The organism is Huijunlia imazamoxiresistens, from assembly GCF_037132455.1.
In the GTDB taxonomy this organism is placed as follows: domain Bacteria; phylum Bacteroidota; class Bacteroidia; order Chitinophagales; family Chitinophagaceae; genus Flavisolibacter; species Flavisolibacter imazamoxiresistens.
On sequence record NZ_JBBBEI010000035.1, the window covers coordinates 4,812 to 51,656 of the forward strand.

Consider the following 46,845-nt stretch of genomic DNA (forward strand, 5'->3'; position numbering starts at 1 on the left):
GCGCCAGCTTGCAGGGATGGTTCGATACCACCAAACACCCGGCCTACCTGCCCCAATGGGCGCCCGCGCACATAGACCGCACCGTACGCCTCGTGGAGCGCGACAAAAACCACCCCTCGGTGATCATCTGGTCGCTGGGCAACGAATGCGGAAACGGTAAGGTGTTTCATGATACCTACACCTGGATCAAAGGCCGCGATAAGAGCCGCCCGGTACAGTTTGAGCAGGCCGGTGAAGACTGGAATACCGACATTGTCTGCCCCATGTACCCCCGTATCCGGGACATGAAGCGGTATGCCGACGACAAGAGCAAAACACGTCCCTACATCATGTGCGAATATTCGCATGCCATGGGCAACAGCAACGGCAACTTCCAGGAATATTTCGATATCATCATGGGCAGCCCGCACATGCAGGGCGGCTTTATCTGGGACTGGGTGGACCAGGGCATGGCGACCACCACCCCGGATGGCAGGCCCTTCTTTGCCTACGGCGGCGACCTGGGCGGCTATCATTTGCAAAACGACGAGAACTTCTGCGCCAACGGGCTGGTGGCTGCCGACCGCAGCCCGCACCCGGGACTTTACGAAGTGAAAAAGGTGTACCAGAATATCCTGTTCCGTGCTAAAGATGCCGCCAAAGGAGTGATAACGGTGCGGAACCTGTTTGATTTTACCAACCTCGATCAGTACCAGTTCAAATGGGAACTGTATCAGAACGGCAGCAAGGTGAAGGAAGGCAACTTTGCCGTAAGCCTGGCGCCGCACCAGGAAAAGGAAGTGGCATTGCCCCTGCCGCAAATTAAAGCCGGGGCAGGCACGGAATATTTTCTCAACGTTTATGCCTATACGAAAACCGCAACGGAAATGATCCCTGCCCAACACGAGCTGGCACGGGAGCAGTTCAAGGTTGGCGGCGATTATTTTGCCTCCAATATGGCCGGCGAAAGCAAGCTGGAGATCAGCACGGAAGGCAACAGGCTGCGGTTTTCCGCCGGCAACGTACGGGGCGAGTTCGACCTGAAGGAGGGAAGAATGACCCGGTATGCGCTGAATGGCGAAGGTTCCATGGGCGGGCAGTTCCCCGAACCCTATTTCTGGCGGGCGCCGACCGATAACGATTTCGGCAACAATATGCAGGTGTCGCTGGGCATCTGGCGAACGGCCCATATCAACCGCCTGGTAAAAAGCGTGACCGCCGGCGAAAAAACTGCCGCAGGCCTGCCGGTGAAAGTGGTGTATGAACTGAGCGGCGTGAACCTGCCGTATACGATCGACTACCTCATTCAAAATGACGGCTCCGTTCGCATTACCTCCTCCATCGATATGACCGGCAGGAACCTGCCTGAATTACCACGGTTCGGCATGCGGATGCAGTTGCCCGGCCAGTTCGAGCACCTGAGCTATTATGGCCGCGGGCCCTGGGAAAACTACAGCGACCGCAACACCGCTTCGTTCGTGGGCCTGTACAAGGATAGGGTGGCCAACCAGTCCACCATGGGCTATATCCGCCCCCAGGAAAACGGCTATAAGACCGATGTTCGCTGGCTGGCGCTGACCAATGGCGAAGGCAAGGGAATGGTGATCGAAGGGGCGCAGCCCATTTGTTTCAGTGCCCTGAACCAGTCGACCGAAGACCTCGACCCGGGCCTGACCAAAAAACAGCAGCACCCCACCGATGTCAAACCCCGCAGGGCGGTGTTCCTGAATATCGACCTGAAGCAGCGGGGCGTGGGCGGCGACGACAGCTGGGGCGCACTGCCGCACGAACAGTACCGCCTGCTGGACAAGAAATATTCCTACACCTATACCATCAAACTGGTAGAAGACAAAAGCCTGGCGGTACATCCATAAATGGTTCCAACGGCTTTTATTATAAACCTGGCAGTTTTTCAAAACCTGCCAGGTTTATTTTTCCCGGCCGCTTTTATACAACCCTGTAAACTTTCTTTCTGATGTTTTTTAAAAAAATGACGAAAAGAACCGCGGCCCTTTTGCTGCTGTGTATCCTGCTGGTGCACGCCGCCGGCGCCCAGAAAAAAGGCGCCGCCCCGGTCAGCGACCGCAAGCTGTGGCTCGGTTACCTCGATAAGGTCGCCCGGCCCGTGCTGTCGCAGCTGGCTGAGGGACGGTTAAAGGAAAAGATGCCGGTGGTGCTGTCGCCCCGGATCGACAACAAGGAAAGCCGCACCAGGGCGGCCTATCTTGAAGCCTTCGGGCGCACCCTGAGCGGCATCGCGCCCTGGCTCAATGGCGAAGGCGGCACGAAGGAAGAAGTGGCCCTGCGCGACCAGTACCGCCAGTGGGCGCTGAAGGCGGTGGCCCAGGCGGTGAATCCCGCTTCGCCGGATTACCTTACCTGGAACGGCGGGCAGCCCCTGGTGGACGCCTCCTTCTTTGCGCTGGGCCTGGTACGTTGCCCCTGGCTGTGGGAACACCTGACCGACACGACGAAGCAGCAGGTAGTGACGGCGCTAAAGATCACCCGCAACACGGTGCCCGTCTACACCAACTGGGTACTCTTCACCGGCATGATCGAGGCCTTTTTCTGCAAGTACGGCCTGGAGTACGACAAGGTGCGCATCGAGTTCGGCATCCGCGAATTCGCCCAGCACTGGTACACCGGCGACGGCCTGTTCGCCGACGGGATGAACTTTGCCTACGACTACTACAACAGCTACGTGATCCAGCCCTACCTGGCGAACATCGTGGGCATCGTCAACGAAAAGACCAAAGCCTACAACTGGTTTGCGCCCAACCTCGATAAGATCAACAAACGCTACGCGGAGCTCCAGGAGCGGAACATCAATACCGACGGGTCGTTTCCCGTGGTGGGCCGCTCCATCGTGTACCGCGGCGCCGCCTTCCAGCACCTGGCCGACATGGCCCTGCGCCGCCAGCTGCCCGCCTCCCTGCCGCCCGCCCAGGTGCGCAGCGCCCTGACGGCAGTGATCCGCAAAACCCTGGATGCCCCCAACACCTTTACGCCCGAAGGGTGGCTGACCATCGGGTTGTACGGCAGCCAGCCCAACCTGGCCGACGTTTATATCAATTCCGGCAGCGTGTACCTGTGCGCCAACATCTTTCTGCCCCTGGGCCTGCCCGAGACCGACGAATTCTGGTCGGCGCCCCCGCAGCCCTGGACGGCCGTGAAGGTGTGGTCGGGACAGGATTTCCCCGGCGACCATGCGCTGCACCTGCCTCATTAAAAGGCCCTTTGCATCAACCCTAAAGGCCGTCCCCCCGGGACGGCTTTTTTTTGCTCCCAAATGGGCCGGCTCATTTGGGATTCCTGCAAAAAACTTACTATATTACCTGTAGCGATTCCCGGTTCTTGATCACCTACCAAAATCAACGATTATGCGCTTGCGATTTCCCTTCCTGCTGATCGTGTTCTTCCTGGTATCCGTTGCGCCCGTTCTTTCGCAGAAAGCTAACCGCAGGCCCGATGTTGCCTGGCTGGCCTTGCTGGAACAGAACCTGGCCGGTGCGGCCGCACAGTACCGGATGCTGGTAAACAACCTGCCGGCCGATTCCTTTCCACTGGCCTATTACCCGCAGACGGGCCGGCTCGAAACCTGCGCTTCGGACAACTGGAGCAGTGGTTTTTTCCCGGGCACCCTGCTGCTGCTTTTCGGGCAAACAAAGGATTCGTCCCTGTACTTAGAAGCCGTACGCCGGATGAAGCTGCTGCAAAAAGAACAATTCAATAAAAGCTCCCCCGGCCTGGGCTGCATGCTGTACAACAGTTTCGGCAATGCCCTGCGCATCGCCCCGCAGGCCGAATACAAGCATATTCTCATTAACAGCGCCCGCTCGCTGGCCAGCCGCTTCCAGCCGAAGGTGGGCTGCTTTCCTTCCCGCGATTCGGCCGGCCCCGGCGACTTCCCCGTTTCCATCGACAACCTGGGATGCCTGGAACTGCTGTTCTGGGCCGCCAAAGCCACCGGCGACCGCTCGCTGTACCAGGTGGCCGTAACGCATGCCAACACCACGCTGCGCCACCATTTTCGTCCCGACTTCGGCGCCTACGAGGTGCTCCTCTACGATGGGCGCACCGGGGCGGTAAAGCGGCCGCGCGCCGCCCGCGGAGCGGCCGATTCCTCTGCCTGGGCGCGGGGGCAGGGGTGGGGCCTGTACGGCTATACCGTCCTGTACCGCGAAACCAGGGACCCCAAATACCTGGAGCAGGCCAAGAACATTGCCCGCTTTATCCTGTCGCATCCCCGCCTGCCGGCGGATAAGGTGCCCTACTGGGACTTTGATGCCCCCGCGATTCCCGATGCCCTGCGCGATGCGTCGGCCGGGGCGCTGATGGCATCGGCCCTGCTGGAGCTGGGCGGCTATGTCGACAAAAAACTGGCCCGTGAATATTTCGGGGTAGCCGATACCCTGCTGCATACCCTTTCCTCGCCGGAATTCCGGGCGGCCCCCGGTACCAATGGCGGTTTCCTGCTGCAGCGCTGTGCTGGCCTCCCGGCTCCCAACGGCACGGTGGAGGGGGCGCTGCCCGAGGGGGATTACTATTATGTGGAAGCCCTGCAGCGCTACCGCGAATACTTCCGGAAGAAATAAAGGGGGAAAGGGGCTGCATTCCCGTCTTTTTTTTATTTTGCCGCAGGGGAACCAGCGGTTGGGCCCAAAGGGCGGAAACGGTGTGAAAAATGGGGGCGTGGATGCGGGGTAACTGGTTACTTATTAAGGAAATAAGCGTTATTTTAACAAAATAGGACCGCCGTATTCGGCATAATTTTTTTACTTTACCTGTTCAATAATTTACCATTTGATGAAAAAAAATACTTTAGCTATTGGTGTTGCTTCTGTTGTTGCCGTAGGGGTGATAGCCTATTTTATCCGCAAGTCTCAAGTACGGAAAAAACGCGTCACCATCGCCGACGCGGGTTACGAAACGGCTCATGATATTCTCTTCCCGTTAAGAGACCCCAAAAAGAAGCGCTGACCGGCCCGGCATCCAACCGGCCGCTCCACAATGCTGGTTGGTCAACCGGCATTTTTCGTTCCGGGACTTCCCGGGCAAACCTCCGGTCCGCTACACATAAATGGCAAGAGCCCGGAAGCATCCACAATATTTTGGTGCTTCCGGGCTCTTGCTTTAAAAGCCTTTCTCATTTGACTCTTTTGCGCCCCAACTGTTACAAATTTCCCATTGTTTTGCGGACGAGGCTGCTGTTTTTCTTTTGGTATGCGTCTTGTTTACACATTCGTATAAATGAAGAGGTTTCCTGCTCCCGGTACGTGAATGAGCTGATGAGTATCCTTTTATGAATTAACGCTCGTCATGCCTGCCGACAGGGCCACCGCCTAGCTTTGCACCATCCTGTTACAAGAAAAGAATACTGATCATGAAAAGCCTGTTACCTGAATTATCCGTACAAAGTACCCTGAACCTGCCCCCCGTGATCCTGGAGAAGCTGACCGACTGCCGGCCGGCGGAAAACACCGCAGACCGCCTGCTTTCCGGCACTGCCAGCGAGCTGCACCACCGGACCGTAGAAACCCAGACCGACGGCTACGTCGAGCTGACCGTAGGCGGCAATGAAACTTCCAAAACCCTCCGGGTTCCGGTCAACATCCGGCTGATGTATACCCTGACGCTGGGAAAAACTTCCGGCGCCCGCGCCGTCTGGAGCACTTCGCTTTCGTAAGGCCCTTACCATAAAAACACACCGCCATAAGGCGCTTCGATGTCGAACATCCCGGACAGGGGAATATTGTCCCGGGCAGCCAGCAACAGGCGGATGACCCCGCCATGCGTCACGACGGCCACCCGTTGGTGGCGCTGTTGCTGCAGCTCCTCCCAGAAGGACAGTACCCGCCCGTGCATCTGCAGGAGGCTTTCGCCCCCGGGCGGGCATTGGTGTACAAAATCTTCCATCCAGGGATTCAATTCTTCCGGGCAGATCTCCGCCCAGGTCTTGCCCTCCCAGTTTCCGAAATCCACCTCGTACAACCGTTCATCCACGTTATAGTCTTCCCGGAGGGCATGGGCCAGCCGGCGGCACCTGCCCGAAGGGCTGGAATAGACCGCATCTACCGGATGGGGAAGTCGTTGCCGTACGCACAGCAGCTCGTCCGCAAAGGTGGCGGCCAATGGCACATCGGAGCGGCCGTACACCATGCCCGGGGCAATGTCCGGCGTCGTATGCCGGATCAGGTAAATTTCCATACGACAATACAGGTCAGGTAAATAACGATCTCCGCCAGCTGCTGCGCCGCTCCCAGGCAGTCGCCGGTATAGCCCCCGATCCACTTGGTAAAATAGCGGCCGAGAAAATGGTGCAGCAGGAACAGCGGGATAGCTACCGCGAACAGGACGGGCTTCCCGGTGTACGCTGCCAGCGCCGCCAGCGGCAGCAGGGCAAAGACCAGGGAAAGGTACAGGGTGGCGGGATGCGTTTTATGGGCCACGGGCTTCACCTTGCTGTCGCCCGCCGGGCGGATGTAAGCATGGGTGAAAATAAAGGTGGCCGCCGTAAACCGGCTGGCGGCATGCGCCGTCATGAAGAGCAGGAACACGAAAGCCGGATCTGCCGTTACGCCCTCCAGCAGTTGTTGCAGCGCCAGGAATTTTGCCAGCAGCAGCAGCACCAGCCCGGCCACGCCGTAGCTGCCCGTGCGGCTGTCCTTCATGATCTCCAAAATCTTTTCTTTCGTCCAACCGCCGCCAAAGCCGTCGCAGAAATCCGCAAAGCCGTCTTCGTGAAACGCCCCGGTCACCAGCACGCCGGCGGCCATGGACAGCAGGAGGCCCAGGGGCGCGCCCAGCAAATAAGTGCCGGTCCAAAAAACGGCGGCGGAAACCCCGCCTACGATCCAGCCCACCAGGGGCAGGTAACGGGTCGCTTCGTTCAGCAGGCCGCCCTCGTGGCGTACCCACCGGCCGCAGGGTATGCGGGTATAAAACATCAGGGAGGTGAGGAATACCTGTAGTTCGCGTTTCATGCTAGGATTTGTTGCTGACGCCGGCGCTTTCGAAGCTGGCCATCTCGTTTAAAAATGCCACGGCGCTTTGCAGCACCGGGAAGGCCAGGGCGCAGCCCGTGCCCTCGCCCAGGCGCATGCCCAGCTGCAGTACGGGTTCCGCCTCCAGGAACCGGAGCAGGCGTTGGTGGCCCTGTTCCTCCGACTGGTGGCAGAAGAGGGCGTTCCGCCGGACCGGCGGGGCTATTTTAAAGGCGCATAAAAATGCTACTGTGGCGATAAAGCCGTCCACCAGGATCAGCATCCCGCGATCTGCGGCTTCCAGCACCGCGCCGGCCATCTGCACGATCTCGTAACCCCCGAACTGCGCCAGCAGGCCGTAAATATCGTTTGTGGCTCCGGAGTAGTGGCTCATTGCCTGGTGCAGCAGGTCTTGCTTGCGGGCAAACTGTTCCTCCGAAAGTCCCGTGCCCCGGCCGATGCAGGCTTCCAGGGGCAGGGCGCAAAGCAGGCTCATAAGCATGGCTGCTGAAGAAGTATTGCCGATGCCCATTTCACCGAAGCCGATGGTATTGCAGCCCGCTGCGTGCCGTTCCCGCACCACTTCGCGGCCCTTTTCCAGGCAGAAGTGGACGTCCGCTATTTCCATGGCCGGGCCCTTCAAAAAGGAGCGGGTGCCCCTGCCCGCTTTCTGGGGGCGGATGGGCAGGTCGGGCGGAAAGTCATAGGCCACGCCGGCGTCGACGATGGTGAGGCCGAGGCCGTGCTGCCGGCAAAAGACATTGATGGCGGCGCCGCCGACCGAAAAGTTGAGCACCATCTGGGCCGTCACCTCGGGCGGGTAGGCGCTGACGCCCTCGCGGGCAATGCCGTGGTCGGCGGCAAACACCACGATATGCGGTTGTTGCAGGGAAGGCGTGGTGGTGTTCAGTACGGTCCCGATTTGCAGGGCCAGGCGTTCCAGCATGCCCAGGGCGCCGAGGGGCTTTGTTTTCTGGTCGATCAGGGATTGAATTTGTGGGGCGATGTTGCGCATGTGTTGCCGGTTTGTGTTTTTAGGTAAAGCGGGAGGCCGGACACCATGAAGATGGCCTCGTCTGCCAGCCGGGCCACGTACTGGTTGGCCCAGCCCTGCAGGTCGGTGAATTTGCGGCCCGCCTCCGTATGGGCGTGCAGGCCCATGCCCAGCTCGTTAGAAATGATGATGAAGGTGCCGGGCAGTTCCCGGAGCCGGTCGATCTCTCTTTGGAACTCCTGCAGGCAGCGGTCGATGTCGCCCGGGTAGTCCGAAAAATAGTTCGTCAGCCAGAGGGTGACGCAGTCGATCACTACGGTCTTGTGCTGCAGCGGCAGCTGGTGCAGTTCCCGGCAGGCTTCGTAGGTGGTCCATTCGGGGCCCCGGTCCGACCGGTGGCGCTGCACGCGTTGGGCAAAGTCGTCGTCCCAGATCTTTGCGGTGGCCAGGTAGACGGGTTCGGGGCTGAGGCGGAGGGCCAGGTCCTGGGCAAAACGGCTTTTGCCGCTGCGGGCGCCCCCGGAAATATAGATGATCATGCGGTGGTGTTGTTGGTAGGGGTAAAGGGCTGGGCGTGCTGCAGGGGCGGGCCTTCGGAGGGGTTCTTGCGTTGCAGGGAGGCCAGCAGGTCGGCGATGCGGTGGTGCGTTTCGTGCTGGGTGCCCTGGCGGTAGCGCCACTGCAGGCGGCCGTCCGCTTCTTCAATTTCCACGGCCCGGTAGGCGGCGGCCTCTGCAACCACCCTGAAGCCGGCGCGCTGCAGCGCCCGTTTCGTCCAGAACCCGGCGGCACCTTTTCCCTTCAGGAAGATGCTTTGTTCGCCGCCCTGGTGGATGCTGAAGGTGCCGGTGGCCTTGTCGAAGAGGAAACCTTCGTTTTGGAATACGGCTTCCAGCGTACCGTTCAGCACCAGGTCCTCGGGGGCGCCGGTGGCCATACGGCCGTCGGCCCCCAGCAGCCACACCTGGTCGGCGGTTTGCAGGGCCAGGTCGAGGTCGTGGGTGGACAGCAGCACGGCCTTTTGGGTGGTCCGCGCCAGCTGGTGCAGCAGGCGCATCAGCGATACCCGGTTGGGCAGGTCCAGGTGGGCGGTGGGTTCGTCCAGGATAATCACCGGCGTGTCCTGGGCCAGGGCCCGCGCCAGCATTACCTTCTGGGCCTCGCCGTCGCTGAGCTGTTCCAGGCGGCGTTGGGCAAAGGCGGCCGTGCCGGTGGTATCCATGGCCCATTGCACCATTTCGCGGTCGCGGGGCGCCAGGGTGCCCAGCCAGTTGGTGTGCGGGTAGCGCCCCAGGGCGATGATGGACGAAACGTTCAGGTTGCCCGAGCGCACCCGTTCGGTCAGCACGATGCTCAGCAGCCGTGCCCGTTCGCCCGGCTTCAGGTTCGCCAGCGCCCGGCCGCCGATGGCCACCGTTCCGGCCAGGGCGGGCTGCAGGCCCGCCAGGGTGCGGATGAGGGTCGACTTGCCCGCGCCGTTGGGTCCCAGCAGGCAGATCAGCTGCCCGGGATCCATTTCCAGCTGCAGGTGGGCCGCCAGCGTTTTGACGCCTTTATTCCCGGCTCTATAGCCGATGCCGAGGTCGTGTGTGTGGAGTAGGGGTGGGGGGTGCGCCATCAGAAATTCCCTTTTAGGTTGTTGCGGCTCATAATGATCCAGATGACCACCGGCGAGCCGACCAGGGCCGTAATCACGTTGATGGGCAGCACCGACTGGCTGCCCGGCAGCTGGGCGATGATGTCGCAGGCCAGCATCAGCGAAGTGCCGATGAGGCAGCAAAGCGGGATCAGCTTGCGGTGGTCCGAGGTGTGGAAGAGCGACCGGGCCAGGTGCGGCACGGCGATGCCCACGAAGCCGATGGGGCCGCAAAAGGCGGTCACGCAGCCCGCCAGCAGGCTGGTGCTGATGATGATCAGCAGGCGGGCGCGCCCCACGGTCAGGCCCATGCTGCGGGCATATTGCTCGCCCAGCAGCAGGGTATCGAGTAGTTTGGAAGAAGCGAACGACACCGCCAGCCCCAGGGCCACCACCACCGCCAGCAGGTACAGCTGGCTGCCCGACACGCCGCCCAGCGAGCCGAAGGTCCACAGCAGGTAATCCTTTACCTGTTCCGGCGCGCTGAAATACTGCCAGATGCTGATCACCGAAAGGGTGATGTTGCCGATCATCACGCCCACGATCAGCATGATGACGTTGTCGCGCAGGCGGGCCGAAATGGCCACGATCAGCAGCATGATAAGGGCGGCACCCGCCGCCGAAGCGCCGATCACCAGCCAGCTGCCCGAAATGCCCAGCTCTTTGATGGTATACAAGGTGGTGATGCTGCCGGCGGAAAGCATCACCAGGGCCACGCCCAGGCTGGCGCCGGCGGTCACGCCCAGCACCGAGGGGCCGGCCAGGGGGTTGCGGAACAGGGTCTGCATCTGCAGGCCGCTGACCGACAGGCCGCAGCCGACCAGCACCGCCGTCACCGCCTTGGGGATGCGGATCTGCTCGATAATGTATACCCAGGACGGATTGCCCGTTTCCTTGCCCAGGACAATATCCAGTACCGCCGGCCAGGGAATAGCGACGGAGCCCAGGGCAACGTCCAGGAGAAAGAGCACCGGCAGCAGGGCAGCCAGCAGGGTCAGTTTTCCCAGCGAGGCGGCAGGAGGTTGGCCGGCGCTTCGCGCAACGAGGTCTGCTTGCATCAAGGTAGCTGTTTGTAGTAATAAAGTTGGTGGCCGGGCAGCAGTTCCGGGTGCAGGATTTTTATAAGGTCCGCCAGGATCAGCTGCGGGTTCACGGCGCCGGATTCCCAAAAGTCGTTGGCGCCGATGTCGTTCTCCCGTTTGTTGTTGTTGTAGATCGTTCCTTTCAGGAAAGGCCGGAACTGCGCATAACGGTTGTCCGCCGCCGTTATATCGGCTTTCGTATGCAGGGCGCTGGGGTGGAACCAGAAGTCGGCCGTCAGCGCCACGGGCGCCACCGCTTCGAAGCTCAGGGGAATGCTGCCGGTGCCTTTTTTATCGGACCAGTGGTAGCTGCCGCCGGCGTCCAGTAAAAACTTCGTCATGTAGCTGTCGCCGTCCGGCACGTACCAGGTGCCTTTGAAGGGCAGGCCCACGATCGCCGAGGGCTTTTGCGTAGCCCCGGCTGCAAGTGCTTTCAGGCGCTGGTATTCTGTAACGGCGGCTTCAAATTTTTTATTGACCAGGGCTTCCTGGTTGGTCAGGGCGGCCACCAGCTTTACCCATTCCGAACGGCCGAGCGGATCGGTCTCCAGCCATTCCGAGTTGATCATCACCGGCAGGCCGGCATCGATCAGCGTCCGGTAGCGGCTGAAGCGCGAATCGGGGTTGCCGGTGGTCATCACCAGGCCGGGTTGCAGGGAGATCGCCAGCTCGTCGTTCAGCGCCCCTTCCACGCCGGCTTCCACCACCTTGCCCGCGGCCATGTTTTTCCGCACCGTGGGGGAGGAGACGTATTTAAAGTCGGCCAGGCCGATGATGGCGGCGGCGGCATCGGCATATTCCGCCAGGCCGATGTGCATGGAGGAGGTGACGATCATTTTGCGGACAGGGATCTCGATCACCTGCGCGCCGGCAGGCAGGGCGGGAGCCGGAGTGCCCCGTTGCACGAGGTAGTAGAGCAGGGTGTCGCCCCGGTCGGAAAAGCGGTTCAGGATCCGGGCCACCTTGTAGTGGTCGAAGTATTCGAGGGTAAAACCTTTGGCATAGTGCACCGTTGCGCTTTCCGTAAAGGCCGCACCGGTATCGGCGGCAGGGGCGGCCGCCGGCGGCCGGGTAGAAGTGGTGCAGGAAGACAGCAATATGCCCACCCATAAAAGAAGTAGAAAAGCGGTGCGCCGGAAGGCGCTCGTAAGGCCGGGAAGGAAAATGGTTTTCCTGCCGGCAGTGATATACCTGCGTGGATTCATGACAGCTTTTTGCCTTTCTTCCGAAAGCGTTGCGTAAATATGGTTGTTCAGGCAGGTCTTCTGACTTCCTCCGGAATCGGCCTCCTTCCCATCACGCCTAAGGCGGGACAGTGGAGCGGGTGGCGCCGGTTCCTGGTGATGGAGGTTACAGCAGCGGAGACTGTTCCGGAATTGCACCGGATTCCCTATTAAAGCATTGAGGGGTGCTACCTTCGGCCGCAAAGCTACGGATAAATCGGAAGCGACCGGCCTGTTTACCGTTTCAGGTGCTGGTACACAAGCTTCATGTCGATGTGTTCGCGCATCAGGGCGGCCAGCTTGTCGTATTGTTCTTCGCGGAACCGGCGGTAGTCGAACGGGCGGGCAGCAGCATCGGTATACGGCGCCAGCAGGTCGTTGCGAACGGCTTCGTTATCGAGGATGCCGTGCAGGTAGGTGCCCCAGCATTTCGGGTGCAGCCAGGCGCCGTCGGTGCGGCCATCCGGGAAATGCGCTACGGGCTCCAGTCCCGGGGCTTCCGTCAAGCCCATATGGATCTCGTAGCCGGTGCAGGCTTCGTCAAAATTCCGGTAGCGGAAACGTTGCTGCAGCGTGGTCTTTTGCGCGCCCAGCACGGTGCGCACGGGCAGCAGGCCCAGGCCGGCTACTTTGCCCAGGGCGCTTTCCACGCCCAGCGGATCCGCCACCGTTTCGCCCATCATCTGGTAGCCGCCGCAAATGCCGATCACCGTCCTGCCTTCGCGCTGGGCCCGGCAGATGGCCGCCGCCGTGCCGCTGCTTTTCAGCACCGCCAGGTCGGCCAGCGTGTTCTTGCTGCCGGGAAGGATGATGATATCGGACTGGGCGATCTCCGCCGGCAGGTTGGTGTAATACAAGTTGACCCTTGGGTCTTTTTCCAAACAATCGAAATCGGTAAAATTGGACAGGTGGTTCAAAAGAATCACCGCCACGTTCACCCTTCCTTCCACCGGGCTGTTTTGCTTGTGCTTCAGGGCCACGGAATCCTCTTCTTCGATAAAGATGTCGCGGAAGTAGGGCAGCACGCCCAGCACCGGCACCCCGCAGAGGTCTTCGAGCATTTTCCGGCCGTCTTCAAACAGGCGGCTGTCGCCGCGGAACTTGTTGACGATGATGCCTTTGATGCAGCTGCGTTCTTCGGGTGTCAGCAGGGCCATGGTGCCGTACAGGCTGCCGAAGATGCCGCCCCGGTCGATATCGCCGACCAGGTAGGTGGCGGCGCCGGCATGCAGGGCCATGCGCAGGTTGGTGATGTCGCGGGCCTTCAGGTTGATTTCGGATATACTGCCGGCACCCTCCAGCACAATGGGCGCAAAGCGCCCTGCCAGCCGGTCGTAGGCCCGGGTGACGGCGGCAAAAAGGCTATGCCGGTCGTTGGAGGTAAAGTATTCGTAGGCCGACTGGTTGCCCACGGGCTTGCCGTTGACGATGACCTGGGCACTTTGGTCGGTAGTGGGTTTGAGCAGCACGGGGTTCATATCCGTATGGCAGGGTATACCGGCAGCTTCGGCCTGCACGGCCTGTGCTCTTCCGATCTCCAGGCCTTCGGGAGTGGCATAGCTGTTCAGCGACATGTTCTGCGCCTTGAAGGGCGCAGGGGCGTAGCCGTCCTGCAGGAAGATGCGGCAGAACCCGGCGGTAATGACGCTTTTGCCCACGTCGGAACCGGTGCCGACCAGCATCAGGGGGCGGAGGGAAGGGAGCTTATTTTTCATGTCAACAGCCTGTTGAAATTAAGGGCGCAAAGGTAAGGGCGGATGCGGTAACGGTCGCCCGTAAGGGAAAACGATTAAGGCGGTTGCCGGCCGGCAACGCGCTCCAGGGCCCCGGGAATACCGGTGCCCTTCCCTAATTTGCTGATAGTCATGATCCGGTTTTTATGGCCGTAAATAGTAAAAAAAATTTTCATTTTTTTGCCCGGAAAACATGGAAGATTTGAAAAATACTTCTTTTTTTGTATGTAATTTCAATCACCCTCCACCGCTGTTTTATCGATCGTCCATCCTAATGAGGTAAAAACCATTCCGGGGCAAGGCGTGTTCTTTGTCCAACAAGGCCCCGGTGTCAAGTATCCCCGAATACAGCAGTTACCCTCCTGAAACGAACGGAAAGATTTTTTCTGTTCCGATTCCCGTTTCCCTGATAACGTCAACCGGAAGAATTTTTCAGGAATAAAAATAACCACTTCCTTATGCGTAAGGCAGGTAAACATTTATTGTTTGCACTGTACCTGTGGGTGCTGCCCCTGGCCGCTTTGCGGGCCCAGGATTCCCTGCTGCGGGAAACCCTGGAGCGGCAATTAAAGGAAGCCCGCACCTCCCTGCCTGTTCAAAAACCTTTTTTGCTCCCTTCCAGCAGCTACCTGCACTACAACTGGAGCCTGCAGACCAATGCCGGCGGGTGGGGCGAGCGGAAAAATATTTCCCAGCACCTCCTTACCGCCGCCGCAGCACTGCTGCTCGGCCGGTCGCTTCCCCTGCGCCTCACCTATACGGGCAGGGAAACCAACAACCCCGCATTCCGGGATCTGCATGACCTGCGGGTGGAATTCGATGCCCTGGGTTTTGCACATTTGAAAGCGGAACGCATGAAAGCTATCGTGGAGGACTATGCGAAAAAGCTCCGCGACAGCCTGCATGTTCCTCAGTTGCAGTTGCAGCAGGTGGACCGCTATACGGCCTGGCTGCAGGCGCCGGAAGTGGTGAACAAATGGCTGCAGTGCCGCGAGCGCCTGCTGACGGCCGATTACCTCGACTCCCTGCACCGCGATTCCCTGCTGGCCGAAGCCCGGGCCTTCCTGGGTGTTTACGACAGCCTGCGCCTGCGGCGCGACTCCCTGCAGGGAATATATGATTCGCTCCGCCACCGGCTGCAGGCCGCGGAAAAAATCCTGCGGCAGGGGCAGCAGGGGCTAAGGAACCCGCTGACCGCTGTGCAGGCCGCCGCGGTAAAGACCTTTGCCCTGGGCCGGAGCACCCCTGCCTTTTCGGCCCTGACGCTGGAAAACATGTCGGTCAACGGACTTACTATCGAATACAACCGGGGAAATTTCTACAGCGCCCTGGCGGCCGGGTCGGTGCGGTACCGGCTGGGCTCCTTCGGGCGGAAAGACGAACCGGAGGCCCCGCAATGGATCGGCGCCGCCCGCCTGGGCTACGGCCGCAAGGAAGGCCACCACCTGATCGCCACCGCCTACACCGGCAAAAAGGCCCTTTTTTCGGGAACGGCAGGCGGGGAATCGGTCCGGGTAAGCGGCCTGAGCCTGGCCGGCCGGTATGCGGGAAAGCATATTACCCTGGGCGCCGAAGCGGCGCAATCCCTGGCGCCTCCTGCCGTTCTTGAGCCGGGCACCGTCAAAAAGCCCCTCTTCCGCCTGAAAGACCGCAACAGCCAGGCGTACGACCTGCAGGTACGGGCGGCCTTTCCCAAAGGGGGCACCCGGCTGGAAGGGCGGTACCAGTACACCGGCATCCGCTTCCAGAATTTTACCGGCTACAAGGCGCCCTCCACCCTCGCCCGCTGGAGTGCCCGGGCAGGGCAGTGCCTGTGGAAGCGCCGGCTGCACCTGGAGGCGGCGCTGGAGCAAAACAATTTTGACAATCCCTACCTGTTGCAGCGCTACCGGGCCGGCACGGTTTTCAAAAGCTTCAGCGCCCGCTTTTGCCCCCCTTCGTGGCCTTCGGTAACCGTGGGATTCGTGCCTTCTTCCCAATACACGCTTGTCGGCGACGAACTGTTCCAGACCTGGTACCAGGCACTGCAGGCCGGCCTCCAGCACCAGTACGCGGTAGGGGAGGCAAAGGGTTCTTCCTCCCTGCTGTTCCACCGGTTTTATTCGGATAGCCGGGACAGTGGGTTTGTGTTCTACGAGGCGCGGTCCTTCTACCTGGGACAGGTATTCCTGTTTCCCGCCTACACGGCTTCGGTGTCGGCGGCGCACACCGCTTCCGGCAGCAACCGGCAGGAGGTGCTCCAGCTGGGCCTGGAGGGGAAGGCGGGTAAAGGGGTCACCTGCGGGGGCGGCATCAAGCTGGTGAGCGCCGAAGGGGTGAAGGTAGGCTTCCATGCCTCCCTGGGCCTGGCCCTGCACCGGCTGGGCGACCTGTCGGCACGCCTGGACCGCGACTTCCTGCCGGCGCCGAAGCAGCAGCTGGTGGCCAATGAGCTGTATACGATCGGGTTTACCCGTTACTTTAAATAGGTAGTCATGAAAAGACTCTTGCTCCTGTTCTTCCTGTGGCGCTGCCTGCCGGCGCCGGCGCAGTTGATGATCCTGCCGCAGTTGCCGCCTTCCGGCCCCGTTCAGAAGGGGCAGCTCTGGTCGTTGGTCCTGACCAATACAGCTGCCACGGCCCTGGACCTGCACCTGGAGCTGTCGGTCAGTGACGCCGCTTCGGGGCAGGAAGTGCTGGCCGCCACCACGCGTCCCCTGGTGCTGGCCACCGGAACCACGCAGCTCCACGGGGGTATGGTGGCCCCGGTGCTGTATGCCGGTGCCCCGCACCTGGCCGGAGGTCCGGAGAGCACCCTGCTGCCGGCCGGACGTTACCGCCTGTGCTACCGGTTTTACGTGCAGCAGTCGCACGGTGCGGTGCTGCAGGAATGCCGCGAGCTGCTGGTAGAACCCCTTTCACCGCCCCTGCTGGTCACGCCGCTAGAGGGGCAGGTGGTGGAGGGCGGCCAACCCCAGTTCAGCTGGCTGCCGCCGGCTCCCCTGGACCTGTTTGTCCGCCTGACCTACGACCTGCGGCTGGTGGAGGTGTTGCCGGAGCAGCCCCTGACCGAGGCGGTGCAGTACAATGTGCCCCTGCTGCTTCGCCAGGGCCTTTTCGGGACGGTGCTGCCGTACCCGCCCTCCGCCCGTACGCTGCAGCCGGGAAAGACCTACGCCTGGTACGTATGGGCCTGTAATGCCGGCGTGCCGGTCTCGGCCAGCGCCATCTGGACCTTCCGGCTGCCGGAAGCGCAGCGGGTAGATAGTCTTTCTGTGCCCGAAGCTGTATTTGTACGGCTGAAAAAGGAAGGCGAAGCGGGCGTGCCGGTGATCTTCAGCGGGGAGTTGCGCTTCGGCTACGAAAACGAGGCCGGCGACACGGCCTGGAACCTGGCGGTGTACGACCTGTCGCTACCTGGCCGCGAAAGGGTGCCGCTGCCTGCCGACAGCCTGCCGCTGGTAGCGGGTCCGAACCGGGTGCGCTACCCGGTCGCCCACCTGCCGGCCTTCGTGCACCGGCACCAGTACCTGCTGGAGGTAGTGAACTCCCGCAACGAAGCCTGGCGCCTGCGCTTCGAATACCACCGGCCGGAAGGCAAGGCGCAGTAGGCAATAGGCAATAGGCAATTGGGCATTGGTTGATTGGGAATTTGGAATTAGGTGCTTCGGGAAGGTTGTTCGCCAATGCCGGGCAACTACAAACCACAAACTACAAACCACGAACGTAAAACCTCTCTTCCACTTATGATCGTTCTGTTAGCTACCCGGTACCGGAAGGCGTCGGCCTTTGGCAGTTTGCTGTTGTTGTTTCTGGAATTGCTGTTACCGTTGGCTGCGTCGGCGGCCCCGGTGATGCGTAATGTATGTTATTTGCCCGGAAAATTGCCGGCGGGCATGCGGTTGGCTGATCCCGGCGTGGTAGCAGGCAAGCCTGCAGCAGCAAAGGTGGCGCTTCCGGCTGCGGAAAATCCGGGGCAACGGCAAAAGGCTGGGTTCCGAAAAGAGCGCAGGTATACCGGCGGGCCCGGGCAGCCGGAAATGTCCGCCTTTAAAAGCGTCAATGCCACGGACCTGGTGGACCTGTTCAGCGGTGACTTTTCGTACAGCATTCCCTTGATGGACGTGGGTGGCTACCCGGTGAACCTGCACTACAGCAGCGATATTTCCATGGATGCCGAGGCCAGCTGGGTGGGCCTGGGCTGGAACATCAATCCCGGCACCATCAGCCGCAGCATGCGGGGGCTGCCCGACGATTTCAACGGCAACGACAGCATCACCAAGGAGCAAAGCATGGCGGTCAATAAAACCGTGGGCGTCAGCGTGGGGGGCAACCTGGAGGTGCTGGGCACCCCGGTGGGACTGACCGCGAAGGGGGGCATCTTTCACAACAACTACAACGGCTGGGGCCAGGAATCCAGCGTCAACGTTTCCCTGAACGGCGGCAGCAAATCGTACGGTCCCCTGACCGGCTCGCTTGCGGTGAGCCACAACTCGCAGACCGGCATCGATATCAACCCCTCCATAGGCGTGCGCTTCGATCGCGAGGGGAAGGAGTGGAACGGCAGGGGCACCCTGGGCCTGAGCACCGGTTACAACAGCCGGGCGGGCATTTCGGCGCTGCAGTTGAATACCGAGGTCCGCACCACCAAAAGATGGCACCTGGAAAAAGGCGATAGGGAAGCGGGCGGCACTTCCTTTCCCCATACCGCGGCTATCTCATTTGCCGTGCCTTCGTACACCCCTTCCATCACCCTGCCTGTTACGGCTTCGCAATTTTCCTTCAGCACCAAGTTGGGCGTGGAAAAAGCCGGTTCCTTCACCAACCTGATGGTAGAAGGGTATGTGTCAAAGCAGGAAATAAAAGAAGAGGACCGTGTACGGAAGCAGCCGGCCGTAGGCTACCTTTATTACCCCCAGGCCAACGGCCGGCCCGACGCCCTGCTCGACTTCAACCGCGAAAAGGAGCTTTCCTTCAATGTGCAGACCACTCCACACATTGCGCTGCCGCAATACACCTACGATGCTTATTCCATATCCGGGGAGGGGACCGGCGGCATGTTCCGGCCCTACCGTGGTGATATCGGCGCCATGCGCGACCACCGGGTGACGTCCAAAAGCAACAACAACCGGCTGTCGCTGGACCTGGGCCCGGTGCCCCTGATCTTCCATGGCGGCGTGGATTACCTGAACACCCAGGCCTATACCCGGAATGGCGCCTGGGAAAGCGCCAACGACCTGAAGGCTTATTTGCCTTTCACCCACAGCGACACCACCTACCAGTCCGTTTACTTCCGCAACCCCGGCGAAAAAGGGGGCGGCAACGGCAGTTTTCAGCACCTGCTGGGCGATGACGACCTGGTACGGGTAAAGCTCTCGGGTTCGGGGGCCGCCGTTGGCGCGGCCGCCTCCCTGGTGGCGTACAAAAACGGGCGGCCGTCGGCCGAGCTGCCGGTGACCCGCAGCCTGGTCAAACCCGAGCGGGACAAGCGCCTGCAGGTGATCAGCTACAAAACGGCCGAAGAGGCCGCACAATATGGGCTGGACAAAGACCTGCTTTCCTGGAACGAAAATGCCCTGCCCACGAGCGAATGCGCCGGGCAGACCACGGTGCTGAAACGGGTGGACGAAACTTTACGCAAAAAGCACCACCTGTCCGAGATCTCCGTGCTCAATGGCGATGGCCGGCGCTACGTCTACGGGCTGCCGGCCTACAACATCGAACAGCAGGATGTGACCTTTTCCGTAGCACCCGAAGCGCAGGAAGAAAACCGCCGGAAAGGACTGGTGACTTACAGCAAGGGCGAGGACAACGATCCCAATCGCAACCGGAAGGGCAAGGACCATTTCTTTACCCGCGAGACCACTCCCGGTTACGCCCACTCTTTTTTGCTGACCGCTATTCTTTCCCCCGATTACGTGGACGTCACCGGCAACGGCATCACCGAGGACGATGCGGGCAATGCCGTGAAATTCAACTATACCCGCATTTATGGCAGCGAAGCTGCTTTTGCCTGGCGCACGCCCTTTCAGGATAGCATGGCCAACTACAACGAAGGCCTGAAAACCTATAGCCGCGACGATAAAGGCACCTACCTGTTCGGGAGGAAAGAGGTGTGGTACCTGCATTCGGTGGAATCCAAGACCATGGTCGCCCTGTTCAAGGTTTCCGCCGATCGTCGCGACGCTTTTTCCGTAAAAGATCCGAACGGAGGCTTGAATCTTTTGCAGCCGCTGCGGAAGCTGACCCAGATCGTTTTATATGCCAAATCCGACCTGGTCAAAAACGGCGAACGGGCACGGCCGGTGAAAACGGTGCATTTCTCTTATAATTACGACCTGTGCAAAGGGGCGGCCGGCAACCCGGAGGAAGGCAAGCTGACGCTCGAATCGGTCTGGTTTTCCTACAACGGCAACGAGAAGGGCCGCCGCAATCCCTATGTGTTCCGCTACCATCCTGGCGCCGGCGGCAGGCCGCTGCCCGCTTACAACCCTGCCTATCATCCAAAACAATACGACCGCTGGGGCAACTTTAAGGATGAGGCGGCCAATCCCGGTCGCCTGGCCAACAGTGATTATCCCTATGCCGTCCAGGACAGCGCCGCCGCCGCAAGGGGCGCTGCCGCCTGGACCCTGTCCGATATCCAATTACCCGGCAGCGGCCGCCTCCACCTGACCTACGAGGCCGATGATTACGCCTATGTACAGGACCGCCGGGCGGCGCAGTTCTTTCCGCTGGCGGCGGTTTCCGCCAGCCCGGAAAACCCCAACGGCAACCGCCTGTATAAAGACTTTTCTGCGGATTGTTATTATGTGTTTGTGCGGTCCGTGGTGCCCCTGCAAAGCAGGGCCGACCTGCAGGCCCGCTACCTGCAGGGAATGGAAAGCCTGTTTTGCAAGCTGGCGGTGAAGATGCCGTCCGACAAATGGGGCAGCGGCTACGAGCTGGTGCCGGTCTATGCCACTGCGGAAAATTACGGGCTGGTTACCGGCGACGACCGCCTGTTCTGGATCCGTTTAAAACCGGTAGAGGGGCAAAGCCCCCTGGCCCGTGCCGCGCTCCAGTTTCTCCGGCTGAACCTTCCCTCCAAGGCATATCCGGGCTCCGAGCTGGGCGATGACCTGGACCTGGGGGATGCCGTCAAAATGCTGGCTTCCCGGTTCAACGAGGTCCGGAACCTACTGGCAGGCTTTGATAAAGCCAGCCGGCAGAAAGGCTGGTGCGCGGAGATCGACCTGGAGCGCTCTTTTATTCGCCTGGCCAGCCCCTCCCTCAAAAAATATGGCGGCGGTCTCCGGGTGAAGCGGGTGGAGCTTTGGGACAACTGGAACAAAATGACCGGTATGAAAGAAGCCTCTTACGGTCAGGAGTATACGTATACTACCCTGGAAGAACTGGGAGGACAGAAGGTGGAGATCAGCAGCGGCGTGGCTTCCTGGGAGCCTATGATCGGCGGGGAGGAAAATCCGTTTAAAAACCCGATCCCCTATGCCGAAAAGCTGGCGCCCCTGGCGCCGGCCAGCTACCTGTTCAGCGAAGAGCCTTTAGGCGAAACCTTTTTCCCGGCGCCCATGGTCGGGTATGCCAGGGTGCGGGTGCGCACCATTCACCAGAAAGCCAAATCGGCCAACGGCTGGCAGGAGGCCGAATTTTATACGGCCCGGGATTTTCCCACCCTTGCCGAGCACAGCCTGCTGGACGACGCGTCGAAAAAGCGCTACCAACCGAAGCTGCGCAATTTTTTGAAGATCAATGCCACCCACCAGGTTTCCCTCAGCCAGGGCTTCCGCATCGAGCTGAACGACATGCACGGCCGGATGAAGGCCCAGGCCGGCTATGCCGAGAGTGACCCCGTGCATCCCGTGAACTCCGTCACTTATTACTACCGCACCGAGGACGACAAAGCTTATAGAAAGCGGTTAAGCAACACCGCCTGGGTAGCGGATTCGGTGAGTGGCCGCATTAATACCGCCGGGCAGATCGGCAAGGACATCGAGCTGATGGTGGACATGCGCGAGCAGGTGTCGCGCACCATTGCGGAAAACCGGTCGGTGAACCTGGATATCCTTCCCGGTATCGGCATTATCCCTTTCATCCCCATTCCCACGCTGTTTCCGATGCCCCAGCGGGAGGAGACGCGGTTCCGTTCCGTAGCCACCGTGAAGATCGTGCAGCGGCAGGGTATCCTGGACAGCATTGTAGCCCTAAATAAAGGCAGCGTGGTGCACACCAAAAATCTTTTATACGACGGGCAGACCGGCGAGGTGGTGCTGGCGCGTACGGCCAACGAGTTCAACGACCCCGTTTATACCTTCAGCTACCCGGCGCACTGGGCCTACAGCGGCATGGGGCCGGCCTATAAGAATACGGATGCCGTGTTCCGCAACCTGGGCCTCATCCGCGGAAAACTATTTTTTGGCGATGACACCCACCGGCCCTTCCCGGTGGAGCGGTACTTTGAAGGCGGCGAAGAGGTGTTCCTGGAGATGGGCGACCAGGCGGCCGGTGCCGTTCCGGCCTGCCTGGGCATGAACGAGCCGACGCAGGTGACCCGAACGAAGATTAAGGCCTGGGTGCTGGATGCGGCCAGGGGCCGGGAGCAGCATACGGGATTATTTTTCATCGATGCGGAAGGCCGTCCACTGACCGGGCGGGTGTATGGCCTGCGCATCCTCCGTTCGGGCCGCCGCAACCTGCTCGCCGACCGGGTGGGCAGCATTGAAACCCTGGCCAATCCCATCCGGCAGGAGGAAGGTGGCGCCCTGCGCCTGGTATTCGACAGCGCCTCCAAAGTGGTGCAGGCTTCGGCAGTGACCTACAAGGATTTCTGGAGCGTGGAAAATAGCAGGTTTTTAAAGGATACGGTGGTCCAGGTGTATAAGGAAAAAGAACCGGTAATATTAAATCCCAGGGTCAGCATCGTTAAGCTGGATAAAAATGGAAACGGTGAAATTAAGGATACTGCTTATCAGGAAGACGCCGACTTAATCGCTGCCAGCTTCGAATACCTGAAATGGAGAAAATGTGACCGCTCCAAGAGCGTGTTTTCAAAGAGCATCCTGGCATTTGACCTGAATATTATTCCCTCCAATGGCATCATTACCAACGCAACCCTGTCTTTTGCTCCAAGAGTTCCAAAAAATTTATGGCATCAGAAGAGTACCGGATACGATGAATGGGTTAAGGCTTGTCCAAAAGAATACGGTGTTAACTGGAATGCAGAAAAAGTGTATTATTCCGGCCAGCCTGAAGCGGAAATAAAAAGAATTGAAGCGGATTGGAATCGTTCAACTCCCTATGATGAATATAAAACCACCTCCCAGAACCAGTTAATAATTGATAGGGATAAACACGTCGACCTGAATTGTACGGAACTTATCCGGGACCTGCATAGGTTGCCCTTGCAGGGTTCGTTGGGTAATCCCCGTTATGGATTAATGTTTGAGCTAAAAAAGAAATGGGCGACCAATGATAAAAACAATGAATTGAACTACCTGTCCTTTTGTGCCAAGCAGGAAAGCAATATCAATAAGGATCTTTGCTCCCAGGCTTCCAGGGGAACTGCGGGAATAAACTGCGATTGCTTCCTGCCCCAATTGGTCATCCATTATAAAACACTTACCGATTCCGTTTATACCGTTTGCCGGGACTACATCAATGACTCTTCCGTTAATCCTTACCGGTGGGGCATCCTGGGCAACTGGCGGCCGGATAAAGGTTATTCTTTTTATGGTGACCGGGTAGAAGGGGACGCCTCTGTCACCAGTACGGATATACGCAGGGAAGGATTGCTGAAAAACTTTTCCCCGCACTGGAAGTTCGCCCCCGTAGCGCTGCAGGCGACCATCGATACTGCGCAGTGGGTCTGGAATAGCTCGGCCTCCGCTTTCAACCGGAAGGGCCTCGAAACCGAAAACTTCGATCCCCTGGGTCGTTACAATTCCGGTCTGTACGGCTACAACGCCACGTTGCCGGTGGCCGTGGCCAGTAACAGCCGCTACCGTGAGTTGCTGTACGATGGGTTTGAGGACTACGACTACCATACTAAAACCTGCACCACCTGTCCCTCGCCCCGCGATTTTGATTTTACGCTTCGTGAAGAAGGCGCTATTGATCTCCCGGTTTATTACCGGCGGACCGGCAGTGCTTCTGTTCCTGCTCCGGGTGTGCATGCCACGACGGCCCAAAGCCATACCGGGCGGTACAGCCTTAAAGTAGAAGCGGGAGCTGAAGCTAAAATTACCGTTCCGGTAGTAGAGGAAGGAGAGGACGCCCGGGTGCCCGCCCTTTCCATCCGGGTGGACTCCACCCCGGTGACGACCACCATGGTGGTGGGCAGGGGCGAGGGCCTGATGGCAACCTATACCGGTTATCCGGAAGATAGTTGTTCGGGGCGGCTTATGGGGCGCAAAAAAATGACCCAAACCTTGGTACAGAAGAGCGCCATCCATTTCCAATGGGATTCTATCCTGCCCGCGCCGGGCATGTGTAACCGAAACTTTGATGTGGTGTGGAAAGGAAAGCTGCAGGCACCCGGGACCGGCACCTACCGAATTTTTACCCAATCCTTTGGCGAAATGTCGATGGAGATAAAAGCTGAAAGAAACATTATCCGACCTGGTTTGAATGGGACATATCAATTGGAGGCCGGAGCATTGTACGGCATAGAGCTGAAGTTTTCCCCTTACCCGACAACGGGGGGCTATGCACAGCTATGGTGGTCCGGGCCCGATTCCATTCCCCGCATTATTCCCAAAGAATTTCTCTACACCGATAATGCGGATACATCAGGCTCCGTGGTTGACGGGGTAAACTATTATTGCATTGGCCTCAACAATCCCAAACCCGAACGCATCTTCCGGCCCCGGTTCTCGCCCCTTCAAAACAGCCGGATGGTGGTCAGCGCCTGGGTACGCCTGGACGGTGAGGACTGCGCCACGGCACCTGCTCCGGAGCATGTGATAACGGCCCTGCTGGCTACTCCGGGTGGTCCGCTTACGGTGGCCCTGCAGCAGACAGGGGTGCGCATCGAAGGCTGGCAGCGCTATGAGGCCCAGTTGGTAATACCTGCCGGCGCTACCACCTTCTCCCTCAGCATCCGGGGCACGGACCGGGCTGTGTACGTGGACGACATCCGCGTGCAGCCCTACCACAGCAGCCTGAAAACCTTTGTGTACCACCCCGAAAACCTGCGGCTGCTGGCCGAAGGGGACGAGAATAATTACGCTTCCTTTTACGAGTACGACGATGACGGCACGCTGATCCGCGTGAAGAAGGAAACCGAAAGAGGGATTATGACGATCCGGGAAAGCCGCAGCGCCCTTACCCAGGAATAAATCCGTACGCCCCCTCTGAACACAGAATTGTTCATCCTTTCAATACCAGGTTACATGAAACAAACAGTATTCCTCCTGCTGCAACTGTGTTGCTCCTTCTGTCTATGCTCTGCCCAACGGGTAGAAACCGGTAAAGAATTGCAACAATTGCTAAAGATCTGCCAGGCGTACCGGCAGGTGATCCAGTTGAGCTTCGAAGTAGAATTTACCTATGCCGACAGCGCCCGGCCGGAGGAGGTGCTGGAGCGCCTGCGTGGCTTGTCGAAGATCAGCAACGGCCGGTACTGGGGCATGATCGACAGCGTGGAGCTGGTGGAGGGTCTCGACTACAGCCTGGGCATTTTTTACCAGGATAGCCTGATTACCGTCGCCAACAAGCCGCCCCAAACCAATGTGCTCCAGCTGCCGCTCCTCGATACGGTGTTCCTGGCGGCCAACGTAGACAGCATGCGGATCACCGGCCGGCAAAAGGAGGAAAGAGTGCTGACGATCTTTTTTAAAAATACGTCCCTGTACAGCCGCTATTGCCTTTATTACAATGCCCAAAGCTTCCTGGTCAGCCGGATGGAGTATTTTACCCGGGCCCTCCACCAGGACGATCCGGCCGGCGGCGCCCAGCTGATCACCGTGCGGCTGTCGCATTATTCTTTCGACCCGGTGCCCGGAGAGTTGTTCCGGGAGGACCGGGTGCTGTCCCGCACCGGGGGCGCCTTTTCCACCACCCCTGCCTTTGCCGCCTTTAAAATCATCGACAATACCGCAAAATAATCCCGGTTATGGCTTCCTATTGGAATTTCAGGCCTGCGGCGCTGGCCGCTCTTTTCCTGGGTTGGACCTTCCAGGCCTTTGCCCAGAACAGGATCACCTACACGGCCGTGCTGCACGACTCCCTGGCCGAAGGAAAATCACTTCCGGTGCAGGATACCCTGTTTTATAGCACCGCCCGGAAATCCGTCCCGCTGCGTGCCAACAAGGTGGAAAACCTCGTTTGCCTGCGGTTCCGGGAATTCAGCCGCCGGGTATTTCCCGATTCGTTCCGAGTGCGCCTGATGCTAAGGGTGATCTATACCGACCGTAACCAGCGCACCGATTCGCTCGATAATATCCGCCTGGAACTGGAATACGGCAAACAGGGAGCCTATAAAGGACTGGATATCTTTCCCTTCCGCGATGCCCATTCCCTGCAGGTCCGGGTAGTGAAGCTCACCGCCGAAGGGGCGCCCCTGGCCGCCATAGCGCCCCTGCTGGAACTGGAGAACCGGATGGTGGTGGACCGGCAGTATGAACTGAACTGCACGGCCGACGCTATCCGCAGCCTGTCGGCCGACGGGGCTTCCGTGGCCGAAACCGGAGAACTGAAAGTGTACTGGACGCCCAGCGCGGCGGCCCAGGCCTATGACCTGGAGTGGACGTTTTTGGAAAAATCCGTGCTGGCAAGCGGCCGGTATGCCACCGATGGCAAGCTCAACCCTGCCCTTGTCTTTCAAAGCGGGTCCAGCCGGGTAACGGTCCGGGGTTCCTCTTACCTTATTCCACTGCTGTACGATGGCGAAGGCGAGCTGTTTTGCCGGGTGCGGGCCGTGCAAACCGGTCCCGGTGGCGAGCTGCTCACCACCGGCTGGAGTTCGGAGCACCCTTCCGGGCTGGTCCGGTACCGGTTTAGCGGCCACGAAAAGGGGCTTAACTGGCAGGCGACCACCACCTTTGCAGAGGACGGCAAGCGGAAATCCGTAGTGCAGTATTTCGACGGCAGCCTGCGGGCCCGCCAGGTGGTGACCCGCGACAATATGGCCGGCACCACCGTGGTGGCGGAAACTTTTTACGACAAGCAGGGCCGGCCGGTGATCCAGGTGATGCCGGCCCCCACGCTGAACAAGCTGCTCCAATTTACCCCAGGCCTCAATGCAGCCCATCCCAACAGCCGCGAATACGATAAAGGCCTCTACGATACGCTGACCAGCATGTCGGATTACTGCGCCTCGGGGGCGGATTCCATGACCGCAGCCAGCGGGGCAGCGCTGTATTACTCGCCCTGGAACCCGCTGAAGGAACAGGGCATCCACCGGTTTATTCCCGATGCCCGGGGTTACGTTTTTTCCGAAACGAGGTACACCGCCGATGCCACGGGCCGCATTGCCCGGCAGGGTGGGGTGGGCAAGGAGCTGCGGATCGGCAGCGGCCACGAAACCAAATATTATTATTCGATACCCGAACAGGCCGACCTCGACGCCCTCTTCGGTACCGAGGCCGGCGATGCCACCCATTACGGCAAAACCGTGGTCCGGGATGCCAACGGCCAGTACAGCGTTTCCTATACCGACCTGCAGGGACGCACCATCGCCACCGCCCTGGCCGGGGCGCCGCCCGCTTCGATGGCCCGCCTGGACAGTTTTCGTGATTCGGTACAGACCGACTACCTGCTGCCCGGCGCGGCCAACCTGCTCGACGGTACCAGCCTGAACGCCACTAAAAGCATTACCCTAACGCGGGGAGGAGCCCATGTCTTTCGCTACCGCGCAGGTAAGGAGCGCTTGTCCCTGGAAGACTGCCGCCGTCAAAATGTATGTTTTGATTGCCTGTACGATCTGACGATCACGGTTACCGACGACTGCAACAACAGCCTGCTGGGCGGGCAACCGGTGGTGATCTCCAAAAGAAATTTTCCCGCCTTCCGGGTGGATACCTCCTGTGGCCTGGCGGTTCCCATGGATACCAGCTTTCGCCTGACGCTTCCCGAAGGAAGCTATACTATTAGCCGGGTGTTGTCCATCAGCAAGCAAGGTATGGATTACCTGCGCGACAGCATTTACCTGCCCCGGTTCACCTGTTTGTCCTACGAAGACTTTTTGGAAGAGGAACTGGCAGAAGTGAAAAAGAGGATGAAGGACTGCAATGTACAGGAGCCCGACCTGTCCACTCATAAAGCCTACCGCCAGCAAATGCTGTACGACCTGCTGCCCGTTGTGGGCCAGTATGCCGATACCGCTGCGGGCCGGGGCTGTTTCTCCATTTTCGATCCTACGGGCGCCGGGTATCGCTACCAGCAGCCCGGACTGGCCTACCGCGACGAAGCGGGCCAGCCCGACCAGGTCACCGGCAGCAACGGACAGTCCGTTTCGCCCCAGGCCCTTTCCCCGGAAGACTTTATCCTGCACTTCAGGGAAAGCTGGCTGGAAGCCCTGTTGCCCCTGCACCCCGAATTTCCCCTGTTGCAGCAGTACGAACGGTTAGCCGAAAGCCTGACCTGGGACGAGGAATTTGAGGGGACCGCCACCTTTGCCGAAGCCCTGGCCAAAGGTTTTCTCAATCCCACCGGCAATACGGATCAGTTGCTTGTTTCCCGTTTCCCTGCTACGAATACCGACCCCTTGTTTGGTTATATATTTGGCGGTTCTGCCCGTGCCTCCCTGGAAGATTCCCTCTTTCGTTTACAGGTTACCGGTGACCCGGAAGTACCCGTGATTTCTGCTTGGGGCCTGGCAACCGTCCTGGCAAAATGCCCCGACGTCCAGGATAAAGCCTGTACCATCCAATGGAGCGCCGTTGGAAAGGTGTTCGACACTTCCGGGCTGTGTGTGGGTGAGCTGGACCGTGCCTGGCTGCTCTTCCGGCGGATCTATAGCGAGAAAAAGCGGGAATGGATTGACCGCTTTATCCGGCGGATGTCCGGCATGGATCCGTTAACGCCCCTCTGCAACCCGGTTTTTGCCAGCCGTGAACAAGGACTGGCTGCCGCAGGCTACCATCTTTGGGACAAGCCGGATACGGCTTCCGTGAATAACCGGAGCCGGCAAGTCTATTCGGAGAACTGTCATGCCTATACGCAAATGTGGTGGCAGCAGCTGGAGCCCTGCGGCTATACGAAGGAGCAGTCCGCTTTGGTCACCGCTTACCTGGAGGAGGTGTGCCGGCAGGGTGCCGACGACCGCCATCCATATGGGGCCAGCAGCGTAGCTCCCGGCAGTATGTACCGTTTCCGGAGTTTCGAAGATGTAATCAAGTTTGTAAACGATTCCCTGGGCCGGGCGACCGACATTCATTGCAATGCGTACCTGATCGACAAACCGCTTCCCTACGGAGAACAAATGTTTCCCATTGAGGAAAAATTATATAGCCGGCCCGACGATTGCGTCTGCCGGAAGATCGATTCCCTGTACAGCAGATACCTTTCGGTGGCCTCTGCATACACAGGTTTCAGCGGCTATGTACTTAGAAAGCTGGGTGCTGCCATCAGCGAGGGGGCACTGGACAGCCTGCGCCGGCTGTGCAGCGGCGACATCAGTTGTAAATTTATCCCGACGCCACTTACCCTTCCACCCGCCCTTGCCTGCGGGGTAAAAAATGCCTGTATCGACTGCCGCCAGTGGACCGAAGCAAAGACCCTGTTCCGCCAGCAGTTCCCCGGTGCCGAACCCACCTATGAGGAGCCCGATACGCTCCAGCAGCGGAACAACCGTGTGTTTGCCAACTTTCTCAACCAGCGTTTCGGCTTTACAAAAACCCCTGCAGATTACCTGGATTTCGAGCGTCGTTGCCAGGAAGGTGGAACCGAAATTCCGGGAGAAGGAAATGAAACCCTGGAACAATTGCTGAAGGATTTTAGGGAATGGTACGCAGGCCAGCAGTACCAGGGCTATAGGATTACCGCTGGAGCCCATGCGTTAGTAGAGGGTGCGAATGCCGTAGTCCGCTTACTAAATAATAATCCGCTTCCGTTGGGTTATGCAAAGGCCGTGGCATCAGGGGATTTTACGGCTAAGTTGCGCAGCGTCATTTCCAAACGAAGTGGTAAGTTTCATGCAATCGTGCCGTTACCGCTTGATTACACGCTGACAAATCACACCAAGGATAAACCTCCGCTAAATAATTTATGGAGTAATACAGTTTCCGATACTGATTTTATTGCCGGGCCGGTTACGGCTGATCAATTGAATGCCAAATATTTTGCAACGGTAATTTTCAATGATGGTAACCTGTTTGGGCAAATTTGGAACGGGCAAAATTCGGGATCTTACTCCGTAATAGGGGTAAGCCCCCCGCTTAAAAAGTATTTGCCTGAAAAAGTCGGCAAAGCCAGTAACAACGTATACTACTTTGTGTTTTTTCGTCTTCCCTCTGGTTTGAAATCAGTAGCAACTTATGACAGTCTCTATAATTATTTCATAGTGAATATAGACACGGCAAGGAAAAGATTATCTCCCTATACTATTGATAACCGCCATGTTAAATCAATTCGCGACCTGCGCTTTGACCCGGAATTTGTCGATGCATCAGATAGATATTTTAAAAGCTCTTCCAAAGGTCTGAAAGTTACCCTGGATCTTAGGGACGGAACAACAACCGATGCGTATATGGGGGGCTATTATTATTGGGCACCCTACGTAATATTTAAAGAACAAGTTGATTCTTCCTCCGGTCCCGCTGATTGTCAAAAGTCCTTTGTTTCCTACTTCAATCAACGACAGGGGACTCAATATTCTGCCCAGCAGGTGGATTCTGTATTTGGAGTTTATTATCGCCTGCCCTTTAATCCTTGTTCCGATACGCTTGTACCGCTGCCCATTTCGGCAGTAACCCTTTGTGGTAAGAACGATGCCTTGGAGGAAGCGGTGCCGGACCTCACCGGGCCTTGTTCCGATTCCACTTCCATTGCCATCTTAAAGGCTACCGAACGCTACCGCCGGTACCGCGATTCGCTGATCGCCGGCTTTAATGAGGCCTATACCCAAAAGTGCCTGCAGGGCATTGCCTATGAAAGCTTTACCCTTACCCATCCCGTCAGCGAATATCATTACACCCTGTACTATTACGACCGGGCGGGCAACTTGGTAAAAACTGTTCCCCCTGAAGGAGCACATCCCAACCGCAATCCGCAATGGCTGGAGCAGGTACGCCAAAGGCGGGCTGCGGGGGAACGGCAGGTTCCGGAGCATTCCCTTGCCACCGTGTACCGTCATAACAGTCTCGGAGCCGTAGTCAGCCAAAGTACTCCCGATGCCGGTATCAGCCGTTTCTGGTACGACAGGTTAGGTCGCCTGGCAGTCAGTCAGAATGCAAAGCAAAAAGCGGGCGAGGCCTGGAGCTATACCTTGTACGACGGCTTAGGCAGGATAACAGAAGTAGGAGAGAAGCTTCAACCCACGGCCCTGTCGTCTGCCATCAGCCGCAACCCGGAGCAATTACAACAGTGGCTTTCCTATACCTATTCCCTGGACGCCGACCGGAAAGGGCTGGCCCGCCAGGTGGTGCGGACCGTGTACGACGAAGCCGACGAGGCTTTAGCCATGCCCCTGCCCATTCCGGTGCACCAAAAGAGCTATACGCTTCGGGGCCGGGTAAGCTATGTGCGGTTTTATGAAAACCTGGCTGTCAACAGCAGCGGTAAAATCCTCTACAACGAGTTTGACAACAGCGCCACCTATAGCTACGACATCCACGGTAATGTTGATACGCTGCTACATCATTACCGCACCGGTTTAATGGCGCAGCATGGCCTGAACCGCTTCAAGGTAGTGGCGTACAAATATGACCTCATCTCCGGCAAAGTTTCCGAAGTGCACTTCCAGCCGGGTGAAAGAGACCAGCTTTATCATCGCTACGATTATGATGCCGACAACCGGCTAACCGATGTGTATACCACCGATCATAAGGAGTTGCTGGGGCAGGCTGGCCTGGAAGATCATGATGCCCATTACCAGTACTACAAGCACGGGCCGCTGGCCAGGGCGGTGTTGGGCGGGCGGCAGGTCCAGGGAATGGACTATGCCTATACGCTGCAGGGATGGTTGAAAGGCGTGAACAGTACGGCTCTGGATCCGATGCACGATATGGGGGCCGACGGCACCTTTACAGCCCGGGATGCGTTTGGCTTTTCCCTGAATTATTACACAGGTGATTTTGCGCCTATCCAGGCAAAAGCGGCGCCCTTTCCCGGCCATTCGGCCTTTCTTCCAACAGGGGAGTACCGGCCTTTATATAATGGCAACATCAGCAGCATGGCGGTAAACATCGCTCCTTTAAAGCAACCCCAGCTCTACAACTATCGCTTTGACCAACTGAACCGGTTAGTGGCCATGGATGCTTACCGGGGCCTTGATGAGGTAGGTAATTCATGGAAGGCCCTCACGCTAACCCAGGACCACCAGGAACGGATCCGGTATGACGCCAACGGCAACATCCTGTCCTACTTCCGGAATGGCAGTGCTTCCGGAGCCCAACCCCTGGCGATGGACAACCTGAAATATGGGTATAACCGCAATGCCTCCGGACAACTGGTGAACAACCGCCTGCGTCATGTGAAAGATGGTGTCAGCGCTACGAATTATAAGGAAGATATCGATGACCAGCCGGACGACAATTATGATTATGACGCCATCGGCAACCTGGTGAAAGACAAGGCAGGAAAGATTGACAAAATCCTCTGGACCGTTTATGGAAAGATCGCCCGAATTGAGAAGGTGGGGGTTAAAACCGGGGATGTAAAGTCCATTACCTACAGCTATGACCCATCGGGTAACCGGATTTCCAAAAAAGTGGAGTACCTTAATAAGGCGGAAAAGCAAACAGCCTATGTACGGGATGCGCAGGGCAATGTGCTGGCAGTGTACGAACAGGAAGGCAGTGGACCATTGTTGCTGAGTGAACAACACCTCTACGGCAACTCCCGTTTAGGCATGTGGCGCAGGGGTGTCGATATGGATAAGGCCGAAGAAAAGCATTCCACCTGGGGCTCCTCTGCCGGATCGAAAATTTATGAAGGCACGGATCATCGGGGTAATGTGATGGTCGTTTTTACGGATCGCAAAATACCTATAGACCTGGATAAGGATGGCTTGGTAGATTACTGGGCTGCTGACATTGTAAGTGCCATGGATTATACCCCATTCGGGGCGCCAATGGTTACGCGACCGGGAAATAATGCAGAATATAGATATGGGTATAATGGTAAGGAGAATGACAGAGAAGTTTTCGGTGAGGGGAACTTATACGATTATGGCGACCGGATTTACAATTCGAGAGTTGGGAGGTGGCTGTCACTTGATGCAATGCAGAAAAAATATCCTAATGAATCGAATTATGTCTTTGTAAGTAACTCGCCTTTACTTTTTAAAGATCCAGATGGCAAAGATAAGATCGTAACAATTTACATGAGGACGTCCATAGGTTTATTTCCAGTATTGCAGATAAGTGATAAAGATTTTTTCTATGCCGAAATGCAGTCAAAGTTTAACGGTGGTTACGATTATGTAAAGTATAATGTAAATGAAACTTATATCATGGATTTTAGTAAAGGAGGCTTAACTAAATCTTCAAAGGTTGATTTCTCAAACCCAACTTATGATATTGGCTTTTTGGAATATTTTCAGCATAAAACCCATACGTATGGACTTCTGAAAGATTTTTTTGGAAAGAGTAAGTCGAAAAGCATTCAGGAGTTTGGGTATGTACTAACAGGCAATACAGGCACCACGATAGATTTGGAGGGAGCTGATGCAAAGTATAAAGAGCATTTAGATATAACTGCTTTATTAGGCACTTTTGGAGGAATGAAGGATATGCCTGGTGTAGAAGGTTTTAATAGTTTACTAGAAGAACTAAAGAAGGCAAAGGAAGTTATTGGTGAAGGGTCAAAAGTTTTAAATGCCTTATTAAATACAGCGGAGAAGTTAGAAAACTTAGGTAATGCCGGGGATGGGGCTCACGGAGCAGCAGAAGTTAATGCAACTCCAAATTATACCTATAAACCGAACTCCACGGTTTGTGCTGCATGTGGAGAGTCTAATGTAGAACATACAAGTTTAGGCAGATTGAGAACTGATAAAGATGGTAAAGTTAAAGACACATTGAAGAAAAACCTCAAAACAGGAAAAGTTGATACAATACCTGTTAAAAAGTAATAAAATGAATAGTTGTAAATTTAAATTTATATTTATATTATTGTTTTTGATTTGTTGTGGTCGATCTAAACAGGGTATTCATATTGAAAACACATATTTTGAGAAAGGTGGGATAAAGTCTCGAACTACATATTTAGATGACCATATGGATGGTGTGCAGGTAAATTATTATTACAGTGGAGGAGTAAGTTCTGTGCTAAATTATTTAAAGGGTAGGATGGACGGTGAACAAGTATACTTTTATGATAATGGTTTTGTGGAACAAAAGTTTACTATAAAAAACGGTGTGAAAAATGGATTCTGGTATTACTACTATCCTAGTGGTGCAATGAAAAGTTCACGCTATTGTATTAATGATAAGGAAGTACTTTATGGCGCCGATTATTGGGATGATACACTGAATCTTATTAAGGCTTCTCTTCATTTTAATGATCGCGGATTGATTTATTTAAAGAAAAATTTTGATGTTAATGGTAATTACCTGAATCAGGAAGGTATTAAATAAAAACATGAAGAGATTTTTGCGGTATCATTAACAGCCATTTTTCCTACTAAGCAAGCTTATGAACTTTCTGCAAATGGTCTAATAGCCTAGAAAGGGGCGGCGAACCTTTAAAAGATAGGGTATGAAAATCCAAGGCACCCGTTCATATCTCCTAGTTGAGTTTGATCACCAAGTGTAGGTTTCCTCTTGTATGAGATCACCGGGAAAAGACCTTTTTTAATGGTCGAGGTCTCCCTAACTCATCATTTCCAATGCTTTAAATTTGACGTACCTTACCGTGGTCTTTTTCAGTGTTCACTTTTAAACCATTTGACATGAAAAAGGTTCTGCTTGCTTTCGATGGTACGCACTTTTCCGAAGGGGCCTTCCGCTTCGCCTGCTCCCTCAACCGGCTGCAGCCCCTGCTGCTGACCGGCGTGTTCGTGCCCCAGGCCAGCTATGCCAACCTGTGGAGTATGGCCGGCGCTACCGACCTCCCCAATAACCTGCCCCTGCTGGAGGAACCGGACGGCAGGGAAGTGGACGAAAACATCACCCGCTTTGCCTTCCTCTGCAAAAAATACGGCATCAACTGCAAGGTCCATAAAGATTTTTCCGACTTCGCCCTGCCCGAACTGGAACGGGAAAGCCGCTTTGCCGACCTGTTGCTCATCGGCAGCGAAAGCTTTTACCAGTTCATTACCGGTGAAACGGTCAACGACTACCTGGAAGCCGCCCTGCACGCCTCGGAATGCCCGGTCCTGGTGGTTCCCGAAGAGTTTCATTTCCCCCAACGCATCGTCCTGGCATATGACGGCAGCAAATCCTCCGTTTTCGCGATCCGCCAGTTCGCCTACCTGTTCCCAGAGCTCGCCGGCCGTGAAACCCTGCTGGCTTTTTTAAAAAGCCGCGACGACAAGGACCTGCCCGAAGAAGATAATATCCTTGAACTGGCGGGCATGCATTTTCCCAAGCTTACGGTTCTGAAGCTGGACAAACATCCCGGCCGGGAATTCAGCGAATGGCTGCAGGAAAACAGCCAGGTGCTGCTCGTCTGCGGCTCCTATGGCCGCTCCCTGCTGTCGCAACTGGTACGCGACAGCTTTGTCAAAGATGTCATCGAAAAACACCAGCTACCGGTATTTGTAGCGCACCGATAGAACCTGTTTCCCCGTATCCGCTTTTCTTACCCTGTGACATAAAAAAATCGTTTATGGAAAAGATTATTTGGGTGATCAGCAGCCAGGGCGTCCGTAAAGAAGTGCTGGATTTTACCTGCTACCTGGCCCGGCTGACGCGTTCCCGGCTGACCGGCTTAGTGCTGGACAATAGCGCCAAAGAAACACCCGCACCGCAAATGGAACGCAGGGATTATTTTGCCGCGACCGCCGAACCCGGAACCGACCAGCAAATCCTGAAAATGGATGCCGGACAGTGCATCCGCTGGTTTGAAGAAGGCTGCGAACAACGGGGCGTGCGCTCCGAAACCCTCTGCCTGAAAGGCGAACCGGCCGAGGTGGTCCTGGCCGAAAGCCGTTACGCCGACCTGGTGCTGGTGGATCCCGGTTGCTCTTTTAAGGATACCGATGAGCCCCTCCCTTCTTCCTTTTCCCGAGAACTCTTTGCCCGGGCCGAGTGCCCCGTGATCGTGCTCCCTTGCCGGTTCAAAGGCATTGACGAGGTGGTTTTCTGCTACGACGGCAGCCGGTCGTCCGTTTTTGCCATGAAGTTGTTTACCTACCTGCTGCCGCAATTGTCCGACCGGAAAGCGGTTGTACTGGAAGTGGCGGAAGCGCCCTGCCCGGCATCGCTGGACAAAGAAAAGATCCTCGACTGGCTCAAAGGCCACTATTCCGTCGTCAGCTTCGAAGTGGAAACCGGCAATGCCGGCGACGAGCTGTTCACCTATTTCCTGCGGAAGCAAAACCTTTTCATCGTTATGGGCGCCTATGGGCGGGGCCGGCTGTCGCAGCTCTTTCATGAAAGCAGCGCCGACCGTGTGCTTCGCGTTGTCAACCTGCCCCTTTTTATTGCCCACTGCTAGAAAAACAAATAAACGGTGATTCCATCAACACCTAAACTCCCAACTCAGAAACTCAGGAACATAGGAACTCAGAAACGTTTAACTCGTGAACTTGTAAAGCCGTAAACTCATAAACTTCTCCGTTTACCGCTGCCAAAGGATCAGCCCGCACTCCAGCGGCACCGAAAACAGGCCGGACTGCGCCCGGATGCGGGGGGTGTAATCCCCGGCCGGACGGCTGGCCGGCACGATGGCCGTATAGCGATAGAACGCGCCGTCGCCGGCGGCTGCAGTAGCCACGGACATTTGCTGTGCCTCGGTGCCGTCGGCATAAAGCTCCACGGCCACTTCCCCCGGGTCGATGTCGCCCAGGTGCACTTCTACGGTATACTGGTGCTTTTCTTCGGTGGTGGTCACCTCCAATTGGCCAAAGCGGACCTGCGGCCATTTGTCGATCAGCGTTTGCAGGGCTTCCCACTGCTGCTTGCCGGTGGTGTTCCAGGAGTCCGACCGTTGGTGGTAGGCGGCCGCCGCCGGCAGGTAACAGGCTTCGGTGTATTCCCGCGCCGAGCGGTTGGCGGAAAAGCGGGGGGTGAGCTGCGACATGCTGGCCCGCATCCGGGCCACCCAGGCCAGGGGGATGCCCCGGTCGTCGCGCTGGTAAAATTCCGGGATGATCTGGTGCTCCAGCAGGTCGTACAGCTGGGCGGCTTCCCGGTCGTCGGTGGCCCCTTCGTCGGTGCCGACGGTGCCGTCGCCCAGGGCCCAGCCCACCTCGGGGGTATACGCCTCGGCCCACCAGCCGTCCAGCACCGACAGGTTCAGCCCGCCATTCACGAGCACCTTCATGCCGCTGGTGCCGCAGGCCTCCCAGGGGCGGCGGGGCGTGTTGATCCACACGTCCACCCCCTGCACCAGGTGCTCGGTCAGCTGCATGTCGTAATCGCTCAAAAAGATCACGTGGCGCCCCAGCTGGTAGCGGTTGATGTACTGCACCCATTCCCGGATCAGGGCCTGCCCCGAGGTGTCGGCAGGATGGGCCTTGCCGGCCAGGATCAGCTGCACCGGCCGGTCGGGGTTGGTAAGGATACGGTGCAGCCTTTCGGGCTGGCGCAAAAGCAGGTTGGGCCGCTTATAAGGCACGAAGCGGCGGGCAAAGCCCAGCGTCAGTGCCCTGGGGTCGAACAGTTCCAGGGTTTGATTGGCGGCATCACGGATGCCCAGGGCCGCCAGTTGGCGGGCATACCGCCTCCGGATGTACTCGATAAAGCCTTCCTCGGTATCGCAGCGCATCTGCCACAGCCGTTCGTCGGAGATGGCGGAAATGCCGGGATGCATCGCCTCGAGGGTGCCCTGCCAGCGGTCCTTGCCGCAGGCTTCCGTCCACAGGGCGTCCACCTCGGGCGAATCCCAGCCCGGCGTATGGATGCCGTTGGTGATGTAGCCCACCGGCACTTCCGCCAGGGGCCAGCGGGGAAAGAGCGGCCCGAAGAGCTGTCGGCTGACCTCGCCGTGCAGGCGGCTGACGCCATTGACCAGGCCCGAGCCCCGGATGGCCAGGAAAGCCGTGGTAAAGGGTTCATTGGTATCGTCGGGGTTCAGGCGGCCCAAGGCCAGGAAATCGGGCATGGTAAGGCCCAGGCGGCGCGCAAAGCGGGTGAGGTAGCGTTCGATCAGGGCAGGGGGGAAGTGGTCGAAGCCGGCGGCCACGGCCGTATGGGTGGTAAACAGGTTGCCGGCCCGGGTGATGGCCAGGGCTTCGGAAAAGGGAATATTGGCCTCTTTGCGGTAGTCCTGCGCCCGTTCCAGCACGGCAAAGGCCGCATGGCCTTCGTTGAGGTGACAGACGTCGGGCTTGATGCCCAGGGCCTTCAGCAGGCGCCAGCCGCCGATGCCCAGCACCAGCTCCTGCAGGAGGCGGATCTCGGTGCCGCCGCCATAAAGCTCGCCGGTGATGCCCCGGTGCACCGGTATATTGGCGGGGTCGTTGGTATCGAGCAGCAGCAGCCGCACCCGGCCCACCTGTACCTGCCAGCAGCGCAGCCAAAGCGAGTAGCCGGGCAGCTTGACTTCGATGCGCAGCCATTCGCCCTCCGCCGTGCGCAGGGGCTGGATGGGCAGGGTGCTGGGGGCGTTGTAGGGATAAACGGTTACCTGGTCGCCGCCGGGCTCGATGATCTGGCGCGAATAGCCTCGCTGGTAGAGCAGGCCCACGCCGGTCAGCGGCAGGCCCAGGTCGCTGGCGGCTTTCAGGTGGTCGCCGGCAACGTTGCCCAGGCCCCCCGAATAGATGGGAAGGGCTTCGCTGAGCATAAACTCCATGCTGAAAAAGACCACATGGCCCAACGGGCTTTGGGGATAGGCCTGCTGGAACCAGGCCGGGGCCGACTGGTGACGACGCTTTTCCGCTGCCAGCTCCTCCAGGTGGCTACGGGCGGCCGGGTCGTCGAGCACTTCCTCCAGCCGCGCCAGGCTGACGGTCTGCAGCACCACGGCCGGGTTGTGGGTCAGTTCCCAGAGTACGGGATCCAGGTCGCGCCAGATCTTGTCGGAGCCATGGTTCCACGACCACTGCAGGTCGTGCGCCAGTTCGGTGAGCAGGCGCAGGGCATCGGGGTCCTTGGGCCGCCGGGCGGCCTCTTCATGAGCTTTCCAGGAGGTTTCCATATTAAAAATTTTTTAGTTCAGGGGAAACGTAAGTTACCCATAAAAAACGGGCATCCGGCCGCTTCCCCGCTTTTTTCCGCTATTGCTGACCGTTAGCGAAAACAAGCCCAGCAGTACCCTGGCGGCTCCTGCAGCGATTTTTGCATTCGGTGACAGACATATCAATATTTTGTACCTTTCATAGCGAAAAATTGAACTGGATCTTCTGCTGATCAATAGGAGGGTGGTGCCCGCACTGCCGGTACCTTCCTGTCCCTTTCCGTCCTTCCAAACCTCCCTGGCTGTTCCCTGTGGCGAACGTCTTTCCTGCTTCATACAAAAACAGTTGATCATGAAAAGAAATAGACGCTTCCGGCTGCCCTGGTCCCTGCTCCTGCTGCTCCTGTTGCCGGCCGTGGCCCCGGGCCAGCCGGTCCGCGAATGGGTGAAACGCTACAACGCTACCGGCAATTACTCCTATGATGTGGCCAATGCGGTGAAGGTGGATGCTTCGGGCAACGTGCTGGCGGCCGGCGGGATCGGCCTGAGCGGGAGCGGCTCGGACTTTGTCCTCCTCAAGCGCAACCACGACGGCGAGCTGCTGTGGCGGAAAACCTATAACGGCGCCGCCAACGAGGCCGACCGGGCCACTGCCCTGGCCACCGACCGCCAAGGCAATGCGTATGTGGCCGGCTGGACCTGGACCGGTGAAACGGGCTTCGACTACGCCACCCTCAAATACGACCGCCACGGCCGCCAGAAATGGGTGCGGCACTATACCGGCCCCGGCAACGGCTTCGATGTGCCGGCGGCCATCACCACCGATGCCGCGGGCAACGTATACGTGACCGGCTACAGCCAGGAAGCCGAATCGTACGACGATTATACCACGATCAAATACTCGCCGGAAGGGGAGCAGTTATGGGTAGCCCTGTACAACGGCCCCGGCAACGAAAACGATATCCCCACCGCCCTGGGCGTGGACACGGCGGGCAATGTGTACGTCACGGGGTTCAGCTTCGGAACCGCCTCGGCTTCGGACTATGCCACGGTGAAGTATAACCGCGATGGCGTGCAGCAATGGGTGGCCCGGTTCAACGGCTCCGCCAACTCCTATGACGCGGCCACGGCTATGGCGCTCGATGCGGCGGGCAACGTGTACGTAACGGGGCGCAGCTATGGCACCGGCACCGGCGGCGACTACGCCACCATTAAATATAATTCCGGCGGCGTGCAGCAGTGGCTGGCCCTGTACAACGGCGGCGGAGAAGGATACGACCAGGCCGCGGCGCTGGCCGTGGACGGGCAGGGCCAGGTATACGTGACCGGCTCCAGCCAGGACAGCAACGCCGTGTCCGACTACGCCACCATAAAGTATTCGGCCGCGGGGGTCCCGCTCTGGACGGCCCGGTACAGCAGCCAGTCCCTGGGCTTTTTGTACAATACGCCCACCGCGCTGGCCGTAAACGGGGCCGGCCAGGTGTATGTTACCGGCCTGAGCGGCAAGGATGAAGACCTGTACAACGGCGACTTTGCCACCGTCAAGTACGATACGGCCGGCCGGGAGCTGTGGGCCCAGCGGTTCAACGGTACCGGCAACCTGCTCGACGGCGCCAACGCCATGGCGCTGGACGCCCGGGGAAATGCCTACGTGGCGGGCGGCAGCTGGGGACAGGTTTCCGGTATGGATTACCTGCTGCTGAAGTACGCGCCCAACGGCGACCAAAAGTGGGTGAAGCGGGAAACCGGCAGCAGCCACGGCACGGAGCAGGCCGCCGCCCTGGCGGTGCCTCCCTCCGGAAACGGGGTGGCCGTTACCGGCTCGAGCAGCATCACGGCGAACGCTGACGACGAGCCTTTATTTGACTACCTGACCCTGCTGTACGACGACGAGGGGAAAAAGCGGTGGACCCGCCGCTACAACGGCCCCGGGGAAGGCGACGACCAGGCCTTTGCCGTGGCCCTGGATGCCCGCGGCCATGTGCTGGTGACCGGCCGCAGCACCGGCAAAGGCACCGGCCACGATTTTGCCACCATCCAGTACGACCAGGCCGGTAAGAAAAAATGGGAGGCCCGCTACAACGGCCCGGGGAACGGCTACGACGGTGCCTATGCCCTGGCTACCGACCGCGACGGCAATGTGTATGTGACCGGCAACAGCGATGCGGGGGACTTCAATTATGATTTTACCACCATCAAATACAATAAAAAGGGCGTGCAGCAGTGGGTGGCCCACTACAACGGCCCCGGCAATGATTACGATTATCCCACCGCCCTGGCCGTGGACAGCGCCGGCAACGTTTATGTAACGGGGTACAGCATGGGCGACAGCACCGGCCTGGATTATGCCACCCTCAAATACGACCGGGACGGCACCTTAGTATGGGCGCAGCGCTACGCCCACCAGGGAGAGGCCTACGACGTGCCGGTAGCCCTGAAAGTGGATGCGGCGGGCAACGTGATCGTGGCCGGCTACAGCCAGGGCGCCGGCACCTACGATGACTATGCCACGGTGAAGTACAGCGCTGCCGGCGCCCGCCTGTGGGTAGCCCGCTACAATGGCCCGGGCGGCTATTTTGACGATGCCGCCGCCCTTGCCGTGGATGGCAGCGGCAACGTGTATGTTACGGGTTTCAGTTACGGCAACGGCACCTATGCCGATTATGCCACCGTTAAGTACAACGGGGCGGGCGTACAGCAATGGGTGGCCCGCTACAACGGCCCCGCCGGGTCCAACGATGCTGCCACCGCCCTGGCGCTGGAGGCGGGCGGCAACCTGTTCGTAACGGGACGGAGCTTTAACGGCGCCAGCTACGACTTTGCCACCGTGTATTACGACAGCCTGGGCCGGGAACGCTGGACCGACCTGTTCAACGGCACGGGCAACAGCTGGGACGAGCCGTCGGCGATCGCCCTGCGCAAGGGTGGCGGGTTGTACCTTACCGGCACCAGCGTGGGTGTGGGTACGAGCTACGATTTTTTGACCCTCCAGTATGGACCGGGCCTGCGCCCCGTTACCCGTCCGGACCTGACGGAAGCGCTTTTGGAAAAACCTTCGGATACCCGGAAACGCTTCCGCCTCAGCCATTACCCCAACCCGGTGTCCGCAACCGCCATCCTGCAATACGAGCTGCCTGCCGGCGGGCAACTGTCCCTGAAGCTGTATGATCTGCAGGGACGGGAGGTGGCCGTCATTGCCCGGGAAACGGTGGCCGCCGGCGCTTACACCCGCACCTTCAATGCCTCGGGTCTTTCCGCGGGCGTTTATTACTACCGCCTGGTGCTCCAAACCCCGGAAAAGGTCTGGGAACGAACCAGCAAAATGATCGTGCGGTAATAAAATTTCGGGAGTCGTCTCGCCCCGGGCGAGGCGGCTTCCGAAATTGTTTAGGTTTTCTTTCCCTTTCTCCGTACGGTTTGGGGCAGGGCTGCCGCTCGGTCCGGGAAGGCCTGTTTTTTCAACAGGCGCCGTGGTTCACGGCGCCTTTGTTTTTTGCGGCGGCTAAAAATATGGCTCGCTCATGTTTCCCCCTCCCGGCCTTTCGCGACCTATAAGCTATCCATCCTGCTGACAAAACCACACCGGCAGCAAGCCGAAAAGGCCAAAAACTAGAGTAGGCTCCCATCATTAAATCAAAGTAGTATGAAAAAGTTCAAAGAGATCAAATCCATCAAAGAATTTGAAAAGTCGAAACTGACCAAAGAACAAATGCACCAGACCACCGGCGGGCTTCGGCGCCTCGGTTGTACCTGCGGCACGTATTCCGTCTGTCATGTGGACGGCACCGACGACGGCGACGGCCGGTATCTCTTTGCCTGACGTGTCAGGAGGGTTTACGGTTCCGACGGGGCCGGAAGCCCTCCTTATTCTTTCACCCTTAACCTTTATTCCGTGATCTGCATCTTCAGCTCCTGCCTCGACCAGTCTACCACCGACGTGCTGCGGTGGCTGCACCACCTGGGCGTCCGCGACGTGATCCGGGTCAACTACAATGAGCCCGGTGAAGGGGCGCCTTACCCCATCGATCTTTCCGAAGGAAGTTTCTCCTTCCTCTATGACGGCCGGCGCATCCACCTGCACCAGCTCGAAGCCGTCTGGTACCGCAAGGGCATGAACTGGCTGTGTGACAGCTTCTACCCGGTGACGGTCCCCCATTTTTCGAAATTCACGGCCTACCTCCACCACAAGCTGCAGGCGGAGGAAGCCAAGCTGGCGGAATACCTCCATTTTGTGATCGAACAGTCGGTGCCCGCCCTGGGCTCGGCCGCGAAGTGCGACCTCAATAAGCTGCTGGTGCTGGCGGCCGCCCGGGAAGCGGGCCTGCTGGTGCCTGCTTTTTACGTCACCAACCACAAAGAAGGCATCTCCCAGCTTTTGGCCCAGTCGCCTGCCCTGATTACCAAGGCCCTGTCCGACGGCCTGTACCTGTTCGATGCCGCCGAAAGCGCCAGGGGCTTTTTTTCGTATACCGAAAAGGTGGAACCCCACCTGCTGGAGCAACTGCCCGACCGGCTGTCGCCTTCCCTGCTGCAGCAGCAGGTGCCCAAGAAATATGAAGTGCGGGTATTCTTCCTGGAAGACCGCTGCTATGCCATGGCTATTTTGTCGCAGGGCGACGAACAAACGAAGACGGACTACCGCAAGTACAACGAAAAAAGGCCCAACCGCTTTGTGCCCTACCGGCTGCCGGATTCAGTGGAGCAAAAGCTGCGGCGGCTGTTCCGCAGCCTTGGGCTGAATACGGGTTCGGCAGACCTGATCGTGGATCCGGACGACCGCTATTATTTCCTGGAGATCAACCCCGTGGGCCAGTTCGGAATGGTGTCCGCCCCCTGCAATTATTTCCTGGAAAAAAAAGTAGCCCAAAAACTGATGCTCTATGCCCAACACTCCCGAACAAATGCAATTGCCCCGGACTACCGGCACGAGGCTGCCCCTGGGGTTCCGCACGATTCACCTCGATAAGATCCCGCCCCTGGCGGTCCAGGAGCAATTGATGCTGTACAACCGTCGATACCGGTTCCGGACCATGCAGGTGCTGGGGCCGGACAAACCCATTTCCAAAATTATTTTCTAAAACCCTCCCGCCATGCCTTCTTTTGCCGAGATACCCCCGGGTGCCCACCTGCAGCTGTATGCCGACTGCCGGCCCGTTCGCGGGGCGGTGCGTTCCGCAGTTTACGACCTTACCCGCAACGAGCTGGTCTTTTTTCCCACGGCTTATTTCGACGTGCTCCAATACCTGACGGGCGGCCCGCTGGCCCCCCTGCTGGAGGACCTGGAATCCGGGGAAGAAAAAGAAGCGGTGGAAGACTTTATCCGCTACCTGCAACAGAATGATCTGGTACATTTCGTAAAGGATTCCTCGCTGTTCCCGCCCCTGGAGGAGGCCTGGGAGGTGCCGGCCTGCATCCAGAATGCCCTTATCGATGTGGATGCGGTCTGCCCCGACTTCGAGGCCCTTTTTCGCCAGCTCGACGAGCTGGGCTGCCCCTATGTCCAGATACGCTGCTTTTCGAACCTGCTCGGGCCCGAAGACCTGCGCCGGTTGCTGGCGTCGGCGAAGCACCGGTCCATCCAAAGCGTGGAGCTGCTGCTGCCCTACGATGCCGCCCTGCCCGATGAAACCCTGGTACAGCTTGTGGAGGACGAGCCGATAATCTGCGGCCTCACCGTTCATTCGGCCCCCGAAGAACGCCTGCTGACCGTGGACTACGGCTGCGATGAAGTGGCGGGACGCTACATCACCAAAGCGATTCCCTTTATCACGCAGGCCATCGATACGCACCGGCATTGTGGGCTTATGTCCGAAAAGCACCTGAACGCGCCTACGGTGGCGAATTTTTTTGAAGCCCAAAAGTTCAACGGCTGCCTGAACCGCAAGATCGCGGTGGATGTTTTTGGGGAAATAAAGAACTGCCCTTCCATGGCCCATTCGTTCGGCAATATCCGGGACACGGAGCTGCGGCAGGCGGTGGGGCAGGAGGCTTTCCGTAGGTCCTGGACCATGGCCAAGGACAGCATCCGCACCTGCCGCGATTGCGAGTTCCGTTATGCCTGTTCCGATTGCCGTGCCTATGTCGAAGACCCTTCGGACCCGTACAGCAAGCCCCTGAAGTGCGGCTACGATCCCTACACCGCCACCTGGGAGGAGTGGAGCCGGCACCCGATGAAGCAAAAAGCTATTGTGTTTTACGGCCTGGAAAACCTTTCCTCTGCCGGCCGTTACCCTGCATAGTACAGTAACAGCTCCACTCTCCGGTTTTTTCGGCGTCCTTCGGGGCGCTCGTTGCTTTCTGCGGGCCGGCTGTTGCCGTAGCCCACGGCTTTCAGCCGCTTTTTATCGATGCCTTTACCGGTTACATACTGCAGAACGGCCCGGGCCCTGTTTTCACTCAGGGGCTGGTTCAGGGCGTCGCTGCCGCGGCTGTCGGTATAGCCTTCGATCAGCAGGTGCAGGCCGGGCTCCTCCGTCAGCAGCTGCACCACTTCCTGCAGCGCGGGCAGGGAGGCGGGAAGGAGGTCGTAACGGTTGGTGGGGAAGAAGATGTTGCGGGCAGCCTTGTCGACGCGGTCGGCAAGGTGCCGTTCCACCGCGGGGCAGCCCCGCTGCCCCCTTGCGCCCGTCCGGTTCGGGCACAGGTCCTCCTCGTCGTTCAGGCCGTCGCCGTCGCTGTCCGGCGGCGGGCAGCCGTTCAGCCGGGCTAGGCCGGGGGCGTGGGGGCAGGCATCCTGCCCATCGGGCAGTCCGTCATTGTCGCTGTCCGGGGGCGGCCCCGCCGCCTGTGGCCGTTCAGGCGGGGGAGGAGTGGCGGTAAGGGCAGGGGACAACCGTTTCTTGTCTTTGCGGCCAATGCGGCCGGCTATGCCTAAACTATGGTAGAAATGCGGCTGCAGGTGCCCGGTCAGCGGCTGCCGGTAACCGGTATGCAGTACCAGGTACACGGACTGCCACCGGGCCTGCACCCCCAGCGCGGCCGGTACGAACAGGCCGAAAGTAGGGGCGGAAAAGGAGGCGCCCAGGCCGGCGGCGGCAAAGGGCTGCAGCCGGTTTTTGGGGGACAGGGGCCGGGCCCGGACCGACAGGTCGGCGGCCAGCAGCAGCTTCCGGGCTCCCGGGGCGCCGCCCCGCTGCAGGAGGCTGTCGGCGAAGGTCCCGGCTCCTTGCAGGCTGCCGTCTACCTTCCGGCCCAGGCCCCGCAGGTAACCCACACCGATACCCGGTGTAAATTGGGGAATTTTTGCCGCTTCCCGGCCGTGGGTCACAAAATAGCGGACCTCCAGCAGGGCGGGATGCAACGCTACTTTTTCCTGGGCCCGGGCCACCTCCAGGACCAGCAATAACGGCAGCAGGAACAACGCCCGGTTAAGCTGAAGCATATAGGAAAAAGGTTGCCGGAATGCCCGCAATTTTTGTTCTGGGCGCATCCCCTGAAAGAACAGGGGCATCGGTACGCTTGCGGGCCCCGGATAAAGGATGGCCGGAGAATTGCATATCCCAGAATGGATGAGTTGATGGGGAATTTACGAAGTACTTTTCCATGTTTTGTCCCCGGTACCGGGCCGCCTGCGCCCGGATTTTAAAACGTATTAAATCAAAACACATGAATATAACCGTAGTAGGTACAGGATACGTGGGCCTGGTAACAGGAACCTGCCTGGCAGAAACCGGCAACAACGTTTGTTGCGTGGACATCGACCAACGCAAAGTAGAAAAACTCCGCGGCGGGCAAATGCCCATCTTCGAGCCCGGCCTGGAAAAACTGTTTGAGCGCAACCTGAAGGAAAACCGTCTCTCCTTCACCACCTCCCTGGCCGAAGGCCTCAAGGACAGCGAGATCGTGTTCCT

The 46,845-nt window shown here is 58.4% G+C and carries 27 protein-coding genes, 1 pseudogene and 1 riboswitch; of the genes and pseudogenes, 18 read left to right on the forward strand and 10 right to left on the reverse strand.

Annotation, left to right across the window (positions count from 1 at the left end):
• The 5 genes from V9K67_RS24260 to V9K67_RS24280 all read left to right on the forward strand — a co-directional run.
• A partial coding sequence (locus tag V9K67_RS24260) for a beta-galactosidase small subunit-related protein (RefSeq protein ID WP_336727201.1) occupies nucleotides 1-1,853 on the forward strand: 1,853 nt, incomplete at its 5' end.
• Nucleotides 1,854-1,969: 116 nt separating this feature from the next.
• Nucleotides 1,970-3,208: a DUF2264 domain-containing protein gene (locus V9K67_RS24265; protein WP_336727203.1), complete on the forward strand. Its 1,239-nt coding sequence runs from the start codon at nucleotides 1,970-1,972 to the stop codon at nucleotides 3,206-3,208.
• Between the two features lie 151 nt (nucleotides 3,209-3,359).
• Nucleotides 3,360-4,574 carry a YyaL domain-containing protein gene (locus tag V9K67_RS24270; RefSeq protein ID WP_336727205.1) on the forward strand — a complete coding sequence of 405 codons (1,215 nt, stop codon included), beginning with the start codon at nucleotides 3,360-3,362 and terminating at the stop codon, nucleotides 4,572-4,574.
• Between the two features lie 211 nt (nucleotides 4,575-4,785).
• Nucleotides 4,786-4,959: a hypothetical protein gene (locus V9K67_RS24275; protein WP_336727206.1), complete on the forward strand. Its 174-nt coding sequence runs from the start codon at nucleotides 4,786-4,788 to the stop codon at nucleotides 4,957-4,959.
• A 403-nt stretch (nucleotides 4,960-5,362) separates the two neighbouring features.
• Nucleotides 5,363-5,665, forward strand: coding sequence for a hypothetical protein (locus V9K67_RS24280; RefSeq protein WP_336727208.1), 303 nt, complete (start codon nucleotides 5,363-5,365; stop codon nucleotides 5,663-5,665).
• A gap of 5 nt (nucleotides 5,666-5,670) precedes the next feature.
• Here V9K67_RS24280 and cobC read toward each other — a convergent pair whose 3' ends face one another.
• The 8 genes from cobC to V9K67_RS24320 all read right to left on the reverse strand — a co-directional run bounded on the left by cobC (nucleotide 5,671) and on the right by V9K67_RS24320 (nucleotide 13,612).
• On the reverse strand, nucleotides 5,671-6,186 hold the full coding sequence (gene cobC, locus V9K67_RS24285) for an alpha-ribazole phosphatase (protein ID WP_336727209.1): 516 nt from the start codon (nucleotides 6,184-6,186) through the stop codon (nucleotides 5,671-5,673).
• The gene (locus V9K67_RS24290; protein ID WP_336727211.1) at nucleotides 6,171-6,962 is read right to left on the reverse strand and encodes an adenosylcobinamide-GDP ribazoletransferase; all 792 of its coding nucleotides are present in this window, start codon (nucleotides 6,960-6,962) and stop codon (nucleotides 6,171-6,173) included. The genes cobC and V9K67_RS24290 overlap by 16 nt, the downstream gene beginning before the upstream one ends.
• A 1-nt stretch (nucleotide 6,963) precedes the next feature.
• Nucleotides 6,964-7,977 (reverse strand): nicotinate-nucleotide--dimethylbenzimidazole phosphoribosyltransferase, encoded by a 1,014-nt coding sequence (gene cobT / locus V9K67_RS24295; protein WP_336727212.1) that lies wholly within the window; start codon nucleotides 7,975-7,977, stop codon nucleotides 6,964-6,966.
• Nucleotides 7,944-8,495 carry a bifunctional adenosylcobinamide kinase/adenosylcobinamide-phosphate guanylyltransferase gene (locus V9K67_RS24300; protein ID WP_336727213.1) on the reverse strand — a complete coding sequence of 184 codons (552 nt, stop codon included), beginning with the start codon at nucleotides 8,493-8,495 and terminating at the stop codon, nucleotides 7,944-7,946. The genes cobT and V9K67_RS24300 overlap by 34 nt, the downstream gene beginning before the upstream one ends.
• Nucleotides 8,492-9,574, reverse strand: coding sequence for an ABC transporter ATP-binding protein (locus V9K67_RS24305; protein ID WP_336727215.1), 1,083 nt, complete (start codon nucleotides 9,572-9,574; stop codon nucleotides 8,492-8,494). Before V9K67_RS24305 ends, V9K67_RS24300 begins: the two co-directional genes overlap by 4 nt.
• On the reverse strand, nucleotides 9,574-10,650 hold the full coding sequence (locus V9K67_RS24310) for a FecCD family ABC transporter permease (protein WP_336727216.1): 1,077 nt from the start codon (nucleotides 10,648-10,650) through the stop codon (nucleotides 9,574-9,576). The genes V9K67_RS24305 and V9K67_RS24310 overlap by 1 nt, the downstream gene beginning before the upstream one ends.
• Nucleotides 10,650-11,879, reverse strand: a complete 1,230-nt coding sequence (locus tag V9K67_RS24315; protein ID WP_336727219.1) for an ABC transporter substrate-binding protein — start codon at nucleotides 11,877-11,879, stop codon at nucleotides 10,650-10,652. The genes V9K67_RS24310 and V9K67_RS24315 overlap by 1 nt, the downstream gene beginning before the upstream one ends.
• Nucleotides 11,880-11,912: 33 nt before the next feature.
• A riboswitch (cobalamin riboswitch) is annotated at nucleotides 11,913-12,108 on the reverse strand.
• Between the two features lie 25 nt (nucleotides 12,109-12,133).
• Nucleotides 12,134-13,612: a cobyric acid synthase gene (locus tag V9K67_RS24320; RefSeq protein WP_336727222.1), complete on the reverse strand. Its 1,479-nt coding sequence runs from the start codon at nucleotides 13,610-13,612 to the stop codon at nucleotides 12,134-12,136.
• Between the two features lie 476 nt (nucleotides 13,613-14,088).
• Here V9K67_RS24320 and V9K67_RS24325 point away from each other — a divergent pair, with 476 nt between their 5' ends.
• The 8 genes from V9K67_RS24325 (at nucleotide 14,089) to V9K67_RS24360 (ending at nucleotide 36,370) form a co-directional block, all read left to right on the forward strand.
• A complete protein-coding gene (locus V9K67_RS24325) occupies nucleotides 14,089-16,098 on the forward strand; it encodes a hypothetical protein (RefSeq protein WP_336727225.1) in 2,010 nt (669 codons plus the stop codon).
• Nucleotides 16,099-16,104: 6 nt separating this feature from the next.
• Nucleotides 16,105-17,220 (forward strand): hypothetical protein, encoded by a 1,116-nt coding sequence (locus V9K67_RS24330; protein ID WP_336727226.1) that lies wholly within the window; start codon nucleotides 16,105-16,107, stop codon nucleotides 17,218-17,220.
• Nucleotides 17,221-17,355: 135 nt separating this feature from the next.
• Nucleotides 17,356-24,945, forward strand: a complete 7,590-nt coding sequence (locus V9K67_RS24335; RefSeq protein ID WP_336727227.1) for a PA14 domain-containing protein — start codon at nucleotides 17,356-17,358, stop codon at nucleotides 24,943-24,945.
• 54 nt (nucleotides 24,946-24,999) lie between these two features.
• Nucleotides 25,000-25,713 carry a LolA3 family protein gene (locus V9K67_RS24340; RefSeq protein WP_336727229.1) on the forward strand — a complete coding sequence of 238 codons (714 nt, stop codon included), beginning with the start codon at nucleotides 25,000-25,002 and terminating at the stop codon, nucleotides 25,711-25,713.
• An 8-nt stretch (nucleotides 25,714-25,721) separates the two neighbouring features.
• Entirely contained in the window at nucleotides 25,722-33,842 is an 8,121-nt protein-coding gene (locus tag V9K67_RS24345) for an RHS repeat domain-containing protein (RefSeq protein WP_336727232.1), read from the forward strand.
• A 4-nt stretch (nucleotides 33,843-33,846) separates the two neighbouring features.
• Nucleotides 33,847-34,347 (forward strand): toxin-antitoxin system YwqK family antitoxin, encoded by a 501-nt coding sequence (locus V9K67_RS24350; protein WP_336727235.1) that lies wholly within the window; start codon nucleotides 33,847-33,849, stop codon nucleotides 34,345-34,347.
• Between the two features lie 314 nt (nucleotides 34,348-34,661).
• Nucleotides 34,662-35,486, forward strand: coding sequence for a universal stress protein (locus tag V9K67_RS24355; RefSeq protein WP_336727238.1), 825 nt, complete (start codon nucleotides 34,662-34,664; stop codon nucleotides 35,484-35,486).
• Between the two features lie 53 nt (nucleotides 35,487-35,539).
• Nucleotides 35,540-36,370 (forward strand): universal stress protein, encoded by an 831-nt coding sequence (locus tag V9K67_RS24360; protein WP_336727241.1) that lies wholly within the window; start codon nucleotides 35,540-35,542, stop codon nucleotides 36,368-36,370.
• A gap of 123 nt (nucleotides 36,371-36,493) precedes the next feature.
• On the opposite strand, the gene glgP is transcribed toward V9K67_RS24360, so the two are convergent.
• Nucleotides 36,494-39,016: an alpha-glucan family phosphorylase gene (gene glgP, locus V9K67_RS24365; RefSeq protein WP_336727244.1), complete on the reverse strand. Its 2,523-nt coding sequence runs from the start codon at nucleotides 39,014-39,016 to the stop codon at nucleotides 36,494-36,496.
• Nucleotides 39,017-39,347: 331 nt separating this feature from the next.
• On the opposite strand from glgP, the gene V9K67_RS24370 reads away from it, so the two are divergent.
• The 4 genes from V9K67_RS24370 (at nucleotide 39,348) to gwsS (ending at nucleotide 45,234) form a co-directional block, all read left to right on the forward strand.
• Entirely contained in the window at nucleotides 39,348-42,332 is a 2,985-nt protein-coding gene (locus V9K67_RS24370; protein ID WP_336727247.1) for an SBBP repeat-containing protein, read from the forward strand.
• Between the two features lie 306 nt (nucleotides 42,333-42,638).
• Complete coding sequence (locus V9K67_RS24375; RefSeq protein WP_336727249.1) at nucleotides 42,639-42,815, forward strand: TIGR04149 family rSAM-modified RiPP; 177 nt, start codon at nucleotides 42,639-42,641, stop codon at nucleotides 42,813-42,815.
• 72 nt (nucleotides 42,816-42,887) lie between these two features.
• Nucleotides 42,888-43,961: a grasp-with-spasm system ATP-grasp peptide maturase gene (gwsG, locus tag V9K67_RS24380; RefSeq protein WP_336727252.1), complete on the forward strand. Its 1,074-nt coding sequence runs from the start codon at nucleotides 42,888-42,890 to the stop codon at nucleotides 43,959-43,961.
• Nucleotides 43,962-44,085: 124 nt separating this feature from the next.
• A complete protein-coding gene (gene gwsS / locus V9K67_RS24385; protein ID WP_336727253.1) occupies nucleotides 44,086-45,234 on the forward strand; it encodes a grasp-with-spasm system SPASM domain peptide maturase in 1,149 nt (382 codons plus the stop codon).
• On the opposite strand, the gene V9K67_RS24390 is transcribed toward gwsS, so the two are convergent.
• Nucleotides 45,222-46,376: an OmpA family protein gene (locus tag V9K67_RS24390; protein ID WP_336727254.1), complete on the reverse strand. Its 1,155-nt coding sequence runs from the start codon at nucleotides 46,374-46,376 to the stop codon at nucleotides 45,222-45,224. The genes gwsS and V9K67_RS24390 overlap by 13 nt on opposite strands.
• 224 nt (nucleotides 46,377-46,600) lie before the next feature.
• On the opposite strand from V9K67_RS24390, the pseudogene V9K67_RS24395 reads away from it, so the two are divergent.
• Nucleotides 46,601-46,845, forward strand: a pseudogene (locus V9K67_RS24395) (UDP-glucose 6-dehydrogenase); the annotation flags it as partial.

Bases quoted from the DNA above. Each gene is read 5' to 3' on its own strand.
- V9K67_RS24315 (WP_336727219.1), bottom strand. From the start codon at position 11,879: ATGAATCCACGCAGGTATATCACTGCCGGCAGGAAAACCATTTTCCTT.
- V9K67_RS24340 (WP_336727229.1), top strand. From the start codon at position 25,000: ATGAAACAAACAGTATTCCTCCTGCTGCAACTGTGTTGCTCCTTCTGT.
- cobC (WP_336727209.1), bottom strand. From the start codon at position 6,186: ATGGAAATTTACCTGATCCGGCATACGACGCCGGACATTGCCCCGGGC.
- V9K67_RS24325 (WP_336727225.1), top strand. From the start codon at position 14,089: ATGCGTAAGGCAGGTAAACATTTATTGTTTGCACTGTACCTGTGGGTG.
- V9K67_RS24330 (WP_336727226.1), top strand. From the start codon at position 16,105: ATGAAAAGACTCTTGCTCCTGTTCTTCCTGTGGCGCTGCCTGCCGGCG.
- glgP (WP_336727244.1), bottom strand. From the start codon at position 39,016: ATGGAAACCTCCTGGAAAGCTCATGAAGAGGCCGCCCGGCGGCCCAAG.
- V9K67_RS24270 (WP_336727205.1), top strand. From the start codon at position 3,360: ATGCGCTTGCGATTTCCCTTCCTGCTGATCGTGTTCTTCCTGGTATCC.
- V9K67_RS24280 (WP_336727208.1), top strand. From the start codon at position 5,363: ATGAAAAGCCTGTTACCTGAATTATCCGTACAAAGTACCCTGAACCTG.
- V9K67_RS24305 (WP_336727215.1), bottom strand. From the start codon at position 9,574: ATGGCGCACCCCCCACCCCTACTCCACACACACGACCTCGGCATCGGC.
- V9K67_RS24335 (WP_336727227.1), top strand. From the start codon at position 17,356: ATGATCGTTCTGTTAGCTACCCGGTACCGGAAGGCGTCGGCCTTTGGC.
- V9K67_RS24290 (WP_336727211.1), bottom strand. From the start codon at position 6,962: ATGAAACGCGAACTACAGGTATTCCTCACCTCCCTGATGTTTTATACC.
- V9K67_RS24265 (WP_336727203.1), top strand. From the start codon at position 1,970: ATGACGAAAAGAACCGCGGCCCTTTTGCTGCTGTGTATCCTGCTGGTG.
- V9K67_RS24390 (WP_336727254.1), bottom strand. From the start codon at position 46,376: ATGCTTCAGCTTAACCGGGCGTTGTTCCTGCTGCCGTTATTGCTGGTC.
- V9K67_RS24310 (WP_336727216.1), bottom strand. From the start codon at position 10,650: ATGCAAGCAGACCTCGTTGCGCGAAGCGCCGGCCAACCTCCTGCCGCC.
- V9K67_RS24370 (WP_336727247.1), top strand. From the start codon at position 39,348: ATGAAAAGAAATAGACGCTTCCGGCTGCCCTGGTCCCTGCTCCTGCTG.
- gwsS (WP_336727253.1), top strand. From the start codon at position 44,086: ATGCCTTCTTTTGCCGAGATACCCCCGGGTGCCCACCTGCAGCTGTAT.
- V9K67_RS24375 (WP_336727249.1), top strand. From the start codon at position 42,639: ATGAAAAAGTTCAAAGAGATCAAATCCATCAAAGAATTTGAAAAGTCG.
- V9K67_RS24275 (WP_336727206.1), top strand. From the start codon at position 4,786: ATGAAAAAAAATACTTTAGCTATTGGTGTTGCTTCTGTTGTTGCCGTA.
- V9K67_RS24350 (WP_336727235.1), top strand. From the start codon at position 33,847: ATGAATAGTTGTAAATTTAAATTTATATTTATATTATTGTTTTTGATT.
- V9K67_RS24300 (WP_336727213.1), bottom strand. From the start codon at position 8,495: ATGATCATCTATATTTCCGGGGGCGCCCGCAGCGGCAAAAGCCGTTTT.
- V9K67_RS24360 (WP_336727241.1), top strand. From the start codon at position 35,540: ATGGAAAAGATTATTTGGGTGATCAGCAGCCAGGGCGTCCGTAAAGAA.
- V9K67_RS24345 (WP_336727232.1), top strand. From the start codon at position 25,722: ATGGCTTCCTATTGGAATTTCAGGCCTGCGGCGCTGGCCGCTCTTTTC.
- V9K67_RS24320 (WP_336727222.1), bottom strand. From the start codon at position 13,612: ATGAAAAATAAGCTCCCTTCCCTCCGCCCCCTGATGCTGGTCGGCACC.
- cobT (WP_336727212.1), bottom strand. From the start codon at position 7,977: ATGCGCAACATCGCCCCACAAATTCAATCCCTGATCGACCAGAAAACA.
- V9K67_RS24355 (WP_336727238.1), top strand. From the start codon at position 34,662: ATGAAAAAGGTTCTGCTTGCTTTCGATGGTACGCACTTTTCCGAAGGG.